This window comes from Brevibacillus nitrificans (assembly GCF_003710965.1).
GTDB lineage: Bacteria > Bacillota > Bacilli > Brevibacillales > Brevibacillaceae > Brevibacillus > Brevibacillus centrosporus.
Map to the genome: position 1 here is coordinate 1 of NZ_RHHU01000007.1, position 57,671 is coordinate 57,671.

Sequence of the window (57,671 nt, forward strand, 5' to 3'; positions counted from 1 at the left end):
TGCATCTGGTTCAAAGCTGGCAAATCATTAATGATAGACTCATCAACGCTTTCGCTGTTCAGTTTTCAAAGAGCATTTTGTCCAGCGGCCTTAACCGCGGAATTTCATACTATCAAATCAAGAGAAACAAGTCAACACTTTTTTCAATTCCACTTAATTTATTCTGTCGCATTAAACTTCTTGCGGACAGAACATTAATATAACATGAATGAATCAGTAATTCAAGTGCTTTTTTCACTCTTGTACTTAGAATGATATGGTATGAGCGAGACACGCACGGGTCGCCCCGCCACCCTCTCAAGATGGTGCGTCTGCCAATTCCACCGCGACCGCATATAAAATACCGGAGTCCCCGAAAAGGACTCGGAATGTGCTCCAGCGGCACGCTTCACTTTTTGATGAATAAAAACTGGTGAGCCATGAAGGACTCGAACCTTCGACCCTCTGATTAAAAGTCAGATGCTCTACCAACTGAGCTAATGGCTCGTGCAAATATGGCTGGGGAACAGAATTCGAATCTAGGAGTAACGGAGACAAAGTCCGTTGCCTTACCGCTCGGCTGTATCCCAAAAGCCAAATATAAAATGGTGGGGAGAGACGGATTCGAACCGCCGAACCCAGAGGGAGCAGATTTACAGTCTGCCGCGTTTAGCCACTTCGCTATCTCCCCAAAGAAAACATGGTGCCGGCGATAGGACTTGAACCCACAACCCCCTGATTACAAGTCAGGTGCTCTACCAATTGAGCTACACCGGCACATTTATTATGGTGGCTCGGGACGGAATCGAACCGCCGACACGAGGATTTTCAGTCCTCTGCTCTACCGACTGAGCTACCGAGCCTCATTTGTTTCTGCTGCCATTCTACAAAAAATGGCGGAGCTGACGGGACTCGAACCCGCGACCTCCGGTGTGACAGACCGGCGTGAACTCCAACTTCACCACAGCTCCATTTTGATTACACCCAACGGGCACTTTGATCCTCCTTGAGCAGGTTGTACAAGGAGAAAATTTGGTTGCGGGAGCAGGATTTGAACCTGCGACCTTCGGGTTATGAGCCCGACGAGCTACCGAGCTGCTCCATCCCGCGACGATATGATAGTGGTGGAGGCTGACGGGATCGCTTCCTTCTTGAGTTAACCCCACCTACACAATTTTCCTTTTCCTGATCAGAGAATAAACTCTTCTCGGCTGAGCTTTTGGCTCAATTCTGCGTCAAGAATTAGAATACTAGCAGGTATAGAGGGAAAAAGCAATGGTAGTATTAGGAACTAATAGAAAGCCAGAGGCAATCCAGGGCACGATCAACAACTCCTAGACTGCCTCTGGTTCATTGACCTAACGCCTCCGGTTAGCTTCAATAAACAAGCGTATCCCCTTTATTAGATCGTCTCCGATTCAAGTTACTATATGACTTACCTTGATGATCTCGTTGTGTCAAGGCGGAGCTTTCCTACTTTTGCCCAAACAAAGCTCTGCCCATCACAGCATGGGTAACCCCGATACGCTCCAACTCCTCCAGTCGATCAGTAGTGACTCCCCCATCTACCCACCGTTCAATGGAGGGAGCTGCCATTCCGACTTGCTTCGCTTTTTCTATCATGGCAGGGATAAATTGCTGTCCCTGTCCATCCGGTTCTGCTGTCATGATCAGGACGGCATCGGCGCGGCTCAACACATAGTGAAAAGGCGCAGTCGTTGTCTTGGGGTTAAATGCCAGCCCTGCCTTCACTCCTCTACGCTGCACGGCGTCAACAAACGAGCTGGGGTAATCGAGTGCTTCGACATGAACGAAAATCACGCTTGGTTGGCAGGCGCAGATTTCCTCCAGATAGTTGAATGGATTGGACACCATCAAGTGAAACGAAAACGGGAGGTCGGTCACGTCGCGCAGGCTTTTCACGGTTTTCATGCCAAATGTGATGTTGGGAATAAAGTGACCGTCCTCGATGTCAACATGCAGGTCTGTGTACAGAGTCGTGTCCAGTCGTTTGACTTCCTCCTCCAGACGCAACGGATTTGCGGACGCAATCGAAGGGGAAATGATCATGGTACCTCGGCCTCCGACTGCCAGTGAGTGCGAAAAGCTTTGACTTTCTCCATGAATGCTTGAACGCGATTCCGATCGACGTGATTCTCAAATTTGCCATCGACCTTGAAGGTGGTCCCGACAACAGCCCCATCTGCAATCGCGAGCTGTTGCTCCACATTCTCTAGCCGCATCCCCGTATTGGCCAGTACGACTGTGTGCGGTACGACGGCCTTTACCCTTTGCAGCAGCTGTGCATCCGTCTCGGTTCCCGCTGTCAGCCCCGAGACACAAAGCGCGTCTGGACGATTGTTAAAAACTGTGGATTTGGCGATGCTTTCGATATCACGATCAGCCATGTACTTGGCAGCCTCCGGAACGATATTAAACAGCAGCTTCACCTGTTCCGCTCCGATCCGATGCTGATGCCGAGTAGTCTCTCCTACATTCGTATCCCATGTGCCAAAGTCGCTCGCGTAGACGCCCGTAAAGATTTCACGGACGAACCCGGCTCCGGTGGCAGCAGCCAAATCTAGTGATTTTTTCGCATCCCATAGGACGTTCACCCCAAACGGTACGGTAATCTCTTTTTTTAGTTCTCCGATGATCCGTGCCATCGCGGCGACCGTCTCCGTTTTTACATCCGTCAGATACGGCAGGCTGAATTCATTGGAAAACATGACGGCATCGACGCCACCCTCCTGTAGGGCTAATAAGTCCTTGCGGGTCATCTCGACGACGTACTCCATTCCTTTTCCTTTGTCGTAGTACGGGTCTCCCGGTAGCGGCAGGATGTGGCACATTGCGATAATCGCCTTTTCCGTCCCCAACACGTCTTTTAGCCAAGTCATTGCACGACTCCTCTCCCTCCAACCTGTTGATGCTTTTTTATTTGGGCAACACGAGCTTTTTGCTGAATGCCAGCAAAGCCCCCACCAGGACAACGACAATCGCTACCCCAAGCGCTTGAAGCGACATCAGCTTGCTGATCACAAACGCCACCCAGTTGCCCGCGGACAGAGCAGTAATTTGCGTCGCGCCTTCGGGGAACGTAAAGCCCGTATTTTTTGCCGTATCCGTGATGATGGGGGCAAAATAGCTGGCGAACAGGAGCACAATTGCCATCATAATCGTGCCGCTGATCAGCGTGCGGACAAAATCTCCACGATGAATGGGTGTAGCCATGGAAATAAAGAAGGCTGTCGCTGCCAAATCGCCCAGAGGAAGCGTGGAATTAAGAGGAAGAATCATGGCCAATACAAGAGTAATGGGTATGAGCAAAATGCCCACCGTAATGGTCGTCGGGTGTCCAAGCGTCACAGCGGAATCAAGCCCGATGTAAAACTCCGAGCCTTTGAAACGTTTTTCCATAAACGAGCGAGCCCCCTCCGATATCGGGACCAATCCTTCCATAATGACCTTTACCATCCGCGGCAATAACAGCATCAGGGAGCCCATCGCGATACCCAGCTCCAGAACCTTTTTCAGATCGTAGCCGACAAAGATGCCAATCAGGATCCCTAAAACCAACCCGATCATCATCGGCTCGCCCATCACTCCGAGCTTGGCTTGGATGGACGAGGTATCCGTCTTGCGATTTTGCAGTCCAGGAATCTTGTCATACAGCTTTTCCAACAGCATGTAAACAGGGACAGAAGAGATCGCATAGCCTTGCGCGACGGAGATTCCAGGGATGCCGATTTCCTTTTGGACGCGCTCTGCGGATAGGTCCGCCATCTTCAGTGCGACGATACAATGGGCTGCCGCTGCCAACAAGCCATAGACCATGCTGCTAGTAACGGTCATGACGACTGCGCCCGTAAAAGCAAAATGCCAGTAGTTCCAGATGTCGATATTGACCGTACGCGTCTGTTTGGAGATCAGCATCAGGACGTTGACAAGAAGGGTAAAGGGAATAATCACGGCCCCCACCTTGGTAGCAAAGGCGACGCCTGCCGCTGCCGCCCATCCAGCGTCGATCACGGTTAATTGCAGATGAAATTTCTCGACGAAAATAGTAGTAATGGGGCCAATATACGTCCAAATAATGCCGAGCACGAGGTTCAAGCCCACGAATCCGATCCCTACCGTGACACCTGCACGGATCGCCCGCAAAAAACTGAGTCGAAAGCAGAGACCGACAATCGCGATGATGATCGGAATCATCACCATGGAGCCAAGATCGCTAAGATAAGTAAAAACTTGCAGGATGGCTTCCATTCTTCTTCCCCCTTTTCGTCAGCGCGTTTATTTGAGATGCCCCAAAATCTCCTGTTCCGTCTGCTCACGCCCAATGCCGGTCAAAAAAGAGATCGCCGTCACGATTGGCTTGTCGTACCTGTTTTCCAGTTTCATGGAGGTAATGATCAGATCTGCCCTTGCCGCGTGTCCGGCAATATCCGCCACCGTGCACTGAATGATGTCCGCAGCAATCCCGTTTTCACTCAACAAATGTTTCACTCTGTCGCAAATCAACGTAGATGTCGCAATGCCTGCCCCACAGGCGATAATCACTGTTTTCATCTGCTTCACCCTCCAAAATGAACTCGCAACGCTACTCGTGCCCTTTATTTGGGTTCTTCTTTTCCTCCCTTCTGGACTTTTCCAGCAATGTGAACGTAAATTCCCTTCTCCTGCAGCGCTTTGAGTACGCCCTTTTGCTCAATATGTCTGTCAGTGATAATGGCATCCAACACGTCCAAATTGGCAATGTGAGAAAACGCAACCTGTTCAAATTTGCTGCTGTCGGCCAATAAGATCACCTCTTTGGCTATGGCTATCATCCCTTTCTTGATGTTGAGTTCATCGATATTGGAGTTCGTAATTCCCTTTTGAATGTCGACAGCGTCTGCTCCCAAAAACACTTTATCCACGTTCAAATTTTGCAGAAGCATCTCTGTAAACGGACCGACGAGGCTGTATACACCTCTGCGCCTTTGGCCTCCCAGCACGACCAGATCAATGGCCTCGTTTTCACACAGGCACATCGCGCTCTTGATGTCATTGGTGATGACCGTAATGTTTTTCGCCTTGACCAGTTGCTTTGCCAGCATCAGCGCCGTCGAACCACTGTCGAGCAGAATCGTCTCCCCCGGATGGATAAAGGTGAGTGCCAGCTGCGCGATCATTTCCTTGTTTTCCGCTGCTTGCCTTTCTTTTTCGGAGTGCCGGGGCTCAAAATTCGTTCCTTTGTGCAGACTGGCCGCTCCGCCATAGGTGCGAATGATCAGTTGCTGTTCTTCCAGCTTCAGCAGATCGCGTAGCACGGTTGGTTTCGATACATCCAACAACTCCGTCAACTCAGCAATGGAAGCAAATCCTTTTTGATTCACGTACTGTGTAATCTTTTCGTAGCGTTCCGCTTGCAGGATGGCAAACTCCTCCTCTGAAACCAGCCAGTCATGAAAGGAAAGGTTGATGATTTACTCTGACTCATTTTTATTAACTTTGATTCGATTTGATACTTGCTGATTTGCAAAAAAAATACCCTTTCGAGATTCTAGTGTCTCGTAAGGGCAAGATTTACGAATGAAGGAGTGACTTTCCCATGCGGATATTGATTATCTTATTGAGCTTGTTTTTCTTTTCGTTTTTTACATTCTGGGCTATAAGAATGCCCAACTGTTTCAAAATATCCTCGTGACCAGCCAAGATTATTGACAACTACTGGTGGAATTAATAAGCGTTTCGGTTCAATTACCATGAATCACCTAACCCGTATTTCATTCTATTGGGAGTGATTTCATGGTACTGGTGATGAGTTTACTTACAGCTTGGGGTCTCGTTGTTTCTTCTACGTCTCTCTACATCAGATGGCTCTACGTTTTAGCTACCCTAGCTGTATTGATTTTCTTAGGTTATTATTGGCTCCAAGACATTCAAAACCACCATATAAGGCACTGAAATACCGTTTTGTTAAGCTACCTAATGATAGATTAGCGCTCCCAGCCCAACAGCAGCTCCCCCCAAGCCCGATAAAACCCATCTAAGAATGACCACTTCGTTTACGCCTCTAGCGTACAATTTAGTTGCCCTCGATTACTGTTTTTTACTGCCTTCTTCGATGTGATAAACTGCTATCAAATAAAGGAGGATTCTATGAATGGAGCAATGAAAAAACGATACTCCCAGGATTTAAAGCATATCCGGATGCTTATGAACGATTGGGATCCCATGGGTTTCATTGAAATGGGAGCACCGGAAGATGAATATGACTCGTATTCTATTAAGGTTGTCAGCTTACTCCATTCTTCAACTGGAAACTCGGAGTTGAAAGGATACCTAGAAGATTATTTGTCGGGTCTCTTCGTTAATCCCTCAAGTATTCCTGTCGACAAATTCATTAACAAGGTGTTAGTTTGGTTCAAAGACAGGTAATTTTCCTCAATAGCTATTGTGATTAATTAAAGTGAAACTTGTGGATGAGGTGAATCTCTTTGTTCAACCAAATGGAGCAAATAGTAATCTTACTTGAAGAACTGAATCAGAAATGCAATTCTGAGGTTATTCAGGCTACAGAGTTTTTAGAATTAAAGAATGACCTTATTGACTATTCTCAAGTTCTCAGTGATTTGACTAGAATTCTCAGCTCATATAAGTCTTTACCTACTGACAATGTAGATGAGGTTGTAGCGTTGTTAATCCAACTCCATCTAAAGCTCTCAGATACTGTTTGGCATATTGATCAGGTACATTCCCTCGTAAAAAGAATGGCTGGAAATTATCGTGAGACTGTTACTGACAGTCAGTAACTTTTCACTGTACCATCCTGTTAAATACTGAACTTGAAAGCTTTCAAATGTCATCGTTACTGGTTCGTCATCAAAACACCAAAGCAATAATTTCATTGCTTCCTCCATTTCCTCACGCTTCAATCCGTTAATCTAGCAGAACATATGTTGACTCCCAATCTCCCAACATCCTAAATTCCCGTATCACCCTGCCCCCTATCAAAAAAAGAGCGCAGGGCTCTGATCCCTCGCTCTTTCTCCTTCTCTTCTACTTTTCCCCGGAAATGACCGCAGACATCTGCGTCAGTTCCGCGATGGTCTGCTCGTTGACGTCGAGTCCCAGGCCCGGTCGCTCTGTCAGCCTGATCGTTTTCTTCTCATACGGGAACTCTGCTACATCCCGCGCGAACATCATGGGCCCAACCAGCTCATTCGAAATAATCGTCTTTTTCGCCGCAGACAGATGAGCACCTGCCGCGCTGGCGACGGCGGATTCGACCATCGATCCGACCTGACATTCCATGCCGACCATTTCGGCCTGGGCAACCAGCTTCAGTGCGGGATAGATGCCCCCGCATTTCATCAGTTTGATGTTCAGCTTGTCAGCAGCCTGCTTGACGATCGTTTCCCGCATTTCGCGGTCTCCGTGCACACCTTCATCAATCATCACCGGGATGTGAATCTGGCGGCGAATCTCAGCCAGCGCTGTTATGTCGTCCGCGACCACCGGCTGTTCGATCCAATCGATATGGCAGTCCTTTACCTGCTCCAGTACCCACATGCTCAGCGCCTTGTTTCTCCACCCCTGATTGGCGTCGACCCGCAGCTGTACTTTGTCCCCAATCGCTTTTCGCACCGCCTTGATTCTTTCCACGTCAACGGCTGGATTTGTTCCAACCTTGATCTTGATCGTGGTGTATCCGTCTTGGAGTGCCTCGGCTGCCTGCTGTGCCATGACCTGCGGCTCCATAATGCTGACGACAAACGGCACAGGCATGACTTCGTGATAGCGCCCTCCGATGAGGTTGTAGACAGGCTGGCCTGTCGCTTTGCCCATGATGTCATAGCAGGCTAGATCGATCGCTGCTTTGGCGGAGGGAGAACCGTAAATCGTCTCCGCCATTTTCTCGTGAAGATGCTCGATTGCAAACGGGTCTTCCCCGATCACGAGCGGTGCCAGATGATGAACAAGTGTGCTGTACGTGCTCTCCCAGGTCTCTCCCGTCACATGCTGGTCGGGAGTCGCTTCTCCGTACCCCGTGATTCCTGCATCTGTCTCCACCTTGACCAGCAGTGTGGGCATGTCGTAGTACGTTTCGTAAGCCACGATAAACGGCCGAATCAGGGGAAGCTTGATGCCTGAGACGGTAATCGATGTAATTTTCACTGTGGATCCGCCTTTCTATTTACAAGGACTCACTGATAGCCAATCAAGTGCGCAATCGTCACGAAAACGGCACCCAGGATATAGTGGCAGATGATCAACGGCAGCAGCCACTTGGCCCATTTCACCCATGAGACGCCCGCCAATGCGAGACCTGCCATGAAATAGCCGGAAGTCGGCGTGAAAATGTTGGAGATACCGTCTCCTAACTGAAAAGCAAGTACAGCTGTTTGGCGCGTCACACCAACCAGGTCGCCAAGCGGAGCCATGATTGGCATCGTGACTGCAGCCTGTCCACTGCCAGACGGGATAATATAGCTGATCAGACATTGCACGAAGTACATCCCGATCGCAGTCAGACTGGTCGGCAGGGAGCCTACCGCATTTGCCAGCCCGTACAGTATGGTATCCATGATCTTGCCATCCTGCAAAACAACGAGAATCCCACGAGCAACCCCGACGACCAATGCTCCCATCACCAGCGTACGGCAGCCTTCGATGAACGCCTCGGCAATATCGTTTAACGACAGCTTGGAAACAATCCCCATCAGGACACCCATCAAAAGGAACAAGCCAGCGATTTCTGTCAGGTACCAGCCGAGCTTTGAAACCCCAATTGCCAGTACGACCAGCGTAGCCAAAAGGATCGTCAAAACCAGCTTCTGTCTCCCGGTCAAGCCGACAAACTGCTCGGTAGGAGACTGCTTTTCCTTCCGTGTCAGATCGCTGTCGTAAGTAATGCTGCTCTGCGGATCCTTTTTCACTTTATCTGCATAACGCATCACAAACCAGATGCTGACCCCGACAAACACCACCCACATAATCAAGCGCAGACCCATTCCCGAAAATACCGGGATCTGTGCAATTCCTTGGGCGACCCCGACGGTAAATGGATTCATAAAGGCAGAGGCGAATCCTGCGGAAGTACCGAGCAGAACGACAGCAGCCCCTGTCATTGAGTCAAAGCCAAGCCGCAGCATGAGCGGTACGAGAATCGTGATGTACGGAATCGTTTCCTCCGCCAGACCCAGCATCGCTCCACCCAGCGCAAAGAACACCATGAGCACCGGAATGATGAGCTTTTCCCTGCCCGCCATCCTTTTCGAGATACTCCCCACTGCGCCTTCAATGACATTCGTCGAGCGCAAAATACCGAACGAGCCACCTACAATAAAAATGTAAAAGATAATGTCCGCTGCCCCGGTCATCCCCGTATAGACCGCTTGAAAGACATCCATGAAGCCTGCTCGATCTGCTTCGACTGGATGATAGCTGCCATCCACGGCGATCATGCGGCCATTGGCATCCTCTGCCCGATCATACTCACCAGGCGTTACCACGTAAGTAGCGATTGCTGCTAGTAAAATAACGGAAAACAAAATAACAAAAACGTGAGGTACTCTTGAAGCCATGTCGGAATCCCCCCTTATTTTTCATCCATTACCGACAAACGTCGTTATCTCGTCGCTAATTATTAAAAAATATAACGAAAAATAAACACGGCAGTCAAGAGAATTTTCTAAAAATTGATTCGATAAACGGCTCTTGGTCTTCCCTGACGATAAGGCTGCTCCTCGCCAACAGGTACGACAAACTGATGATTCACCATTTTTTTCAAAACACGCTCCGCACTTCTCCTGCTCAGCTGCAGGTACTCCGCGAGATCTGTTGCGGTAAAGCTGTTTTCTCGGCGCAATTTAATGAACGCAGATAGCTTGCTGACCGTCGCCACACTAATCCCTGTTTGCTCGGCCACGTGCAGCAAATCCCGATTTTCGCTCTTCAAATGAAAGGTCTTGCTGTTTGCACTCAAGGGACCGATGATCTCTTTTTCGTGAGTGACCAGAAACGCGCTGCTGTTTCTCTCTTGCTTTCGAGCATGAAACAACCCGATCCGTGCATGAGCTTCCGCCTCTTTTGCCGTCATGCCAAAGCCAAACCCCATACTGATGCTCACGCCAAATAAATCCTCCATGTTTCCCATCGCAGGCATTTGCGTGAAGTTGCGTGTCATCTGTTCAATGCTTCCTCGGGTCCCATAGATGATAAATTGGTCCAAGCCGAGCTGCTGGATCGAGGCATCCGTCTCTTTTCCTAAATCAAGCAGCATCTGCTGCAGCATAATTCCTGCGTCCGGCTGAGTGCCGCCTCCCTCCTCCAGCTGGTTGATCGCCGCAAGTCCGACTGCGATTTGGGCATTCTCGCTGATCATCAGCTGTCCGAAGTGAGCTGCCCTCGCCACCGTTTCGCGAATGCTCTTTTCCGGTACGATCATATTGATACACGGGATGTCTAGCAGCCGCAGCCGTTCATAGACATAATCGACACTGGTCAGAATCAGATTGCTCCTGCCGCTCTCGAAGTTTTCACGATGGAAACGGATCATATCCTCGGGATCAAAAGGCGTGCCCTCCCCATCGACGATCTGGCTGTAATCTTTCACGTGCCAGCCGCTGTTATCCAGCTGCCATTCTGCAACCGCTTGCTCCAAATACATCTGTTTCGGAGTATCCACGGATAAAAAGCGCAAACCTTCCTCGCGGTTCAGCAAGATATGGCCGAGGTTCAAGGTGAGCGTATACTCATCTGAAGGAATATAGACAGAAGGCAGCTGTGGCTTTCGGGTAGAACGTCTTGTCCCATAATAATAGGGAAGCGGCCCTGCAAACAGCAGCACGTCGCAGTCTTGAATTTGCTGCACCAGCGTCTCGCACTCCATTGGATTCCGATATATGTATGTCGTGAATTTAATGTCGTTGAAATGTTCCGCGTGCGCCGTAATGCGCGGGGCAAAGTCCTCAGGTGTAATTACGGCTACTCGTATCAACATGAATGCCTACCGCCTTCCATCCAGCTTGCGTCTGTCACTGCAGCAAATATTTTTTAATTATAACAGAAAATTAAAACCATTCACATATCTTCTATTGGCAGTAAGACAGTTACGGTAGTCCCTTTCCCTACTTCACTTTCGAATTGCATGACACCCTTGTGATGCTGAATGATTTTTTGGGTAATCATCATGCCCAGTCCCGTGCCCTGCTCTTTCGTGGTGTAAAAGGGATCCCCGATCTTATCCAGCTCTTCTTTCGGAATCCCGCAGCCTTCATCGGTAAAGGAAAGAGCGAGATGCTGGGCGCGTCTTTGCGAAGCGATTTTCATTTTTCCGCCGTCCTTCATCGACTCAATCCCGTTTTTCATGATGTTGACAAAGACCTGCTTCAACTGATTCTCATCACAAAAAATAGGAGGCAGCTCGCTTTCCAAAGTCAGCTCGATCTCCACGGCACTCATATTGGCCTGCGATTCCAGCAGCAGAGCCACATCGTTTACGATTTGGTTGACGCATCTTTGCTCGAATCGCTCTGGCTTGGGCTTGGCTAATACCAGCAGCTCTCCCGAGATCAGCTCGATTCGCTCCAGCTCGCCCTTCATAATGTCAAAGTAGCTTTGGTCCGCTGTCGGGAACTGATGCTGGAGAAGCTGGGTAAAGCCTTTCAAAGAGGTCAGTGGATTGCGCACCTCATGAGCGACTGCTGCTGCCAGCTGCCCTACTGCTGCCAGCTTTTCCGACTGCCGCAGGATTTCATCCGTCTGCTTTTGCCCAGAGGTATCGCGCCAGATCGTGAAATAGCCTGTCACCTCTCGATTCACGATGATGGGAATATGGTGTGTCGCCACTTCAATCACGTGTCCCTCTTTATGCACCAGCTTTGAGGATAAAGTAAACGGAGCGCCTTCTTTGACAAACGAGTCCCAAATCCCTCCTGCCTGCGCCGCTTCGTCTTCCCCAAGCAAATCGCTATACGAGAGCTGCAGCAGCTCTTCTTTTCGATAGCCTGTCATCCGTTCAAAGACAGGATTGACCTCGATGTACGCACCAGTCAAATCAATCGCCGTTACTCCATCCGCGTTGTACGTCATCAGCGACTGATACCGTTGCTGGCTTTCGATCAGCAATTGCTCTGTCCGCTTCTGCTCCGTTATATCCTGAATGATCCCAAACATTTTCGTCGAATCGGCTCTATCTGAATGAACCTCACGTTGGGACAGTACGATGCGTTCTTCTCCATCTGGACGCAAAATCCGATATTCCACGCGCAGGGGATGACCATGACGCGCACGGTTGATTTGCTGCTCAACCCATTTTTGATCATCCGGGTGAATATGTGCCATAATCAGGTCCAGGGAGACGGGCTCCTGTCGCGGCTCAAACCCGAAGATCCGAAAGGTCTCCTCTGACCAATAGGACACCCGCTTCTCAAATACCATTTCCCAGTGTCCCACGCGAGCGATCCGCTGCGAATGCGCGAGTGCCTTTTCGCTCATCTGCAAAGCATTTTCCATTTCTTTTTGCTGCGTGATATCCTGGGCAATTCCGTACACGCCAACGATCGATCCCTCGACCATGATCGGCATGTTCGTAAACTTCATCCGGATCATTTCACCCGTTTTTGTCCGAATCCTCGCTTCGAATCGCTGCGAGGCTCCTTTCGCTGCCGCGTCAAAGCATTGTTTCGTTTGCGGCAAATCTTGTGGATGAATGTGCATTTGAAAATGCTGGTTCACAAGCTCCGTCCGGGAATATCCGGTCAAGCTTTCTGCAGCTGGATTTACGTTTATGTAATAGCCAGATAGATTCATGGCGTAAATGGCATCGGGATGCTGTTCAAAGAGCGAATGAAAATACTGCTTTTCCTGCTGCACATTTTGTACAAAAGCGGCGACTTCCCGAAACAATACATAGATCCCTTCCTCGGACGGAAAGGCTTTTACTTCAAACCACGCATGCAATCGTTGCGAATATTCAATAAAAACAGCTTCCACCTGACTCTCGGATACTTGACGGAGCTGCGCGAAAAATTCCGGCTCATTGAAGCGCCAATGCTCATAGACGTTCGTCCCGAGCAGTACGTCGCGTTCGCTAGTTAGCAGGAGACTTCCTTTCGTATTCACGTGAAGGACATTCCAATGGCGGTCAAAAGAAATAAATCCATCACTGATATTTTCTAGAAATTGCTGCTTATATCGTTCCCACACTCCTGGCAGTGCCAATTTTCTCCCCCCACTAACGATGCTTCTATCTGTCTTTTTCCTGTTCATTTTTATCCATCATTATGGACTTCTGTAAAATGCTGAAAAATCCTCTTTTCAGACCGTTTTACGACCTTTTCCAACCACGTCCAAAAAGAGCTGCCATTCATTTGAAATGCAGCTCAGGTATTGCTATCGGAAAAACCTTATTTGCGAATGTTCTTTTTCGTGGCCAGCCCGGTGTAATACTCCGTCTCTTGATTGACATCCTGGATAAAATCAGCACTTTTCGCATAGGCGGCTTCCACCTGGATCTCCGACAGCTTCTTCACGAACGCTGGATCCTTCTCCATCTTGGCGATCGATTCCTGCCATTTTTCCACGACGTAATCAGGCGTTCCTTTGGCAAACGATACTCCCGTCCACCAGAAAACGGTCAGTCCTTTGATCCCCAGCTCCTCTGCCGTAGGAACATCTGGCAAAAAGGGACTTCTTTCCGTGCCGGATACCGCGAGAATTTTCACCTTGCCAGCCTGCACCATTGGCATGATCTCTCCTACCGTATGCACGGCCAAAACCGCATGTCCTCCTGCCACTTTTGGTACGGAATCCGAGGCACCCTTGGTCACAATCATCCTCGACTTGGAAAAATCAGCGCCGATGGTGTCCATCCATTCCGCTACGCCAAAGGCTGAAAATCCTGCTGGCCCAACCGATGTCCAGGTCAGTTGCTCAGGGTTTTCTTTGACCCACTGGGAAAACTCGGTGAAATCCTTCCAGGGAGCGTCCGCCTTGACTGCAAAAGCCAGCGTTCCTTTCCCAATCCGTGCTGCATAAATCTGATCCTCATTTTTCACTGGGGAATTAACCATCCCAGCCGTCAGCATCGTCGTATTCGAGACGTTGACCGCCAGCGCTGTGTAGCCATCCGGCTTTGCCTGCTTCAAAGCATACTCGGCTCCGACAGCTCCCCCGCCACCTGCTTTGTTCACGACAACGATGGGCTGCCCCCACTCTTTGCTCAAATAGTCTGCTGTTGCCCTCGCGACCAGATCGACGCCGCCGCCTGCGGAATAAGGCACGATATACTCAATTTGTTTGGTCGGATAGGAAGGTGCTGCAGGTGCCGGCTTCGGCGCACTTTGTTCAGCCAAGGGAGCTTCCTTCGCCCCACATGCACTGATCGATACCGCCATCAAAAAAGACATCATCACCGTTGCCCATTGCTTATATGCTTTCAACCCTGACCCCTCCTGTACTTGACTAGCTTGCGACATCGCTCCCACGCGCCTGCTCTTCCCTTACCCGTTTGTTGGTCCTTCTGTTCAGCAGGATGGAAATCACCAGCAGCGCGGCGGCCGCAATCAAAATCACCAATGAAATCGGTCGACTCCAAACAATCGCTATGTTGCCTGCTCCCATCGCCATCGTCTGAATGAAGGACTCCTCCAGAAGCGGTCCCAAAATAAAGCACAGGACGAGTGGGACGACAGGCCATTTGTATTTATGAAACAAGTATCCAAGTACCCCAAACAAAAAAGCGGTGCCGACGTCAAACAGGCTGTTTCGCACGCTGTATGCCCCAATCGTGCAGAACATCAGGATGATCGGTGCCATAATGCCATAGGGCACTCGTGTCAGCTTTACCCACACCCATACCATGGGCAAATTCAGGATCAGGAGCATGGTGTTGCCTACGAACATGGAGGCGATGACCGTCCAGACAAACGGAGCATGCTGCTCGAACAGCACAGGTCCCGGTGTGAGACCATAAATCATCAAGCCCGCAAGCAGGATCGCCAGTGGAGGTGAAGAGGGGATTCCCAGCGAGAACAGGGGAATAAAGCCCGCGCTGCTCGTTGCGTTATTGGCAGCCTCCGGAGCAGCAACTCCTTCAATCGCACCGTTGCCAAAACGCTCCGGATGCTTGGATACTTTTTTCTCCAGATCGTAGGCGAGAAAGGCGGTAATCGCCGCAGAGCAGCCTGGAAGCAGCCCGAGAAAGAAACCGACCAGCCCTCCCCGAAGCATCGGCGCCGCGCTTTTCTTCAGCTCTTCTTTGCCTGGATAGACGCTTCCCGTTTTGGCAATCGTTGCTCCCGAGCGTCTTTCCTCGATTCCTCTCAATACTTCCATCACAGCAAACAGCCCAATAATGATGCTGATCATGTCAAAGCCGCCCATCAGCTGTGAGACGCCATAATCAAATCGGGGCATACCGGAAGAGGGTCCCAAACCGACCAGCGAGAGCGCGTAGCCGAATGCCCCCATTAAAAATGACTTGATTAAAGAACCTCCTGACAAGCTGACCATCAGTGTGAGGGCGAGCAGCATGAGCGCAAAATACTCGGGTGGCCCAAACTTTAAAGCCTGATCTGCCAAAATCGGCGCAAAAAAGACCAGACCGATCACACCCAGCACCCCAGCGCCGAATGAGGCGATCGCCGATATCCCCAACGCCGGGCCACCTTTCCCTTTCTTTGCCAGCGGATATCCGTCCAAGCATGTCGGCACGGATGACAGCTCTCCCGGAATATTGAGCAAAATAGCTGTCGTCGATCCTCCGTACATCGCTCCGTAGTAAATACCCGCCAGCATAATGATGCCTTGTGTCGGCTCAAGTACCCCGGTCAAGGGAAGGAGAATCGCGATAGCTGAAGTGGGGCCGAGGCCGGGCAGCACTCCTACAAAGGTTCCTACCAAGGCCCCCACCGCAGCCATGAGCAGATTCTCCAGCGACAGCGCTGAAGAGAACCCATCCATCAAAAGCTGAATGGTATCCACGGTTCTCCCCTCCTTTCAATCAAAAAAAGATCCACGCGAAAAAGTAATTTGCAGCCAATAGATAAACACCACATACAAGCATCCGGTGAGCAGAATGGAAAAGAAGAGAGAAGTCAGCCATCGATAGAAACCGATCAGGCGAAACAAAACAAAGGAAGCCAGCATTGTTGCCAGTACGTAGCCAAACCAATCCAGCAGCCAAACGTAGAGAAAAAGGGTGACAAAGCAAAGGATCAACCGCGATGTTTCCCTGTTCCCCGCCAGTGACTCGGGGTCATGGGCTGCGGCTTCTTCCTCTCCCGTCTTGGCCCGAAACGATTGGAACAGCAGGGCTGCGCCAAGCACGACAAACACGATCGCCAATAGAAACGGCAACGTATGATCTCCGACGTACACGGAATCTGCATAGCTCTCCAGCCGATAAGCCTCCCTGCTCACGATGAAACCGAAAGCTATGCACAGGAGCGACGCGATCAGGTCAGGCAGGTTTCTCGGGCGTATCACCTCATCACCTCTTTTTCCGTAAGACTTGGCTACGCCAAGCCTATTGACGGAGCATTAGTACCCAAAGGGCATAAGTCTCGCTTTCTCACTTCGTTCGATATATTCATTCCTATCTGTACAAAAAGCTATCAACAGCCTATGCACAAATGCCCATTGTGTGCGTAGGCCATGCACGGACAGAAAAAACCGCCCGGGGTGCACTACCCGGACGGTCACTTCGACGATCGGCTATTTATCAGCTAACATGTAGTCCATTCCATGTAACACGAGGACACACAGTCCAAACAGAAAGGCCAATCTGGGGAGCCCCGCTGCATATAGGGCGGCTGCGGCTGCCCAGCGCCCAATTGACCCATGTAGAGGAATGAAATTGAAATCCCCAATACCCATACGCGATGATTGCAGCTACCTCTGACAGAAACACGAGAAGAAGGAAGAAAGCATGGATCATGCCCGTCACGCAAGCCCCACTCCTCTCACGCGTCGATTCCACCGTCATTCCAAAAAAAGGCCTGAACGAATAGAGGACTTAGGAGTGATGCCTCCTTATTATTTCAAGTAATACTCCAATTTGATCTCGTCGTACTGAGGAATCCTTATGCGAAGATACCGCATAGGTTCGCTGTTTAAGGGTACGGTGCAGTCAAATCCTACCTTCGAACCCACTCCTTCGTTCGTAGAAGGGTCCAATTTAGATCCCTGTGCTCCATGAATGACGACCAAGTCTCGTTCCGCCTGAAAACGGGTGGCGATGGCCCATTCGACTTCTTCCATGTCATAGATATCCACGTCTTCATCGACGACAACCACATGCTTAATATCGAAACTGTTTGCAAGCGCGGCCAAGATCGCGTTTTTCGCCTCCCCCTCGTTTCGTTTGCTGATCGAGACGATCGCATGGTAACGGCAGGTCCCCCCAGAACTCATGTGGACAGCCTTCACACTCGGAACCGTTTGCCGGACGGTTTGGAACAGACTGGCCTCGCGCGGAATCCCGCCCAGCAGCAAATGCTCATAAGCAGCCGGCACAATCGTGTAAAATATCGGATTGTTGCGGTGGGTAACCGCCGTGATTTCCACTACCTCCTTGTCGCTCTTCGGGCCGTAGTATTTGGGAAATTCACCGAACGGCCCTTCCGGCTCCCGGACATGAGGTAGTATCCTGCCTTCCAGTACAATCTCCGCAAAAGCAGGAACATCGATGTCGACCGTTTCACACCTCACTACTTCCAGCGGTTCATTGCGCAGGGCACCGGCTATCTCCAGTTCATCCACACCGAACGGTGTACTCGCTTGCGACGCCAGCAGCGTGGCCGGATCCACGCCGATGACGATGGCGCATTCAAGTGGTCTTCCCGCCTCCTCTGCCTGTTTGTACAGATGAAAGGTGTGCCGTGGCAGAAGCAAGGCCCCCAGGCGATTCTTCCCCGATACTTGCAGACGGTGAATGGACACATTTTGCTTCCGAGTGACTGGGTCGCGCACGATAAAAAGACCGGCGGTGATGTAGTTGCCCGAGTCTTTCTCATGATGCACTGGAATCGGAAACATCCTCATCAGATCTATTTCTTTTAATACGATGTTTTCCTTTACCGGAGCTTCCCCGTTTTGCACCTGCCTGCAGGGGAGCGGGGAATTGACGGCATCTGTAAATTTGGGTATCAACCCAAACTGATCCGTTTCCAAAGCTTCCGCAAATTGCTCTCTCGTCGAGCAAATGCCGGAAACAACGGGAACCCGATAATCCTCCACCCGAGTGAAGTAGGCTGCTTTTCTCCCATCCAATTTTTTGGCGACGGCGGCAATCTCATACTCCAGATGAACCTGTTTTTCAATGACAGCAAGCCGGTCTGTTGATTGAAGATATTCCAGCCACGTCCGCAACGTTTTTGCCCTCATGTCGAGTGGTGTCCCCCCTTATCTGGAAACTGGTTTCCCGAAGATATCCTTCAGCCTGCGCTCGAACATTTTCGTCAACCGTTCACGACCCTGAACTTCCGGCGGCGTTGGGTACTCCCGTCCATCCACAATGACCGGCTGATCATAACGGATCAAAATGTACGGTAAGTATTCGTCGTATAGTCCGCGAATGCGCTTTGCATGCTCCGGATTACGGGCAAGCAGCTTCAGCATGCGAAGACCGAAACCGACATGACGCCCCTCGTCTTCTTTGATTCGGGCAAAGCCCTCCGCCAATCCGGGAAAAAGCCCTTTGCTTCCGAACACCGCTTCGTACACATCATATCCGGTCATCGCCTGAACGCCTTCAATGATGCCTTGGTAATGGGTCAATCCTTCCACCAATGCGGCCTCGCGTTCCTCTTCCCCTTTTTCAAGCGCAGCCAGCATCATTTTCACGCGATCATCAAGCTTTTGCTGGACGATATTTTTCACGCCAACGATTCGCTCCCTACCGAACACTTCTTGGAAATAGCGCATGAAAAACTCGGTGTGCTTGAATTCTTCTACCAGCTGCGTACTGAGAAATGCCTGTTGCTCCGTGGAAGAACCGAGCATGACCCATGGGCAAAATTTCAGTGCCACGTTCTCCTCCGCATCGAGAAATCCTGTGCAGAAATGGATGAGGTACCCTTTCAAATCGTCATCGATCGCTTCAAAGTCTTTTTTATCCTGACCGAGGTCAATCGCCGCAGGATCCCATGTTCCAAAACGGATCGCTTTGCGGTACAGATCCCATGCCACTTCATCCGTTGTCTGATTAAGGCTGGGAATGAAGTCATCAACCGTATTTTGATTCAGCTGTTCACCCATAATCAGCTGCCTCCTTGCGATTTCATTTGGCTATCAAAACGCGCGTTGTAAAAGCTCCAGCACCTCCTGTTCGGTCGGCTTACGCGGATTGAATTTCATCATCCCACTCTTGAAGGAATCCCTTGCGATATCGACAAGCTTTTCTTCCTTCACGTTTACTTCGCGCATTCGAGTGGGAAGCCCAATCTCCCAAACGAGTTGGGCGACGCCCTCCGCTGCCTTCTTCTGTGCGCCCATCAACACGGCGAGCTTTGCCGCTTTCTCCGGACACACTGGTGTGTTGAACGCTACGACGTGCGGCAAAAGCAATCCAATGGCGACACCGTGGGCCACATGACAGTGTCCGGATAGGGCACTGCCGATCGCATGAGCCAATCCCAAAAAACCGTTGTTGAACGCCATCCCAGCGAGCAAGCTGCCGTGTGACATCCCGATTCGCGCTGTCATGTCAGAGCCGTCATGAACCGCCCTGCGCAGATTCGCAACCACCACTTCCATGGCTTGCAGGGCCAGGGCATCAGACGCGGGGCTCGACCCCAGAGAAAAATACGTTTCGATTCCATGCGCGAGGGCATCAATCCCGGTGGCCGCTGACATTTTTGATGGCAGGCCAATCGTCAAGGCCGGATCGATCAAGGCCAGGGTAGGCGCCATATAAGGGCTGGTCACGGTAATTTTCACTTGATTGTGCCAGTCCGAATAGACCCCGAAGATTGTCACCTCGCTGCCCGTCCCTGACGTAGTTGGAATCGCGACCAGCGGTATGGGAGAGGCTGTCGGCACCCGGTGAACGCCTGCGTACTGGCCGATGCTTCCACCATTTGTGGCCACGACTCGGATTCCCTTTGCCGTATCAATCGGACTGCCGCCTCCTATGGCCACCACACAATCGTACGGTTGCTTCAGAAAATATTCGGCACCCCTATCAATCGTTTCAAGACTCGGATCAGGCTCCACCTCCGCATAAATGTCGTAGCCGATCCCCTGATGCTGTAAGGAGAACGTCACGCCTTCTAGCAAACCAGCGGAAACGACGCCTTTGTCGGTAACGATGAACACTTTTTTCACGCCCAGCGGCAACAGGATTTCTCCGAGACGGGTTGCTTTTCCTAAGCCGAATTCAATTGCGGTCGGCAGGTGAAAGGAAAAATCAGCTCCCTGCACGACTTGGTTTCCATTCATCGCAAAGTCTCCTTTCGATGCCGGTTCATTCCACTTCGAAATGGATATGCTTGGTTTCACAGTATTCCATCAGCCCGTCGACTCCGCGGGTCCGACCTAGGCCGCTCTGTTTGTAGCCACCGAATTCCGCCTCCGGAAAATTTTTGTTGTACGTATTAATCCATACCGTCCCCGCTTTGATACCCTTGGACATGCGCATTGCGCGGTTCAGATCGTTCGTCCACACTCCCGCTGACAATCCGAAATCGGTATCATTCGCCATCGCAAGTGCTTCCTCTTCGTTCGCAAAGCTTTGAACGGCGAGGACAGGACCGAAAATCTCCTCGCGCACTACGCGGCAGCTTGGCGAAAGCTCGTCGATGATCGTTGGCGCAAAAAACGTTCCTCGATCAAATTCTCCCCCGCTCAAACGATGTCCGCCGGTAATCATTTTCCCCTCGCGCTTGCCAATTTCACAGTACTCGGTAACCAGCTCCAGTTGATCCTGATTAATCACAGGCCCCATGTCGGTAGACTCTAGTAGCCCGTTGCCGACGCAAAGATTCTCGGCGTACTGCTTCAAGCGGGCCAATACCTCGTCTTTGACAGCTTCGTGTACCAGCAGCCGCGAGCCGGCCATGCAGATTTGTCCGGCGGAGATGAAAATGGATCGGCCGATGAGTGGGATCGCCTTGTCTAAATTGGCGTCCGCAAACAGCACATTGGGAGATTTGCCCCCTAGCTCCAGCGCCAGCTTCTTGATATTGCTCGTAGCCAGCTCCATGATCGTCTTGCCTGTCGAGGTATCTCCAGTAAAGCTGATCATGTCGATTTTTTTGCTGACACCCATGGCTGCCCCGATCGAGCGCCCTGGACCCGTGATGATGCTGACGATGCCTTTGGTGAACTGCGGCACTTCCGCGATCAGTTTGAACAGCTCGACAGAAATGACCGGAGTCAGGCTGGCCGGCTTTACGATCACCGCGTTTCCCGCTGCCAGAGCTGGCGCAAGCTCGCGAATCATCAGAAGCGCGGGCCAGTTCCATGGGGAGATGATCCCCACCACGCCGATTGGCTCCTTGGCAATCACGCCAAAATTGCCCGGTTCAAGCTGGACGGAGCGACCGAATACCGTCCTGGCCGCACCCGCGAAATACTTCAGGGTATCCACGCATCCAGCTAGCTCCTGCCGCGATTCCTTGATGGTTTTCCCTTGCTCGCGGGTCAAAACCGTGGCCAGCCGCTCCAGGTTCTCCTCGATTTTTTGTGCGAAGCCGAGCAATGCTTCATAGCGCCGTTTCGGGTTATAGCCCCAATCGCTTTTTTGGAAAACATCGTATGCCCTGTCGATCGCCTGTTCCACGTCGGATACTGAGGAATTTTGCGCGGTGCCGACCCATTCCCCAGTTGCCGGATTATAGGATGGCAGCGTTTCGCCAGAGGATGATTTCGTCCATTCTCCCCCTACATAATTGCAGTAATCTGCAGGTTTTTGCTCCGTCACGTACGCCATCGTCTCTATCCACCTTCCCTCTCTTTGGCTCAGGTGCTACTCGAACTTCCCTTTCGTTTCCGGAACGATGAAGCTACCAATCACATACAGGACAAAGACTCCGATCGAAAAGTACATCAGCGAAAACGGGATGTTTTCCGTAGCGCCACTGGCCAGGGTGACAAACGTGGGCATCATCCCTCCCACAGCAAAACCTATGTTCCAGGAAAGTCCTGTTCCGCTCGAGCGAATGGATGTCGGGAAGCGTTCATTGAGGAATATCAGGATCGGTGCATATGCAGCATTTCCCAAAAAGGCGAGGGCAAATGCGTAACCAGTAATCATGGGAATCGTCGTTGCGCTCCCCAGGCCAAGATACAGTACCGGAAGGACGATCAGGTTGATGATGCCAATGATGATGAATGTCTTCTTCCTGCCGATGACATCGCTCAGGTAACCAAACAAGACAGCGGAAATGATAGCGGTTACACTTGCGCCCATGAGAATCAGCGATGCTGTACCACTGGGGATTTTGTTGATTACTTTGAGGAAGGTAGGCAAGTATCCAGAGGTGAGATAATAAGCGGTGCCCCCGCCGATCACGAGGAGCAGATTCACGAGCAGGACGGATAAATATTGGGAGAAGATCGTTTTTACGGGGGAGGCCTCGGGTTTCTCCTCACTGGCTTGCTGCTGTTTCGCCTGTAACCACAACGGGGACTCCTCCAGTGATTTGAAGACGAACAGCCCCAGGATGGAGCTTAGAATGCCCGCAAAAAACATGAACCGCCAGCCCCACTCGTTGAAGGCTTCACCTGGAAACGCTTCCGAAACGATAAAGTACACAATCGAAGCGAGCAAGGCGCCCAAGCCCGCACCTCCGCCACCAATCAACCCTGACATGAAGCCGCGCCATTTCGGAGGGACTGACTCCGTGCCGATCGTATGTGTAGACGCCACGACACCACCGACGAATATTCCCTGAATCAGTCTCAGGATGAGAAACAAGACGGCTGCTGTCACGCCTACCTGCTGCACAGTCGGCAAAGCACCGAACAGGGCGGTGGAGATCCCGACACCGGTAACCGCAAAAATCATCGCTCGCTTTCGCCCGAGCCGGTCTGCATAGGAACCGAACAGCGCTGAGCCTATGGGTCTCATCAAGAGTGTGACGGCAAAGGAAGCATAGACGGCGGCCAATGAGAGCGTAGGAAGATCGGCCGGAAAAAAGAGCTGACCAATCACGGGAGCGACGTACAGCAGGACAAACAAATCAAACAAATCGAGTGACCAGCCCAAGAGTGAGGCCAGTGACGCATTGATCATCTGGCGACGGCTCACTTCGACCTTTGGCGGGCGCGTCAGCGTAGGCGCGCTCGTATCGTTCACCATGGACATATTCATACCTCCAAGAACCTCTTTTTGAAATAACTCACGAAATATTCAGATATATGCGAGCCTATTGCAGCCCGGGGAGTCCCCGGGCTATTTCATGAGGCTTTACTCGCCAAGAAAGTTGGGCTTGCGTTTTTCATTGAAGGCTTCGACGCCTTCACGGAAATCATGGGTGCTGCGCAGCATGCCGTATGCGTAACCCTCGATTTCCAGTCCTGCGCTGAGAGGTCCTTCCTGCGAAGCGTTTAATACTTGCTTGAGGACACGAAGGGCTAGCGGCGAATATTCCAGCAGCTCGTCGACCAGGTCAGCCACTGCCTGATCCAAATTTTCCTGAGGAACGACCGTCGTCAACAGCCCCCATTGATACGCCTCGGCCGCAGGAATCCGGCGTCCGCGCATGATCATATCCTTGGCGCGGCCCAAACCGGCGATTCTGGCGATGCGTTGCGTCCCGCCGCTTCCAGGGATCATCCCCAGCTTGACTTCCGGCAGCGCCAGCAAGGTGGTGTCCGAAGCGATCCTAAAGTCGCAGGACATCGCAATCTCCAAGCCCACCCCGAAGGTATAGCCTTGCAGCTGGGCGATCACCGGCTTCGACGAACGCTCGGGGGCAGCCACATTCTTGTGGAGGACCGAAAGCTCTTCCGGATGGCGTTCCATGAACTGCGCGATGGTTCCGCCAGAGGAGAATGCTTGATTTCCTTCGCCTTTCAAGATGATGATGCGGACCTCATCATCCTCATTCAGCTGCTGGAAAATCTGATTCAGCTGCGAACGGGCGATAAAGCTGAGCGTATTCATTTTTTCCGGGCGGTCCAGAACGACCGTCGCCGTTTTCTTCTCAAGGTTCTTTTCAACGCGAAGATGATCCCATTGGTTAAGCGTTGCGCCTGCTTGTGTGTGTTTGTCCATTACGATACACTCTCCTTTTTTGTCAATCCTGCTTCATATTGGCCATCCCGCAGCATCCGCCGCAGGATTTTCCCCACCGGACTCTTCGGAATGGATTCGACTAGCACGTACTTTCTGGGACGCTTGAAGTTGGACAGGAAGTTGCATTGCTTGCAGTATTCGTCCAGCTCCTCCTGCGTCAATCGGGAGTCCTTGGGCACGACAAACGCTGTCACAATTTCCCCCCACCGTACATCCGGCAAGCCGACGACGGCGACCTCCGCTACCTTTGGATGCTTGGCGATGACATCTTCCACTTCCAGCGGATGGATGTTTTCTCCCCCAGAGATGATCATGTCGTCCACGCGCCCCAAGACATACAAATCCCCATCTTCATCTATCGCGCCCATGTCACCGGTAAAATACCAGCCCTCACGAAGTGCCTTGCCTGTGGCGTCGGGACGATTCCAGTAACCTTGAAAGGCTTCCTGAGAGCGCAGGTCGACAATGATTTCTCCGGGAACACCGGGTGGCAAGACATCGTCAGGCCCAGAGCCGCCCTCCGGATCCGCCACCACGACACGAAGCCGCTGGTGGAATCCAGGCTTGCCTGCACAACCTGGCTTGCGATCCAAATAATTGCAGATGGAGAAGGTATACACCTCCGACGAACCGTAGTGGTTGACGAAAACCACCGGCTGAAGCTTGGCGATGATCTCCTCGGTCAACGCCTTCGTCATGGCCGCGCCTGCGTAGCCCAACTTTTTTAACGCAGACAGGTTATACTTGGCAAAATCGGAATGGTATACTAGATCATGAAAAATGGTAGGCACCAGATAGACACACGTGATCTTTTCTTTGTCCAGATGCTCGAGGACCAGTCGGGCATCGTAATCGGGTGTCATGACCAGCTTTCCGTTCAGGAAGGCGATCGAGAGGAGGGAACGCATGCCCATCGTGTGGTACAAGGGCATGACGCCAATCGTGCTTTCCTGGACGGAGTAATGATTTTGAATGATGTGCGCTACCGCCGCGCTGTACTCATTGCGATGAGTGCGAGGCACGCCCTTGGGCTTCCCCGTCGTTCCCGACGTGTACAGCATCAGGCAGTAGTCATCGCCATTCCCTGCCTCCAGCTTCACCTCACCGCTGCCTTTGGTCAGCAAGTCTTCATAGCTGACATCCGCCCCCCTCGCCCCCAGCACGGCGATCTTCAGCGTTTGCACCCCGCCTACTGCCTGCAGGACAGCACTTTCGCTGACCGGTTCATAGATGACTGCTTTCGCCTGGGCATCCTTGACGCAATATTCAATCTCTTCCGACGTCAGCCGGAAATTGATCGGCGTGAACACGGCACCGATTTTTTGGATGGCCCAGTACAGGATGACCATTTCCATCCGATTTTTCAGGACGAGTACCACGCGGTCGCGCCGTTTGATACCGAGAGCCTGCAGACCAGATGCCGCCCGGTCCACCTCCTGATTCAGCTCTTCGTACGTGAGGCGTTTGTCGCCCTGCACCAATGCTTCAAACTGCGGGTGTCGCTCGACTGCAAATTGAAACAGCGTCCCCAGATCCACTCGCTTCTTCACCTTCCTTCTGTCTGTGTACCACTCTCTGCACAGCTTCTACAATTCCCTTGTACCCCGTGCACCTGCACAAATGACCCGAGAGCATGTCTTTGATCTCTTCTGTACCTGGATTGGAATGGGTCTCCAAAAACTCCACAGAGGACATCAGAATTCCCGGTGTACAAAAACCGCATTGCAGGGCATGGCACTCGGAAAACGCATCTTGCAGAGGATGAGGTATGCCACCTTGGGCGAGTCCCTCCACCGTCGTGATTTCCGCTCCCTCCGCCTGAATGGCAAACATCAGGCAGCTGCGGACGGCGCTGCCGTCCACCAGCACCGTACATGCGCCACAGACGCCATGCTCGCAGCCGACGTGAGTCCCAGTCAGGCCGCAATCCTCCCGCAAAAAGTCGCTCAGCAGCTTCCGCGGTTCGACACGCTCCTCATAGCGCTTGCCGTTTACTTGCATACGGAGGTTGAACCATTCGTTCCGATTTACCTTGATCACGCTGTCCCCCCCTTTGCTACTGCGCGGTTGTATGCGGTTTCCATTACCTTTGCAGCAAACACCTGCGCGAGATGGAGGCGGTATTCCCGCGAAGCGTGCAGGTCTCCCTCGGGATCGACGTGTGCGGAGGCTGCGCGGCTGGCTTCCTGCAGCAGGGTGTCTGTCAGTTTTTCACCGATGAGCAAGTCCGCTGCATCCGCTGCGAGCACCGGAACAGCATCTACTCCGCCCAGCGTGAGTCTGACTGCCGTGATCCGATTTTGTTCGTCGGTATCCAATACGCATGCCGCCGCCACCAGCGCGAAATCTCCGTGTTTTCTGCTGTACTCTTGGAACGAGTAGCCCATGGGAATCGACCCCACAGGAATCTTCACTTCCCGCAAAATCTCTCCAGGCATGATGTCCGTCGTCAAATACGTGATGAAAAAATCGTTCAGCTCGACCTCCCTGGCCCCCTCTGCGCTTTGAACGACGACCGACGCGTTCAATGCCAAAAGTGACAAGGGAATCTCAGCGGTCGGGTCGGCATGGACCAGGCTGCCGCCGAACGTCCCGCGATTGCGTGTCTGCATGTGCCCGATGTACGGCAGTGCCTCCGACAGGAGCGGTGCCGCTTCCTTCACCAAGGCCGATCTCTCTACATCTCGCTGCCGTGTCAATGCCCCGATGTTCAGCCAATCCCCTTCCGAGTAGATGTACTTCAATTCTTGCAATCCGCTAATGTCAATGAGGTACTCGGGAGTGGATAGCCGCATGTTGAGGATCGGAAGCAAACTTTGTCCGCCAGCGATCAGCTTTCCTTCCTCCCCGTACTCCAATAACAGTTGACACGCCTCCTCCACATTGGAGGGACGAAGATAATCAAAAGCTGCCGGTTTCACCTCAAACCCCTCCGCATCTGATGTCAGGCTGTTTTTTGTTCATTTTCCACTTGTTTTTTCATCTTTTTGAAAAAGTCTGAGATCAACAGCTTTGCGACCCCGCCAAGCATCCGCTGGCCGATCGACGCTACCTTCCCCCCGACCTCTGCTTGGTACGCATAGGTGAGTGTGGTGGTTCCCTCTTCTGCCGGGATCAGTTCGATCAGGCCTTCTGCTTCTACAAAGCCCGGGGCCCCCTCTCCGCGTACGATCAGTTTGTAGCTTTTCAGCTCTTCCACATCGGTCAACTGAATCGTCGCGTCATACTTTCCTTTCACCGCGGCGACTCCTACTGCCAGGTCGGCGCGGTACTTCCCATCCTCTAGCAGCACCAATTCCTTGCACCCCATGATGCACTCGGCCAGCACCTCGGGATTGAGGATTTTTGCCCATACTTGCTCGACCGAGGCATTCAGCTCGACAGATCCATTTCCGTTCATACCAATTCCTCCTCTTTGCTCTTCGCTTGTTGTATCCATGACCAGATCCGGTTCGGCGACAAGGGCAGCGTGTCGATCGTGACACCGTATGGGGAAATGGCGTCTGCAACCGCATTGGCGATCACTACTGGCGCACTCATCGTATTGCCTTCTCCCAAGCCCTTTGCCCCGAGAGGCGTCAATGGCGATGGCGTCTCGATGTGTGCGATGGTCACCTTTGGAATCTCTGTAGCTGTCGGACACAGGTAATCCATAAAGCTCCCTGCCAGAAACTGACCGTTCTTGTCGTAGGCCAGCTCCTCGTAAAGCGCGCCGCCCAATCCGTGCGCCAACCCGCCCATGATCTGGCCGTCGGCGATAAGAGGATTCAGGAGCACGCCTGCGTCATGGATGGTGAAATAGTCCAGGATTTGCACATCGCCGGTCGCGGGATCGACTTCGACTGTGACCGCATCGGCGACAAATCCGTAGGTGGCCGAACCATTGATCAAATCGTTTTCATCGGGAGGCAGCGCAGTCGGAATCGTGTAAAAGGCGGTCTCGTGAATGCCTGGCTCCGTTCCCGCCGGCAATCCTTGCGGGTTCCAGTGGGCGGAACCGACAAGCCGCTTGAGCGAGATTTGTTTGGATGGGTCGTCTCGCACCACAACCTTGCCCGTTTCCATGACCAGTTCATCAGGCGAGCGCCCCAGTTGATCGGCTGCGATCCGAAGCAGCTTTTCCTGGACTTTTCCCGCCGCCTGATAAACGGCGCTCGATCCGATAGGGCCAAAGCGGCTGGAGTAGCTGCCCGAGGCTACCGACCATGGGCTGGTCAGCGTATCCATCTCGGCGATCACCTTGATTGTTCGCGGGTCCACTCCAAGCACTTCCCCCACGATCTGCGCCGAGACGGTCTCATGCCCTTGCCCAGTAGGGGCCGTGCTGATTCGGACACTGATGCCGCCCATCGGATCAATCGAGACGGTGGCACCTTCCGCGCACCCTGACTTTGGCAACGACCTTCCCCGCTCTTCCGGGGTCAATGCGACGGTGATGTAGCCCATGTTGGAGCCGGATGGTTCGACGATGCAAGCCAAACCGATCCCCAAATATCTGCCTTCCTGTCTGGCTTTTGCCTGGCGCTTCCGAAATTCCTCGTACTTTGCGATGCTCATCAGCTTTTCAAACGCCTGCCGATAGTCACCGCTGTCGTAAATTCCACCCGACGGCGTCTGATACGGGAATTCCTCTTTGGCTATCAAATTCCGCCGCAGGACTTCAGCCGGGTCCAGCCCCAGCTTCGTCGCCACCATGTGCATGATCCGCTCCAACGGAAAGTACATCTGCTGCCCGCCGTAGCCCCGGATCAGCCCGGTCGGACTTTTGTTGGTCATGACCGCGATGGTTTCCATGGCAAGGTGCTCGATCCGATAGGCGCCGGTGCTGTTGGAGTGCGTCCGGTACAGACAAGCTGGCTCAGGTGCCCGGACATAAGCCCCGACGCTATCCACCATTTTCATCCGCAAGCCAGTCACGGTCCCATCTCGCTTCACGGCTGCCTCGATCCAGGTCACCCTGTCCGTTCCGCTCGAGCTCGCCATCAGATGTTCCTGGCGATCCTCGATCCACTTCACGGGCAAGCCTACCTTTTTCGAGACGACCCCCATCAGCACCATGTAGGGATATACCCCCGACTTGATTCCGTAGCTTCCCCCCACATCCTTGGGGATCATGATTCGCAGCTGGTTGCTGTTGATCCGCAAAGCTGCCGCCATGACCGATTGCAAGGTGAACGGACCGTGGAAATTAGACCAGATCGTCAGGCTGTCGCTGCTTGATTGATAGTGGGCGATGACTCCGTACGTCTCCACTGGTGTGGCGCTGTATTTGGGAAACATGAATTTGTGCTTCACCACAAGCTCCGCCTCGCGGAAAGCCTTGTCGGGGTCTCCATACGAGAATGTGCGGTGGTTGGCGATGTTGGAGCCTACCTCGTCGTGAAGAATGGGACTGTCCGCAAGAAGGGACGTCTCGATATCGACGACGGCAGGGAGTGGTTCGTACTCCACTTCAATCCGCTCCAGCGCATCTTCTGCGAGATACCTGTTTTTCGCCACGACAACGGCCACTGGCTCTCCTACATAGCGGACTTTGTCTACCGCCAAGGAGTAATACTTGACCGGAGCGGTTACCCCTACCGGAAACGGATGGGTCAACTCCACCACATCTTTGCCCGTCACGATTCCTTTCACGCCAGGCATCTGTTCGGCCTGTTCCGTGCGAATCGCCTTGATACGGGCATGGGGATAAGGGCTGCGCAGGATGGCGGCATGATGGATGTTGGGCAGCGGGTTCATATCCTCGATAAAGCTGCCTTGCCCAGACGTCAGCCGCGCATCCTCTACTCGCGCCATCGGTTTGCCAATATGCTGCTTGTTCACTTGCCGCTCCCTCCAAACTGGATTGCTGCTTGAACGATTCCTTTTTCTGTCTGTCCAAACCGGTCAATCACCACTTCTAGGACGGCTGGCTCGATTCCCGGCTGATCTGCCAGCAACACAAGTCCACCGTCAACGGGTCGATTACCCAGATAGGCAAATCCGATATCTCACTAAACAAATCTTCAAACTGAGAATTAAGTACAACAACGGCCTCTCTTGCTGTTGTATTCAACCCTTTTTTTAACTACGTGCCTCAACAGGCTTTGGGGTCCATAGGGCAAGAGCAATTTCTGGCAGCCCATCCTCTTAGAAAAACCTGCAGCCATTATGACAATCCCGACTCTAGAATTCACCTTTGTGCCAGTACTTTCTCTGAGACAAACTCGTTTCGCTCATGCAGCGGTTCGTTGCGTAATCTCAGGGACTGGCCACCTCGCCGATTCCGGCAGCTCGTGAGCTCTGCCAAGATGCTCAAGGCGATTTCCTCGGGTGAATCAGCTCCGATATCCAATCCGATCGGTGCATGCAGTTTTGCAAAATCAACGACTATAGGCCTTTTCTGTTCTGTGTTGATTTCCTGGAGAATCCGCTCTATTCTTTTGCGTGGACCGAGTACGCCCAGATAAGGGATCGTAGAGTCAATCATTCTTTTCACTACCTTTGCATCCAGCAGGTAATTGTGAGTCATCACTACGACATACGCATTCTCGTCCACGTAAAGATTCCCGTAATCCTCTCGACTGATTAGCTGTAATCGGTCTGCTGATGCAAAGGCCTGATGGCAGAGTGCATGTTCTCGATGATCAATGAGCGTCACATGCCATCCGAGCCTGCTCGCTCCCTGAACCAGTGGGATTGCATCCGGACCCGCTCCATATACCACTAGCATGGGGCGAGGCTGAACCGTCTCCACGTACAGGGTGACTTGAACATCTTTCAACTCCCAATGGACGAGCCCCCTGGATCCATTGCGTATCCTCGGCGTACTTCGCTCATCTTGTTCAAAAATGTAAGGGGTTCCAATTTGATGTGTGGAAGGATCAGCCGTATCAATTACGATACCTACAATAAACTCCTTCCGACAGAAGGCTTTCTTCTCATACATCTGGAACACATGATTGGTGTATGCAGGGTATCGAACGGGATCAAATGGCTGCAGAAGAATCTTCATAGCGCCATTGCAGCCTACTCCCATGCCCCAGAGCAAATCTTCCTCCGACCGGAAATCATAATGCTGCGTTCGCGCTCTTCCCGATTCGAGAACGTCCCTCGCATGCTCAAACAAATCCCCTTCGACGCACCCAGCACTCACGGTCCCCAGCACTTTGCCGTCTTCTGTAATGAAACAGCTCGCCCCTTCACGCCTGTAGGTGGACCCGTCTACTTCAATGATTGTCGCTAGGACTGCTCGTTCCTTGTTTTCCAGGCAGTGCTTCAACCCTTCATAGATCTCCATCAATTCTGTATCACCTCAAATCTTGGAAGTGCATGCTTCTATCATAGGAATATTTTGAATTGTGCGGTTTTGCATTTTTTCCAATCTCGTTTCCACATTTTTGCTCAATCTTCCCTTTAGGAAAGAAGACTGGAAAACATCTGCCGGTATTCACTCGGGGTTATATTTTCCAAACGCTTGAAAGTGGTCGCGAAGTAACCAGCGTTGGTAAAACCAGCGTTGTTTGCAATGACCTCAATGGGTAGCGATGTCATTTTCAACAGTTTTTTTGCCTGCTCCACCCTATGCTTGGTCAAGTACTCGATAAATGTGATCCTCATTTCCGCTTTAAATAATCGGCTAAAATGGGACCCGCTGAGATAGACTCGGTCTGCGACATCATTCAGAGTGATTGGCTCGTGATATTGGCTATGAATGTAGTGGATGGCGCTCTGAATCGGATTTCCGAAATCGATCTCAACCGGTTCTTGGGAAACGCCTGGTTTTCTCACCGACTGGGTTTCCTTAAACAGCTGCGGTATCAGTAGCCTGTTTAAGGTGCCAAGGAACTCTATCTTCGAAACCGGCTTTAACAGATACCCTGAAAAACCCGCGTTGATGACGGCTTGTACTACCTCGAACATCTGGATATGCGTGAGAACGACGACGGGAATATGCGGACTTTGTTCCAGGATCATCTTACCGCATTCGATCCCGTCCAAATCAGGCAATGACAAATCGAGTATCACCATGTTCGGGTGATAGTTACGAACAAGTCCCAATCCTTTTTGCGCACTATCACATTCATAAATTGGAAGGTAATTGTACTGGCTTCCCATAAGAATCGATCGGATATCTTCACTGCTTTCTATTTCATCATCGATAATGAGCAGTCCAGACAAAATTATCCCCTCTTTCTCATGCGTCGTTTCTTCCTGTCAGACCGTTGTAAAGCTCTCGTCGAATAATCTTTCCAGAAGCATTCCTCGGAAGTTCGTCGACAAACAGGTACTTCCGTGGTCGTTTTGTATTGGATAGCTTCGCGTGATGTTTGCAGTATTGGTCGAGCTCCTGCACCGTTACCGCCGGATCGAGGGGAACGATGAATGCAACAACAATCTGGCCCCATCTATCGTCCTCCTGCCCGATCACAACTGCTTCTGCTACTTTCGGGTGACTGGAAAGCACCTTTTCTACCTCTATCGGTGAAATGTTCTCCCCTCCTGAAATCAGCATGTCGTCAATTCTGCCCACAATGTACAAATCCCCATCTTCATCGAACTTCCCAAGATCTCCTGTGAAGTACCATTGGTTTCGGATGGCCTTTCGTGTAGCGTCAGGCCGATTCCAATATCCTTTGAACGCTTCGTCCGAGCCGGCATGAATGATGATCTCCCCCACCTGACCAGCAGGTACCTCGTCTTGCGGAGTAGAACCGCCCGAAGGATCAGGTGTGACCAGCTTTACTCGTTGATGAATGCCTGGCTTACCAGCACAACCAGGCTTTTTGTCCAGTGTGGAGCAAGTAGTGAAAGTATAGATTTCGGTACTGCCGTAATGATTGACGAAATGTTTTGGCTGTATTCGCTGAAAACACTTCGTGATCAACGCTTCTGACATTGGAGCGCCCGCATAGCCGATCTTCTTGAGTGCCGACAGATCTGATTGGGAACTAGATGAATCTTCCAGTAACTCATGGTACAGCCGGGGAATCATGTATAAGCAGCTAATCCGTTCTTTTTCAATCAGTGTGAGTGCAGAGTGAGGATCCCAGCTTGGAGCCAGCACGTATTTCCCGTTCAACACGCACATAGCCAACAAAGAACGCATTCCCATCGTGTGGTATAAAGGCATCACGCCCAGTGTGCTATCGAAGGTTGCATATGAATTTTGAATGATGTGCGCGATCGTGGAAGCGTATTCATTCTTATGGGAACGAGGCACCCCTTTTGGAAATCCAGTAGTTCCCGACGTGTACAGCATGATAGCGATATCCTCATCGTCCACCCCTACACTTTCAAACGGATGCGTCCCTCTCTTCACCAAGTCGGCATAGGAAAGATCCCCCTCTCCTTGTTCCAACCCGATAAAAATGGGGCGCTCACTAAATTTCGCAGCCATCACCGCCCGACGGCTATTGCTCTCATATACGACGACTTTGGGCTCTGAATCGTTGATGCAATACTGGGTATCCTCTGGCGATAGCCTCATACTGATCGGGGTAAATATCGCCCCGAGCTTTTGAGTCGCCCAAAACATACATACAGCTTCTTTCCTGTTTTTGAGTAGCATCATCACTCGGTCTCTTCTAGCTACACCGAGCTTCAACATGGAAGTCGCCAACCGATTTACTTCCTCGTTTATTTCATCAAATGTGTATCGCTCGTTATTCTCGACGAGAGCGACATGGAACGGGTACCGACTTACCGCACAATCAAAAACCGTACCGAGATTCAATCCAATCACCCCTAAATCGTCTGTCCGACTCTCTATTATGGTATCAAAATCTTGTTTTTTGAAAAATCATACTATAGGTGCAGGTAGCCCGTTTTCGTTTTTTTGATATCTCCACTTTTGAAATATGATCATGATGAATACGTCAAATCCGTGCAGGATGAACGATGCAAAAAGGCTGCCAACGCCTGGTCTCTACCAGCGTGACAGCCTTAATTGATTGATTTCCTACTCCATCGTTAAAACAACCCGACCGTTGATTTGGCCTTTTTCCATTCGCTCCAATACTTCATTGATCTTGTCGAGCGGCTGCGTCTCGATGATCGCGCGCACTTTGCCGCGGGCAGCGAAGTCCAGCGCTTCCTGCATGTCTTTACGTGTTCCGACGATCGAACCTTTTACTGTTACACCGTTTAAAACGGTATCGAAAATCGGGATCGGCAGCTCGGCATTTGGCAATCCCACGACAACGAGGGAGCCGCCGCGTCTGACGGATTTGTAAGCTTGCTCGAACGCTTTTTTGGTAACAGCCACACTGACTGCTCCGTGTACGCCGCCAACCTGCTCCTGAATTGCTGCCACCGGATCTACCTCGCTGCTGTTTACGGTCACATCGGCTCCGAGTTCTTTTGCCAGATCCAGCTTTTCTTTGTGGATATCGACTGCGACTACGTTATACCCCATCGCTTTTGCGTACTGGAGCGCGACGTGTCCCAGGCCCCCGATTCCGTAGATGGCTACCCAATCCCCTGGCTTCACGTTTGCGACCTTCAGTGCTTTGTACGTGGTCACGCCTGCGCAAAGGATCGGCGCTGCATCCACGTCACTGAGCTCGCTTGGGATACGCGCCACGTAGGCTGCAGGTGCCACGCAGTATTCAGCGTAGGCGCCATCCACGGAATAGCCCCCATTTTGCTGCTGTTGGCAAAGCGTTTCCCAGCCAGTCAGGCAATAGTCGCACTCTCCGCATGCAGAGAACAGCCACGGAATCCCTACCCGATCTCCCAGCTTCAAAGAAGTAACGCCTTCACCCAGCTTTTCGACTACCCCTACTCCTTCGTGTCCTGGAATCAAGGGCAGCTTCGGTTTCACAGGCCAGTCCCCATGGGCTGCGTGCAAGTCGGTATGACACACCCCGCACGTCTTGATTTTGACCAGGACTTCCCCATACCCTACTTCAGGCACCGCTACTTCCTTCAGCTCCAGCTTTTTTTGAAACTCGTTGACTACCGCTGCCTTCATCCCTTATTTCCTCCCTTATTCCCACTTTCGGCATGAGCCGCATGGGTTTGTGTGATGCCATTCTTTGTAGCAAGCGTCATGCCAAGCTGAAAGCGCTTTATTCTCCGCGTCTTTTGGCAACCTTCTCATGAAAGCGAGCCATTCTTTCGGCCAGACTAGCCGAAAAATCGGCCCGTTAGCCAACCTTTTGGCCAGAAGAGGGATTTGTTCACCTTTGCGGTATTACTAGTTAGTGGAAAAAGGGGGACGAATGCATGCAAATTTCCAAATTCATGACTCCGGAAATCATCTTTGGCAACCAGTCCATAGCTCAGATCGGCGAAAGCTTGCGCAGGCTGGGAGCGACACGCGTCTTTCTCGTCAGCGATCCAGGTGTCGTAAACGCGGGTTGGGTCGAGCGCATCATGCAGATTCTCAGTCAGCAAAAGCTCGCGTACCACTTGTGGACCAATGTGACTGCCAATCCCAAGGATTACGAAATTCACGCAGGTGTCGCCGAGTATCGGGCGCTGGAGTGCGACGCCATCCTCGGGGTTGGCGGCGGCAGTGCGATCGATGCGGCTAAGGCGATTGCGCTACTCGGGACCAATGACGGCAGCATCGTCGATTATGAAGGCGTAGACAAGATCACTCACCCGCTTCCTCCCATGGTCATGGTTCCAACTACCGCTGGATCCGGATCAGAGGTTTCACAATTTTCCATCATTGTAGACAGTGCCAGAAAAGTAAAGATGGCCATCATCTCCAAATCTCTGATCCCTGACATCGCTATCATCGATCCACAAACACTGATGACAAAGGACAGGCAGCTCACGGCAAATACAGGCATGGACGTTTTGACGCATGCCATCGAATCTTATATTTCTCTCGCCGCTACCCCCTTGACCGAAGTCCATTCCCTGCAGGCGATGCGTCTGATCGCCAAGCATTTGCGCCCTTCCGTTGCCAGTCAGTACAACGAGGAGGCTAAGCAGGCGATGGCGATGGCAAGCCTGCAGGCTGGAATCGCCTTTTCCAATGCCATCCTCGGTGCCGTCCACGCCATGTCCCATCAGCTGGGAGGCTTTCTCGATGCGCCGCATGGCGAGGTCAATGCCATCCTGCTGCCCCATGTGCTCGAATACAACTTTATTGCAGCCCCCGAAAAGTACAGGCACATCGCCGAATGCCTCGGGGAAAGCACGGCGGGGGTAAGCCTTCCTGAATCCTCCCGACTGGCCCTGAAAGCAGTAAAGGAGCTGTCACGAGATCTGGATTGTCCCGAGTCTTTGTCTGCGATCGGACTCGTCCCCGATCAGATTGAGCTGTTGAGCGCCCATGCCCTGCTCGACGTCTGCATGACGACAAATCCTCGCGACATGAATGCCACCGATGTCGCTACCCTTTTCCGTCAAGCTCTATAGGAGGCGTGCCTATGCAAAACAAACAGGAAATTCTCGAGAAGCTGACCGGCATCCAATCCTCTCGGAAAAGCTATTACACGGAGCTGACCTACCTCGTGGAGGAAATGAAAAAGAAGAACAGGCAGCTGGCCGTCATCAACCAGCTGACGCAGCTTTCGATCAATGCCTCTTGGCCGGAGACCAGCATCTACATTGCGAGCCAGCTTTCGCAGATTCTCCCGTTTGCCCGGTTTGTTCTTACCCTGACAAAAGGAGGACGGCTCTCTTCCTATCTGGCTTCGCAGGAGGATGGGCAATGGCAGTGCCATACACATACAAGCGTTGTCCCGGAATTCGTCGAACAGCCCACCCGCCCTTTGAAAGACTTTTTGAAGGTCATGCTTGAAGCGATGTTCCCTGACCATCACGCTCTGTCCGTGCCGCTGCACAGTCAGCGCAATCAGGCTTTTGGCTATCTTACTCTGCTGCAGAAGGCTGAGCAGTCGGCAGATAGTCAGGATGCCGAGCTCTTTTCCCTCATTGCCAGTCACGTAGGGGTATCGGTAGAAAACATCTTGCTCTTTCAGGATGTGAGCGAGAAGATCAAAATCGAAGCACAGCTGGTCCAATCCGCCAAGATGGCCGCCATCGGCGAAATGGCCGCCGGGATCGCTCACGAGCTGAATAGCCCGCTCACCGCCATTCTCGGAAACTCCCAGCTGCTCCTTCGGGAAATGAAAGCAACACCGACTGCTCCTTTAATGAATGACATTTACCAATGCGGCGTGCGTTGCAAAAAAATCATTCAAAACCTGCTTACCTTCTCCCGGCAGGAAGAGTATGTGTTCTCTACCATTTCCATCGATGAAGTAGTAGAGGACGCCCTCGGGCTGATCGGCTATCAGCTCTCCGTATCGGGATTGACGGTCACGAAGCATTTGACTCAGCCGCCGCTGCAGTTTCACGGGAGCCGGCATCAAATCGAGCAAATCGTGATCAATCTGCTGCTCAACGCACGGGATGCTCTAGCGGGTCGAGAGAATCCCTGCATCGAGCTGCGCACATTTTTGCTTGAGGACGAAGCGCAAGCCTATGTAGGACTGTCTGTCTACGACAACGGCGAAGGAATCTCGGGAGAGCAGCTGCCGCAAATCTTTCACCCCTTCTACTCTACCAAGGAGAGCACGAAAGGGACTGGCCTCGGCTTATCTGTCAGTCTGGGAATTGCCGAAGCCCATGGAGGAAAGCTGCTTGTCGAAAGTGAAGAAAACAAGTACAGTCAGTTCACCCTGCTGCTGCCGCTTTTACGAGAGGAGGCGCGAAATGGAGAAAAAACGGATACTGATTGTGGATGACGAAGCAGAGGTCACTTCCTTTTTTACCTACTTTCTCCGTCAAAAAAGCTGCGAGGTCACCGTGGCGAATACAGGCAAAGAGGTAGAACACCTTTTGCAGGTCCAAACGGAGGGCTTCCATGCTGCTCTGGTCGATTTAAAGCTGCCGGATGCCAATGGCTTGGAGCTGCTCAAACGGATCAAGGCGGTCTTCCCCTCCTGCGAGGTCCTGATCATGACCGGCTACAGCACGATCAAGTCCGCAATTACCGCGATGCAATGGGGAGCCAGGGACTATTTGGAAAAGCCTTTTGACGACCTGGACGATCTCGAGCGTATCATTGATGCCGTTTTGGAGTCGTCTACGGTGGAAGAAAGCGAGCTATCGCGGGAAGCTGCCCAGTACGGGATCCTGTACGCCCCGGATAGTCCGATGGCAAAGGTCATGGCGATCGCAAAAAAGCTCGCAAAAAAAGCGATCCACATCCTGATCGAAGGCGAAACTGGCACAGGAAAAGAGCTGATGGCCCGGTTTCTGCACGGTGCCAGCTCTCGCTCTTCGCAGCCGTTCGTAGCGTTTAACTGCGGGGCGGTTCCTGAAACCTTGCTGGAGAGCGAGCTGTTCGGCTACGAAAAAGGGGCTTTTACCGGCGCTCTCAAAGCAAGGAAGGGTCTGTTCGAGCTCGCTCACAACGGGACCTTATTTCTCGATGAAATCGGAGAAGCTCCCTCCTCCATCCAGGTGAAGCTGCTGCGCACCTTGGAGACCGGTGAGTTCATGCGAATTGGTGCAGAGCATGTCGGGCAGAGCAACATTCGATTTATTTCGGCCACCAACCGCGATCTGGAGCACGAGGTCGAACAAAATCGCTTTCGCCGGGACCTTTTATATCGTCTCGAAGGGATCAAGCTGTCCATTCCCCCTCTCCGTGAACGAGCAGCCGATATCCCGACCATCGCATACGCCTATATGCAAAAACGAAATGGGAAGGTATGTGAAATCGACCAGGAAGCCTTGGAGCTGCTGCAAGGCTACGACTGGCCTGGCAATGTGCGGCAGCTCATGAACGTGCTTAATCAGACGCTTGCCCTCCACGAGTGCGAGACGGTGCGGGCAGAGCATCTTCCTGCAAGTCTGCGCAAAAAGGCGATCCAGAATTCTCACTCACCTTCTCCTGTACAAGAGCTCCCACTGGCGCTCACCCAGCAAATTGATCGCGAGTGCGAGCGCTTTGTCGAAGCGATCACTCGAAACGTCACTTCTCTTGACGGCTTCGATTTTGAATATCTGCTCAGGCGGATCAAGCTGCTGGAAGGAGAAATCGGCCGGTCGATCATTGAAAAGGGTCTGACCGAAACAAAGGGCGATCGCCAGCTGCTCAGCAAAAAGCTCAATATCACCAAGCGCACCATTCGCTACATTTTAAATGAAAAGGGTTCCGGCAACAGTTTGAGCTGACCCTCATCAGGAGGCATTTTTTCGTGAGCTCTCATCAACAGCATGGGTCTTTTTCTCTTTTAAAAAGGATTCCTGCCGACTTTTCCGTCTCTGCCCTTATCGTGGGCTTGATCGCCACCATGGTCTCTTATGCGGGACCTCTATTGATCGTCTTTCAGGCAGCCAAGGCAGCCAACCTGAGTGACGCACTGCTGTCCTCTTGGATCTGGGCGATTTCCATCGGCAGCGGCCTGACGGCGATCGTACTCAGCATCCGGTATCGGACACCCGTCATTACGGCTTGGTCGACGCCGGGTGCCGTTCTGCTCGTTACCAGCTTGTCTGTCTATCCGTTCTCTGACGCGATCGGAGCCTATCTCTTCTCTGCCGTGATCATCACGCTGCTTGGGGTATCCGGCCTTTTTTCTACGATCATGCGATACGTTCCTCCAGCGATTACCACGGCGATGCTCGCGGGAATCCTGCTTTCTTTTGGCGTGCAGGTCTTCGTCTCCTTGCAAGAGCTGCCTGCGCTGGCATTGCCTATGATTGTTTGCTATCTCTTGGCAAAGCGCTGGATGCCGCGATACGCCGTCGTCTTTTCGCTGCTGGTCGGGCTGATCGCTGCCTTTTTACTGAATCGCTTTGAACTGGGAGGCATCCAGGTCGCTCTCGTGCAGCCGATCTTCACGCTGCCTACGTTTTCCTTAGATGCCATCATCGGTCTGGGAATTCCGCTGTGCATCGTAACGATGGCTTCGCAAAACGCTCCCGGTATCAGCGTGCTGCAGGCGGACGGCTACGATACCCCTGCCAGCCCGCTCATTACGACGACAGGGGTCGCTTCGATCATACTTGCCCCCTTTGGTGCGCACGGGATTAATCTGGCTGCCATTACTGCTGCGATCTGCACCGGAAAAGAAGCCCATCCTGATCCGTCCAAGCGCTATATTGCCGGAATTGCATGCGGAGCGTTTTATCTCGTTTTCAGCATGTTCGGAGCGACCATCGCCTCGGTATTCTCCGCCTTTCCCAAGGAGCTGATCGCGGTCATCGCTGGACTCGCACTGTTTGCCTCTCTCAGCTCAAGCCTTGCCTCGGCGATGAGCGACATGTCGCAAAGAGAAAGTGCCCTCATTACCTTTCTCGTCACGATCTCCGGTATTTCCATTGCGGGGATCGGCGCGGCCTTCTGGGGATTGGTTGCGGGTGTGATTGCCAATTTGCTGTTGTCAGGTGATGTTCGCAAGTGGAGGGCGCTTGGTCGAACCAAAGCTTAGCTTGCAGAGAAAAAGCCGACGTTTGTCGCCGGCTTTTTCGAATTCCCCTCTTTCGATGCTCCCTGATCCCTCACAGCTCCATTTGCCTTGCTTTTTTGGCTGCCTGCACCCGATTCTTCACTTCCAGCTTTTGAAAGATCGTATGCACGTATTTCTTGGTCGTGCCCAAGGTTAAGAACAACCGATCGGCAATTTCTTGATTGGACAAGCCTTCGCTAATGTATTTCAGCACATCTTTCTCTCTATTCGTAAAGGAGACGAGCGATGCTGCCGCTCCCTCTCGAGGATTGAACAACAGCTGCAGCTTTTTTGCATACGCCAAGGTTTCCTCGTCTTGCAGCCCATCCGCTTGAGTCGCGTTCTCCAGCAATTCTTCCATAGGCATGCCCTCATCCAAGAATATGCGGATGTACCCCTCTGTCCTTGCCAGGTCAAGGGCATTCCACAATGTCTTGAACGCTTCCTCTCTTTGCCCTTCTCCATGAAAGCAGAGGGCTTGCAAGAGGAGGATTTCGATCTGGCTCCCCACACGATTCGCCTGCTCAGCCACCAACAAAAGCAGATGCAGCCACGATTTCGCTTCTGCCGTCTTCTTTTGCGCCATCAGCACGCGCGCCAGAGTCAGGTTTTCGTACTCTTGGGAAACTCTTGGCAGCTGGGTGACCTGCATATGACGCTGTGCGATCCATCTCTCGCCTTCTCCGGTATGTCCTGCTGCCAGCTGCATTCTGACGAGACAGGCCTCCACGAGCTGCTGCCATCGAGGCGCCTGCATCTGCTGCAAATCTTCCCGCGCTCTACGCAAAAGAAATAGGGCATCCTGATTTTGCCCGACGGCCTGCTTCCCTTTTGCGTGTAAAATCGATCCAGTCGCCAGCACACCAGCCTGCTTCGTCACACGTGCATAGCGCACGGCTTGATCCGCATAGTTGTTTGCATCGCTTAAGAGATTTCTTTCATAGTGCAAGTCGGCTAAAAAGATGAGGGCATATCCTCCCAGCGCTCCATGCAAAAGAGCTCTTGTCTGTTCGGAACCAGAGAGGATCGAGGTGAGGTACGCCATTTTGGACAGCCTGCCACCAAAACCGATTGGGCCGCGGTACAGCATGGCTTCTCCCAGGTTCATCACGTGCACGATCTGTCCGAACTGCTGCACTCCCTCTTTATTGGCGCCAACCAGTGCTAGAAAGGAGTCGATATCGTGCTGGTAGTATGCGATGGATGCGCGATACAGCGTGATTTTTGTCTCCAGCTCCTCCGCTTTTTCTGGCGAGATCTGTCCTATCCCCTCCCGCAAAAGGCTTTCTGCCCGCTCCAAATAGAGCATGGCTTCTCCTATCCTTCCTTGGAAAGCCAGCCTCGTCACTTCAAAGTAGAATAGATTGGGAACATCGAGGATGCTTTGCAACGGCAGCTGCTCCAGCCATCGCTGCAAGAGCGCTTCTTCTCCACTCTGAATGATCAAAGGGAAGCTCTTCTCCATATAGCTGGCAGCCACCTCAAAATCTTTGGCAGCCAGTGCATGCAAAATGGCTTCGCCGTAATCGCCTGTTTCCTGATACCAACGATGCGCGCGGCGATGCAGCGACCCGATATGGTCGTCGCTGTACTCCTTTTCCAGTCGATTCCGAAGCATTTGTCCAAAGAGATGGTGGTACCGATACCACTTGCGTATATCGTCCAACGGGATCAGAAAAAGATTGTCCTGCTCAATCTGGGAAAGAAGGACAGCGGCAGAAGCTTCTCCTGTGACTGCTTGAGCGAGGGACACATTCATACGGCTCAGGATCGAGGTCTGAAGCAAAAAGGCTTGCAGCGGCTTTGTTTGACAGTGGAGGACTTCATCGACGAGGTAGTCCACGACATGGCGCTGATTTCCTGAAAATGCCTGCAGGAACGACGCTGTATCCTTGCGCCCTGCCAGCGAAAGAAACGCCAAATGAAGGCCAGCTACCCAGCCTTCCGTTTTTTTCTCCAGTACGTTCAGCTCTTCACTAGACAACGGTGTGTCCATGACTTTCGCCTGTAAATCTCGGATCTCTTCGAAAGTAAAACGCAAATCATTGCTGTCCAGTTCTAGCAATTCCTGATAGGCGCGAAGACGGGAGTGGGGAATCGGGGGCATGGAGCGGCTGATGATCAGCAGATGGAAGGACGAGGGCAAATGATCAATCAGAAAAGAGAGGCTCTCATGAATGGCATGATTTTCGATCACATGATAATCATCCAGAACGAGGACAAGATCTCTTTCGATGCGTGCCAGCTCGTTGACAAAAAGCGAGAGCATCGCTTCTGCAGAATCTTGGGTAAACGAATGAAGGACGGGCTTGAGTCGATCAGCAATACCCGGTTCGAGCTGATCCACGGCCGCTGCCAGGTAGCTCCAAAAACGGGCAAAAGCATTGTCTCCCGGCTCCAGTGAGATCCATATCGCTGGAACGGCGTTTTTTTCGATCCAATCGCTAACGACTGTCGTTTTGCCAAAACCTGCAGGAGCACTTACCACTGTCAGCTTATACTCCGCATACCGCTCGAGCTTTTTTTGCAAACGCGGACGCGTCAAGTAATGCACATGTTTTTGCGGAACAGCAATCTTGGCGGATACCACCGGGTAGCGTTCCATTTCTAGTTCCTTCGTTAGGAAGGGAGTATGTTTCCGATTGGTAGTCATCGCAATCAACCTTTTACAGAACGAATTTTCCTACTTTTCTTTCCCTTCCTTTATTATATCGAAAATTACATATCCTTTGACACCAAATTTTCTCTCCTATGCTTCACTCACAGCGCGCGCTACCCCATCTCGTCCATTTCGTTTCGCTTGGTACAAAGCCTTGTCGCACGAAAGATACAAAGACTCCAGCTCCGTATGGCGATTGGGCACAACGGTAAGCAGGCCCATGCTCAATGTATAGCGTACCTCTACATTCGCCCGGCTCATCTGGAATGCCGTCTCCCTGATTTGCTCGACCAATCGGGATGATCTTTGCTCGTCTTGTCCCGGTAAAATAATGGCGAACTCGTCACCGCCGTACCTGCCGAATAAGTCGCCGGGAGCCAGCTGCCGCATGATTTTCTGGGTCAAATCCTGCAGGACGTAGTCACCCGCGACGTGTCCGTAGGTATCGTTGATTTGCTTGAAGTGATCCACATCGAAAAGCAGCAGTGTAATCGGAGCCTTCTTTTTGGCGCACTGCTCGATGCATTTTCTAGCTCGATAAATAAATGTTCGGCGATTGAAGACTCCGGTCAAATCATCCAGACTGGCTAATCGGACCAAATCACGATCCGACTGCTCCTTCAGCAGGAGAACATAGCCTGTGTTTCCGAGGATCATCACCAGATACAATGACAAAAAGGAGAGTGTCTGAGAGAGTCCCGGCGTGAAAAGCCCCATCGAGCTCCCAGACAAAACGGCTGCCACTGCTCTTCCCAAAAGAGCCACTATGACCAACAAATAAAGCGAGCCCATAATTTTCATCAGCAGGGAGGACCCACTCTCTTTGAAAAGCTTGCATGCGGGAAAAAAAATAAACAAAGCCGTTCCCAAAGAGGCAAAGGCGATTCGGATGTCTTCCTGGTTGCAGAAGAGAATGATCAGATGAAAACCAATCACATTCCATGCAGTCAATATTCCATATATTTTCCGGGTAGTCGGGTTAAACGCTTGCAGCAGCATGAGAACAGCGATCGTCTCTAATGCAGCCCCTACAAACAATAAAGAGTTCGCAAGCGAGATGCTAATCGCATCTGGCAATCCCCCACGCAGTGCCAAAAACAGCCACGCTAGAGCCTGCGTACACTTGGCAAAGAAAAAGGCGTTGATCTTTGCGTCCTTTTTGTGGGTCCGCCAGTACGCGCTGATCAAGATAACGGTAAACAAATGGCCAACAACCAAAGTGAGGATGATCGTTTTCATATCGAGAAAAAAATCCATCAGGGCTTCACCATTCCTACCTCATGAGCTAAACCATCATGAGTATATCAAAAAAAAAGAGAGGAAATCAGTAGGAAATAAAAAAGTTAGCAGAAATCATAGATTTTTTGGAAAAGCAAAAGAACCCCTTCTGGTGCTGAGGGGCTCTTCCTTGCTTATTGATTCCTTAAAATCCCTGTTCTTTTGCGTAGTTCCCCCAATGCGGTCGGCTTCCATCCCGATCCGTAAAAGGAAACTCGTCGGACAGCCCCCATGTACTGAAGGCTTTCCCGGACCTGTTCATTATTTGTGGGTCGGTCGCGAGTGCGACAACAGCGCGTCCGATATAGTCTGGCGTCTCTGACATCAGAAAGTGGGGATCTTGTTTTGCCGCTTCCTTCCACGTCTCTTCGGTCACTCCAAAATAATCGAGCATTTCTTCCGAGCGCAGAAAGCCTGGCGTCAACGCCACCGCAGCAATGCCATGCGGGCGCAAATCCTCCGCCATCGCCTGCGCCAGATGAATCACCGAGATTTTTGCGAGACTGTAGGGCAGGTTGCCACGGTACCGGTAGTCTGTCCCGTCTGTGATCTCAATGATTAAGCCACTCTTTCGTGCAAGCATGAGCGGCGCAGCGTAATAGCTCGTGATCATATGCGTATGAATCGCCCGCTCCTGCATAAGAATTCCTTTGTCCAAAGAGCACTCCCAGAAAGGCTTTCCCCATTCTGTCAAAGACTCTCCTCCCCAAATGTCGTTGACTAACAAATCCAGCTGACCGTCCTGCTCTGATTTGATCCGCTCAAACAGGCCGGCAACCTCGGACGCTTGCGAATGATCCACGCGTACCGGAATTCCCACTCCCCCTGCTGCGGTCACCATTTCCGCCGTATCTTCGATGGTCTCCAATCGACCCAAATCCGATGGGTTCCCTCTCACGCTGCGTCCTGTCACGTAAACGGTCGCTCCTGCTTCCCCCAGCATGACGGCAATGCCTCTGCCCGCTCCTCTCGTCCCGCCTGCTACGACTGCCACTTTTCCCTGCATGGTCTTGATTGAATGGCTCATGGGTCTGTCACTCCTTTGGATAAATGATTCACTGCAATACTTACCGCTATTGTATCGGTTCCAATATGACAACGGCTGTCATATTCGGTAAGATACGATGGAGAGGAAAATGGCAAACGAACGGAGGGCTTTTATGCGAGCAGATCGATTAGTCTCGATCCTGTTGCTGCTGCAAAACCATGGACGGATGACAGCAAAGGATCTCGCAGAAAAATTGGAGGTATCTGAACGAACCATTCATCGGGACATGGAAGCGCTCTGCATGGCAGGCGTACCGGTCTATGCGGAGCGTGGGACCAACGGCGGCTGGGCTCTGTCCGAGGGCTATCGCACCGATCTGACGGGCTTAAAGGAAAGTGAGCTTCAGTCTTTGCTGCTCGTGTCCCCGACCATGCCTTTAGGTGACCTCGGAATGAGGGAAAGCTTTGAAGCCGCCTGGCAAAAGCTGCTGGCTGCTACACCTGAGACGAGCAGGCGAAATGCTGAGTACGTCCGTCAGCGCATCCATATTGACGGTGCAGGCTGGCATCAATCGACAGAGACGTTTCCTTGCCTGTCCACGATACAGGAAGCGGTGTGGCAGGAGCGCGTCCTTTTTATTCGGTACGGGAGGGGGACGGAGACGGTGGAACGAACCGTTCATCCACTCGGACTCGTCGCCAAGCGCAGCACGTGGTATTTCGTCGCACAAGTCGAGGGAGATTTGCGGACATACCGCATTTCCCGGCTTGTCGAGGCCAAGATTCTGGAGGAATCCTTTGTCAGACCAGAAGACTTTGATTTGAGCCTTTATTGGGAGCAATCGACCGCTGCCTTCCAAGCCAGCTTGCCGCGCTACCCAGCGCAAATCCGTATCCGGGAATCGTCCCTCGAACGCCTGAAGCAGGAGCGTTACGTCCAAATAAAATCCACCCATCCTGTCGATAGCGAATGGGTGGAGGCCGATGTGCACTTTCATACCTTGGAGTCTGCCTGCGAAATGGTGCTCTCCTACGGATCAAGCATGAAGGCGATTCAACCCGAGGAGCTGAAGACGAGGGTCATTGCCGAAGCAACTGCCATTCTAGCCCTTTACTAGCCTTACGCGATACTCGTCTCTCGCTTCTCGCGTGTTTCTCGTCCCATCGCAAGCAAGACGACTGTCCCCACTAGCAGGACCACTGTAAACATGCTGAAAATGAACGTGTAGCTATAATGAAGCGCGGAGTAATGCCCTACCAGGTAAGGAGCGATGATGCTGCCAATCCTTCCGACACCCGAGGCAAAGCCTGCTCCGGTTGCCCGCAAAGGAGTCGGATAATTTTCCGGCGTGTACGCGTACAAAGCACCCCATGCCCCTAGATTAAAGAAGGAGAGCAAGGCTCCCGTCAGCAGAAGCCCTCCCGTACCGGTGCTGCCGCCAAAAGCGAACGCCATGACGCCCGTCATAAACAGAAACGTCGCCAATGTGTACTTTCTTCCCCATCTTTCCACCAGATAGGCAGCTGCGAAATAGCCGGGAAGCTGGGCCAGCGTCATGATCAGGACGTACTGAAAGCTCTTGATCATCGTAAAGCCCTTGTCGACCAGCACCGAGGGCATCCAGAGAAACATGCCGTAATACGAGAACGTAATGGCAAACCAGACGATCCACAGCGTAATCGTCTCCCGTTTGTGGGAGGTGAGCAATTCTTTTAAAGGAACACGTTCCTCACGCTGATGGAACTTCGGCGACTCCGGAACATTGCGGCGAATGTACCAGGCGTACACCATCGGCAATGCCCCAATGATGACAGCTACCCGCCAGCCGTAAACTGGGATGACGAAGTAGGAAATGATGGCGGCCAGTATCCAGCCTACGGCCCAGAAGCTCTCCAGCAGGACCACGGTGCGGCCACGCTTTTCCGGAGGGGCAAACTCATTCACCAAGGTAGAAGCTACCGGCAGCTCCGCCCCCAAACCAAGGCCGATCAGGAAGCGGAACAGGAGCATGAGCGAAAAGCCTGTGGCAAATGCACTCGCCAGAGAGGCCGCCCCGAACAACAGCAGCGTGAGCATAAATACAGGCTTGCGTCCGACCCGATCTGCCAGGTATCCGCCAGCCACCGCCCCGATCGCCATTCCGATGGTATTGCCGGTCCCAAGCAAGCCTGCTTGTTCACCGGACAATCCCCATTCCTGTCGCAGTGCTACCATAATAAAGGATAAAAGTGCTACATCCATCGCATCGAACATCCACCCGAACCCGGATGCCCAAAACACCTTTTTATACGTCGCTGACATGTTGATTTTCCCTGCCTTCTTTTCGTACCGTGTTTACTACCCACATCTTTCCAGTAGTGTCCCCCAACCGGTCAGCGCGCATTCGCCACGGCAATGGCTTCGATTTCGATGAGAAACTCTTCCTTTATGAGCCTGCTCACCTCAACGGCTGAGCTGGCTGGAGGAGTGAGCGTGTTCACGTAGGTGTCCCGAACCTCCCGGACGATTGGAATCTGCGTAATGTCCGTCATGAAAATCGTCAGCTTCACGACGTCTTCGAAACGGGAATCTACCGCTTCCAAGGCCGCTTTGATATTTTCAAAGACCTGCTTCGTCTGTGCTGCCAAATCTCCTTCCCCGACGACCTGACCCTCCTGGTTCAAAGAGACTTGTCCGGAAATGTAAATCGTTCTGCCGCCAGTTGCTTCCACTACATGAGAATATCCGAAACCTTTGGGCATCGTCTCTGGATGAGTAAAAGTGACTTTCTTTTCAGGTTGTGACACGCGCTTTCCCTCCTCGTTTCCTTCTGTGGTTTTGTTATAGCAGGAAATAATTACACATAGCAGGAGCGGAATCCTGCCCCCAAACTGCAGGAGGTATCGGTGGATGCACAAAAGCCCGGCAATCATCCGGGCTTTGCTCACGATTCTTTATGCGGCTAGCTTGTATGCCCAACCTTTCCCCGCTCTGCCAGCCAGGAAAGCTCCTGCACCAGCTGTCCGACCGAATCCTTCAATCGTGCAGCGGCTTCCTCCTGCAGCTCCCCTGTTCCATCCTCACCTTTTTTCACGAGAGCATCCAAAATAAACGCACCTGCCAGCACATGTCTGGCGCCCAAAGCAGAGATCACCGGCTTCAGTGCGTAGTCGATGGCAAGCAAATGGGCAATCGTCCCCCCGATCGCAACGGGGAGCACGACCTTGTTCTCCAGACCTTTTTGCGGCAGAAGATCCAGGAAGGCTTTCAACACCCCAGAATAAGCCGCTTTGTAGATCGGCGTGGCGATGATGACAGCATCCGCCTGCGCGACTTTTTCATTTGCCTGCACAATGGCTGGGCTGTCAAAGCGGACGTGCAGCAAATCATCAGCTGGCAAATCGCGGACATGAATCCACTCCGTTTGTTGTCCTGCTTCCTGCAGGAGTCGATCGGCCTGTGTCAGCACCGTATCCAATCTCGAGCCTTCGTATGGACTTCCTGAAATAACAACGATTTTCGCCATCTGTTTTTCGCTCCTTTTAGTTGGTCAGCTGTCTGGTCCCCGCTCGGCGGGTAATGCGGTCAATCTCCTGAATTTCCACTGGGGAGAGCGGCTTATCGAGCGCGCGTATCGCTTCCGTCACATGGGAAGCACGGGAGGCACCCAAAATAGCAGAGGTCACGACTGGGTTGTTCAGCACCCAGGCAAGCGCCAGCTGTGGCAGTGTCCAGCCTCGCTCCTCCGCCAAAGGCTTGAGCTCCTCGACGATCTGATAATGGCGTTCCTGCTCCAGCAAGGTAAGCAAACGCTGTTCTCCTGCCGCTCCCCGGCTTCCCTGTGGAGGCGCTTCTCCTTGACGATACTTTCCTGTCAAAAGCCCCCTGCCCAGCGGACTGTATACGATCACTCCGACCGCCTCCGACTCTGCGAAAGGCAGCAGCTCCTGCTCAATCTGGCGGCTGATGATGCTGTACTCTGGCTGAATGCTCTCCAATCGATGCAGGCCCAGCCGCTCACTGACCCCATGTGCTTTTGCCAGCTGCCAAGCCGCAAAATTGGAGGCACCGATATAGCGGACTTTTCCTTGATGTACCAGATCGTCCAAAGCGCGCAGCGTCTCCTCTAGCGGTGTCTGCGGATCAAAGCGATGAACCTGATACAAGTCGATGTGATCCGTGCGCAGCCTCCGCAAGCTGTTTTCCACCGCGCGGATGATGTGGTATCGGCTGAGCCCTGCATCGTTGACTCCGTTTCCTACTCGGCCGTTCACTTTGGTGGCCAGCACGATCTCATTGCGCTTTCCTTGCAAGAGCTTGCCCAGAATCTCCTCCGATTCGCCCGTTTGCAGCGGATTGCCCAGATCCATTCCCCTGCCGTACACATCCGCGGTATCGATCAGGTTGATTCCTGCATCCAGAGCAGCATCGAGCACTTCCGCAGATTCCTTTTCCCCGATCCAACGTCCGAACGCCATCGTCCCCAAACTCACCGACGACACCTTCAGCCCCGTTCTTCCCAGTCGTTGATAACGCAAATTCCTCGCCCCTCTCTTTGCCTTTTTCTTTCTATCCGTTGAAATTATCCCGCCATTTCAGCCACCTTTTCTCAAAGAAGCGCACCAGCGAATCAGTCGCTTTGCCTACGAGAGCAAAAATGACGATCCCCACGAAAACGATCGCGGTCTGCGAGAACTGCCGTGCGTCCATGATCAGGTAGCCTACCCCTTCGCTCGAGCCCATCAGCTCTGCTACAACCAGTCCCAGCCAGGCTGCTCCCAGTGACAGTCGTACACCGAGTAAAATGTTCGGCAGCGCTGCCGGGAGGACCAGCTGGGTGATTTGCTTCCATTTGCTGAATTGGAGGACGCGGGCTACATCAAACAGCTTGGCATCCACATTTCGTATCCCCAGGAATGTATTCACATACAAAGGGAAAAATGCTCCTTTGGCGATCAACAGCACTTTGGAAAACTCGCCAAAGCCAAACCACAAAATGAACAGCGGAGTCACCGCGAGATGGGGAATCGTCCGAAGCATCTGCACAGAAGGGTCAAGCGTCGTTTCCACACGCTGAGAAAAGCCGACCGCCAGCCCTGCCAAAAGGCCAATCGCTCCCCCAAGCAGAAAACCCGTTGCTGCCCGGGATATACTGATTTGCAAATGTCCGAACAGCTCCCCGCTTGCCAAAAGCTCGCTTGCCGCAAGCAGGATTTGCCAAGGTGTGGGAAGCATCGTCTCCGATACCCAGCCCACTTCACCAGCCAGCTGCCAAACGATCAGGACCGTCGCCGGCAGGATCAGCCCTTTTAGCCAAACGATCCCTTTGGCACTGCTGCGTGTCTTTGCTTTTTCCCTGGCTTTTATGGTCGGCCTGGCTGATGCTGCCGTAGTCGCTGTCGCAGCCGAAGAATAGCCTTCCGCTTGATTGCTCATTCCTCGTTCACCTCCATCAAATTCCTGAGCTATCCACCAATTCGAGTTCGTCTACTTTTTCAAATTCGTTCAAGACGAGATGCCGCAGCTCCTGAAAGGATCGGCTCGCCTTTTTCCGTGGGAAGGGCAGGTCAATCGGGATGATTCTTTTGATAGAGCCAGGCCGTGCATTCATAATGACTACCCGGTTCGCCAAAAAGATCGCTTCATCGATGTCATGGGTCACAAAAATCATGGTTGTCTTGTTTTCCTGCCAAATATCGAGCAGAACAGATTGCAGATGGGATCGGGTAAAGGCATCCAGTGCTCCGAACGGTTCATCCAGCAAAAGTACTCGCGGCTTGCGCAGCAAGGCTCGGGCAATCGCTACACGCTGCGCCATCCCTCCCGACAGCTCGCGAGGATATGCCTTTTCAAAGCCTTCCAGACGAACGAGCCGGATCAGCTCATCCACTCGCTGCCGCACCGCAGGATCCTTCAAGGACAGGTTGGCCGCGATGTTTTTTTCCACCGTCAGCCACGGAAACAGCCGGGATTCCTGAAAAATGAACCCTTTGTCAATGCCTGGACCTGTCACCTGCTGATCAGCAAGCAAAACGTTCCCCGTATGCTCGGTATCCAGACCGGCGATGATTTTCAGGAGCGTGCTTTTCCCGCAGCCACTCGGCCCAATGATGGTAATGAACTCCCCTTCCTTGGCGGACAACCGGATGTCTTTGAGCGCTTGGGTCGCTCCCTTTGGCGTCTCGAATGTTTTGTCCAGCTGATGGATCTCCAAAAGAAAGGTCATGCGCGCACTCCCTCTGTCTGCTGTCTTTCCTCCAGCTTCTTTTTTACGGCTGGCAAAAGCAGTTCACCTGTGATTTCTGCTTCTTCGAGGTGGGGGTACCCCGACAGGATAAAGGAGGAAATACCCAAGTCGATGTACTCCAAGATCCGATCCGCTACTTGATCAGGTGTCCCGACGAGCAATACAGCTCCCCCTCCACGCACAGTCGACAGCCCTGTCCACAGATTGGGCCCGATGACAAAGTTGTTGGCACGAGAGCTCTCTCTCAGCTCGTTTTGCCGTTTTTGATTGGTCGCATCTGTCTGGGTGAACCGCTGGCTAGAAGCAAGCAGCGCCTGTGGATCAACCTTGCTGATGATTTCCCACGCCTCTCTCCACGCTTCCTCCTCCGTCTCGCGAACCAGCACCTGCGCGCGAAGCCCGTAGCGCAGCTCGCGTTCACGCCCAAGCTCCGTCTTCAAGGCTTCTACCTCAGCAATCTGCTCGCGAATCCATTCCAGCGGCTCTGCCCACATCAGGTAGACATCGGCTGTCTCTGCCGCCACCCGTTTCCCTGCTGGCGAGCTGCCGCCAAAATAAAAGGGAGGATGCGGTTTTTGCACAGGAGCTGGCAGGCTTGCCCCGCCTTTCAGCTCGTAAAAGCGCCCGGAGTAGTGAAGCGGCTCCTTCCCTTGCTGCGCTGTCTGATTGCTTGCTAAAAATTTGACCGTCTGCTCATGGGAGTTCGTCCAAACGCTTTTCACGATATCCAGAAACTCTCGTGTCCGCTCGTACCGCGCATCGTGATCATCTGCCAATGGATCGCCTGTGGCAGTCAAATCCTGTGGGCTGCCTCCCGACACGATGTTGATCAAGGCCCGCCCTCCCGTCACCTGATCCAAGGAAGCAGCCATCCTCGCAGCCAAGACGGGAGCGATCAGGCCAGGGCGCATCGCGACGAGTGGCCTTAGCACCTGCGTATGCGCAGCAATCGTAGATCCGACAATCCAGGAATCAATGCATGCACCGCCAGTTGGTATGAGAGCAAAAGTAAATCCTGATCGCTCTGCTGCCTGCGCGACCTGGATCATATAATCCGCCGTCGATTCCCGCTGTGGCTCAACCCCGATATACTTTCCATCACCTGTCGTCGGGATGAACCACCCGAATTCTACTTGTTGCGCTGATTTTCCCATCTCACTCCCACTCCTTTGCTTTCTACCATGAGATTTTGAAAAAAAAAGAAGGCACAATCATCGCGGGCTTTCCCACATGACTGTGCCTCCAGCGGCCTGGTCGGCAATAAAACCAATTATTCAAACTTGTTTTGTCGGTATTGTGCGTTATCGTACCACCGTATTCGAACACACGTCAAGGGTGTCAGGAAAAAAATCCTTTCCATTTTTCTGGTTGACGCATGCCATTCTCGTTTGTTATCATCCATTTCATACCTTGCAACTCGGAATTCATTTTGAATCGCCGACCGGACTACTGGAGGCCTCCTTTCCATCGCTGCTGATGGGAAAGAGGCCTCTTTGCGTCCTTTCCAACTATTTGTCCAAAGAGGTGATCCGTTTTGAGAAAGATGCATTTGAATCTGTTTTTGTCTAGTCTGGGGCATCACGAGGCAGCGTGGCGGCATCCCGCTGCGAATGTAGAGGAAATCATCGATTTTGCCCATTTGCAAGGGCTCGCTCAAAAAGCTGAGCGGGCCAAGCTCGACTCGCTCTTTTTGGCCGACCGCTATGCAGCCTCGCGGAAAGCAGTCAAATACGGTGCCGTAAGCGGACTCGAACCGCTCACGCTGCTATCCGCGCTCTCTGTCGTAACCGAGCGAATCGGGCTGATCGCCACCGTCTCGACCAGCTTCAACGAACCCTTCAACGTCGCCCGTCGCTTTGCCTCACTCGATCATCTCAGTCAGGGGCGCGCCGGGTGGAACATCATCACCTCGGGAACAGATGGCGAAGCGCAGAACTTCAATCTGGAGCGCATCCCTGACCACCATGTACGCTACGAGCGCGCCCAGGAATTTCTCGACATCACCCTCAAGCTCTGGGATAGCTGGGAAGCCGATGCGATCATCCACGACAAGGCTTCCGGTATATATGCAGACAACAGCAAGGTACATGAGATCAACCATAAGGGCAAACATTTTGCCGTTCGTGGCCCATTGAATCTGTCACGCTCTCCCCAAGGCCGTCCGCTTCTCGTGCAAGCAGGGTCGTCCGAGGATGGCAAAGATTTCGCTGCAAAATATGCGGAAGCGATCTTCACCGCCCAGCAATCCTTGTCAGACGCACAAAGCTTCTATGCGGACGTCAAAGCACGGGCAGCTCAATTCGGACGCTCTCCTGAGCAGGTAATCATTTTACCGGGCATCTGCCCAATCATCGGCGCAAGCGAGGCGGAAGCCAAAGAAAAAGAGGCGCAGCTGCACGAGCTGACCCATCCTGCCTACAGCTTGCTCCAGCTCTCCAATCGAATCGGCTTTGATCTATCCTCCTACCCTTTGGATGGTCCATTGCCCGAATTGCCCGCTACCGAAAAAATCGCTGGCCATCAGAGCCGCACCCAGCTAATCCGGGATCTGGCAGAACGGGAACACCTGACGATCCGCCAGCTGCTGCTGCGACTCGCTGGAGGCCGCGGGCACAAGACAATAGCAGGTACCGCACAGCAGGTAGCAGATGAGCTGGAGCAATGGTTCACCCAAGATGCCGCCGATGGCTTCAACATCATGCCTCAGCTCACAAACGGCGGCCTCGATGACTTTCTCGACCAGGTCGTTCCCGAGCTGCAGCGCAGGGGCTTATTCCGCACCGAGTACACAGGAAAAACGCTGCGGGATCATTACGGACTGGACTCCCCCGTCAATTCCTTTGCGGAAACGCATCAATATCAGTAAAGGACACGGGAAAAATTCGAGAAATTCACCCATCACCTGCGCTTAGCCATAAACTTGGCTGCGCCACTAGAGAGGAGTATCCCTACAAATGCGTACCCCCAAACATTCAAACATCTGGCTATCACTGTTCATCATCCTCACCATGATGGTGCTGGCAGCTTGCGGGAGCAAAACGCAGGTTGCCGCAGCTCCACAGCAAGGACAGACCCAAGCGGCGGCAGCAGACGCAAAAGAGAAAGTCGTCGTAAACATCGGCATTCAGGGCAGCACCGGCATTTTCTCCTATGCCCGGGACAAAGGCATTTTTGAAGAAGCCTTTGCCAAAGCAGGTGCCGAGGTGAAGTGGCATGAATTCGCCAGCGGTCCTCCCCATTTTGAAGCCATTGCCTCCGGACGACTTGATTTTGGCGGCACAGGCGGAACTCCCGTTGTCTCCGCCCAAACCGGGGGCGTGGATTTTAAAGCAATCGCGGTCACCAGTGACGGCAAACGCAACAATGCGATCGTCCTCCCGAAAAACAGCCCGATCACAGACATCAAGGAGCTCAAGGGCAAAAAGATCGCCGTCGCCAAAGGCAGCAGCGCGTACAACTTCCTGTACATGGTGCTGGATCGGGCAGGACTTACGGATAAGGATGTGCAAATCATTCACCTGCAGCCGGATGAGGCACGACCTGCACTCGATACCGGAGCGATCGATGCCTGGTCGACCTGGGAGCCATACGTGACGACCGCCCTCGTTCAAACCGGCGCCAAGACGCTCGTGACCGGCGACGACCTGAACATCTTCGCCCCCGGCTTTTTGATCGCACGCACCGGCTTTACGGTCGATCATCCCGAGCTGACCGTCCTGTTCCTGAAAACCTATGAAGAGGTGCGTCAATACTACGTCTCTCACCTGGATGAAGTGACGGACGAATTTGTCAAAACGAAAAAGCTGGAGCGCGAGATCATCAGCCGCGTTTTGAAAAATTCTGCCCCGATCCTCTCCCCAATCACCCCGGAATTTGCCAAGGCCCACCAGGAGCAGGCCGACTTCCTCTACTCCGTGGGAGCCATCAAGAAGAAGCTGGATACGACGCAGGTGCTGGAAAGTAAATTTGTGGAGCAAGCTTTGAAGGAACTCAGCGAAAAGAAATAAGAAGGAGCCCCCCTTGCCTGTGTTAGTTATTGCGGGTGAGGGGGTTTAGCATTCTACATCTTCTGTTTCATAACTTTCCGCAATTATCAGACTCCCGGTGAGTCATCCAGGAAGAACAACCCAAATTCATTCATTCTTTGCCTATCTAGTTCTAGCCAATCCGAGAGCTTTATGGTCCCAGAGTATATCTTCTACGACTGTTGCTTGATTGTCTTCACACTGAACAATTAGTATGACTTCTCCCTTTTTCCCCTTTTGAAGTTCATTTTTGTTTCGTTTCAAAAGGTAAATGAACCAACTCAGGGAAACTCCAATAAGAAAACCTAAAATTGCACCAGCAGCTCCCCAGATAATTGGTCCTCCTTGCCACACGAACCCTTTACTAGCACCGATAGTACCAAACATAAAGGCAAATATCATGCCTTTATCGATAAATGACAGTTCATCTGCTCGATGGATACTATCAAGAAGTCTCGGTTCCTTTTTCCGCAAATCAAGCGGTACTGCGTAAATGGCCTTTATCCCCTTTTCTTCAAGTTCTGTAATGGCTATTTCAAGTAATGTTGAATACTCAAACGTAGCTAAAATTTGCATCGTTTTTCATCTCCAATTGTGATGAGATGCCCCACTGGTTGGTAATTTTCTATAAGGTATTGTCTTTGAGCATTATCAAAGAGTTTGTTATTTTCCACGGTGTTTGTATAGGCGTCATAAATTGTAAAGAAATAATAGGAGGGGAAGTTCATTAACCATTGCTTATCGAGGACGGATGAGGAGGTGGCAAGATCCCCTAAGATTTCCCTGTAATGCCTTCTTACATTCCATGGGATATTACATTGATGCCTGTTACTGTGATGTTCTTCCTACAAATAAAACCCAACTTTAGTCCATTGATTAAGGCTATTCTTTTTGCGCTCATCTCTTCGTTTGTTGCCGAACCAATTATTGCATGGCTGGATTTGTATATCCCTATTAAATGGGAGTATATCTACTCCTTTCCCATTCAACTTGTGATCTATTTACTGGCACATGCACTTAGCAAGCATCAAGCTTTTGCGCCATTAGATCGTTGAGGTATCCGGCATCCATTCATGCTTTTGCAATTCTCTGTGGCCTTTTGCTTCATTCGTGAAAGTAACTCCTCCCACAATAATCACCCCAACTTTCCTAATGGCATGTTAGGAGAAAAGTAATCGGACATAAAATCCATCCCTTAGACAGTTCAGGGCTTGGATTTCTTTTGTTTGATGCTTGCTTTAGCGTAAACCTGCCTATTAGCATCGTATAAGCTGCCGGTGATCGCAGCAGCGTAATGTTGTCTTCAAATACTTGCTCCATCCCAGTGCTTTTCCATAGCTTCTTCACATCGAGAAAAGCCATTTCTTGAATAAAACTGCACGCTATCGCTACTTGGCCAAAGTATAAGAAACTCGACCCCATGCTCTTTTGACCATTTTTCCATGGTATTATGAATTTTGGATCCGATGCCTTGGTTCCTAAAAGCAGGGCGAGTATAGACATTGGTAACGTAACCGTAATGAGGATCTGGAGATTTCCCTGGCCTTGGAATTTTATGTATTAAATGCAGATACATATGCGAAACAAGACTTCCATCAACTTCTGCAACCCAAATGTACCAATTTCCGCTTTTTATCGCTTTTTCTAAGAATTCACTGCATACCTTATGGAATTCCTCAAAGGAAACCGCTTGATTTGGATGTTCTTCTTCTGAGAAGTCCCAGCGCATTTGAACAAGATGTGGTATGTCCTCAAATGCGGCCAAACGAACAAGTGCCATACTTTCACCCCTTGGCTTGTAATATCTTCAAGATTACCATGCCATTGCAGGAAACTGCTCGATAGCTTAGAGAAGCTACAACATCAACTACA

51 protein-coding genes and 7 tRNA genes are annotated in these 57,671 nt (G+C 52.0%); 10 read left to right on the forward strand and 48 right to left on the reverse strand.

All coding sequences use genetic code 11. From position 1 onward, the window contains the following. Nucleotides 1–410: 410 nt before the first annotated feature. The 12 genes from EDM59_RS12515 to EDM59_RS12570 form a co-directional block, all read right to left on the reverse strand. Nucleotides 411–486, reverse strand: a tRNA-Lys gene (locus tag EDM59_RS12515). A gap of 9 nt (nt 487–495) precedes the next feature. Beyond that, nucleotides 496–570, reverse strand: a tRNA-Gln gene (locus EDM59_RS12520). A 15-nt stretch (nt 571–585) separates the two neighbouring features. Beyond that, nucleotides 586–670, reverse strand: a tRNA-Tyr gene (locus EDM59_RS12525). Between the two features lie 10 nt (nt 671–680). Continuing rightward, nucleotides 681–756, reverse strand: a tRNA-Thr gene (locus tag EDM59_RS12530). A 10-nt stretch (nt 757–766) separates the two neighbouring features. After that, nucleotides 767–842 (reverse strand) — tRNA-Phe (locus EDM59_RS12535). A 31-nt stretch (nt 843–873) separates the two neighbouring features. Further along, a tRNA-Asp gene (locus EDM59_RS12540) sits at nt 874–950 on the reverse strand. Nucleotides 951–1,012: 62 nt separating this feature from the next. After that, nucleotides 1,013–1,089, reverse strand: a tRNA-Met gene (locus EDM59_RS12545). Between the two features lie 363 nt (nt 1,090–1,452). Next, entirely contained in the window at nt 1,453–2,049 is a 597-nt protein-coding gene (locus tag EDM59_RS12550; protein WP_122923904.1) for a beta/alpha barrel domain-containing protein, read from the reverse strand. Beyond that, a complete protein-coding gene (locus EDM59_RS12555; RefSeq protein ID WP_122923905.1) occupies nt 2,046–2,879 on the reverse strand; it encodes a BtpA/SgcQ family protein in 834 nt (277 codons plus the stop codon). The genes EDM59_RS12550 and EDM59_RS12555 overlap by 4 nt, the downstream gene beginning before the upstream one ends. Nucleotides 2,880–2,916: 37 nt before the next feature. After that, a complete protein-coding gene (locus EDM59_RS12560) occupies nt 2,917–4,248 on the reverse strand; it encodes a PTS galactitol transporter subunit IIC (RefSeq protein ID WP_122923906.1) in 1,332 nt (443 codons plus the stop codon). A gap of 27 nt (nt 4,249–4,275) precedes the next feature. After that, complete coding sequence (locus tag EDM59_RS12565) at nt 4,276–4,551, reverse strand: PTS sugar transporter subunit IIB (protein WP_092277528.1); 276 nt, start codon at nt 4,549–4,551, stop codon at nt 4,276–4,278. Nucleotides 4,552–4,595: 44 nt separating this feature from the next. Further along, nucleotides 4,596–5,450, reverse strand: coding sequence for a DeoR/GlpR family DNA-binding transcription regulator (locus EDM59_RS12570; protein WP_342769203.1), 855 nt, complete (start codon nt 5,448–5,450; stop codon nt 4,596–4,598). Nucleotides 5,451–6,126: 676 nt separating this feature from the next. Here EDM59_RS12570 and EDM59_RS12575 point away from each other — a divergent pair. Both EDM59_RS12575 and EDM59_RS12580 read left to right on the forward strand, forming a co-directional pair. Beyond that, on the forward strand, nt 6,127–6,405 hold the full coding sequence (locus EDM59_RS12575) for a hypothetical protein (RefSeq protein ID WP_122923908.1): 279 nt from the start codon (nt 6,127–6,129) through the stop codon (nt 6,403–6,405). 59 nt (nt 6,406–6,464) lie between these two features. Then, complete coding sequence (locus EDM59_RS12580; RefSeq protein WP_122923909.1) at nt 6,465–6,779, forward strand: hypothetical protein; 315 nt, start codon at nt 6,465–6,467, stop codon at nt 6,777–6,779. A gap of 247 nt (nt 6,780–7,026) precedes the next feature. Here the strand turns inward: EDM59_RS12580 and EDM59_RS12585 are convergent, their stop codons facing one another. From EDM59_RS12585 to adhP, 24 genes are all read right to left on the reverse strand, one after another. Beyond that, nucleotides 7,027–8,145 carry a mandelate racemase/muconate lactonizing enzyme family protein gene (locus EDM59_RS12585; protein ID WP_122923910.1) on the reverse strand — a complete coding sequence of 373 codons (1,119 nt, stop codon included), beginning with the start codon at nt 8,143–8,145 and terminating at the stop codon, nt 7,027–7,029. Between the two features lie 29 nt (nt 8,146–8,174). Then, the gene (locus tag EDM59_RS12590; RefSeq protein WP_122923911.1) at nt 8,175–9,554 is read right to left on the reverse strand and encodes a YfcC family protein; all 1,380 of its coding nucleotides are present in this window, start codon (nt 9,552–9,554) and stop codon (nt 8,175–8,177) included. Nucleotides 9,555–9,661: 107 nt separating this feature from the next. Next, nucleotides 9,662–10,972: a transcriptional regulator gene (locus tag EDM59_RS12595; protein WP_122923912.1), complete on the reverse strand. Its 1,311-nt coding sequence runs from the start codon at nt 10,970–10,972 to the stop codon at nt 9,662–9,664. A gap of 80 nt (nt 10,973–11,052) precedes the next feature. Beyond that, a complete protein-coding gene (locus EDM59_RS12600; protein ID WP_183192900.1) occupies nt 11,053–13,194 on the reverse strand; it encodes a PAS domain-containing sensor histidine kinase in 2,142 nt (713 codons plus the stop codon). Nucleotides 13,195–13,379: 185 nt separating this feature from the next. Further along, nucleotides 13,380–14,414: a tripartite tricarboxylate transporter substrate binding protein gene (locus tag EDM59_RS12605; RefSeq protein ID WP_246011019.1), complete on the reverse strand. Its 1,035-nt coding sequence runs from the start codon at nt 14,412–14,414 to the stop codon at nt 13,380–13,382. Nucleotides 14,415–14,436: 22 nt separating this feature from the next. Next, nucleotides 14,437–15,936, reverse strand: coding sequence for a tripartite tricarboxylate transporter permease (locus tag EDM59_RS12610; RefSeq protein ID WP_122924049.1), 1,500 nt, complete (start codon nt 15,934–15,936; stop codon nt 14,437–14,439). Nucleotides 15,937–15,972: 36 nt separating this feature from the next. Continuing rightward, entirely contained in the window at nt 15,973–16,461 is a 489-nt protein-coding gene (locus EDM59_RS12615; RefSeq protein WP_122923914.1) for a tripartite tricarboxylate transporter TctB family protein, read from the reverse strand. Between the two features lie 235 nt (nt 16,462–16,696). Then, nucleotides 16,697–16,960, reverse strand: a complete 264-nt coding sequence (locus EDM59_RS31765; protein ID WP_122923915.1) for a DUF2568 domain-containing protein — start codon at nt 16,958–16,960, stop codon at nt 16,697–16,699. Between the two features lie 50 nt (nt 16,961–17,010). Continuing rightward, nucleotides 17,011–18,360: a UbiD family decarboxylase gene (locus tag EDM59_RS12625; protein ID WP_122923916.1), complete on the reverse strand. Its 1,350-nt coding sequence runs from the start codon at nt 18,358–18,360 to the stop codon at nt 17,011–17,013. A gap of 18 nt (nt 18,361–18,378) precedes the next feature. Then, nucleotides 18,379–19,233: a R2-like ligand-binding oxidase gene (locus EDM59_RS12630; protein ID WP_122923917.1), complete on the reverse strand. Its 855-nt coding sequence runs from the start codon at nt 19,231–19,233 to the stop codon at nt 18,379–18,381. 33 nt (nt 19,234–19,266) lie between these two features. Next, nucleotides 19,267–20,415: an iron-containing alcohol dehydrogenase family protein gene (locus tag EDM59_RS12635; RefSeq protein ID WP_122923918.1), complete on the reverse strand. Its 1,149-nt coding sequence runs from the start codon at nt 20,413–20,415 to the stop codon at nt 19,267–19,269. Nucleotides 20,416–20,440: 25 nt separating this feature from the next. Further along, entirely contained in the window at nt 20,441–21,907 is a 1,467-nt protein-coding gene (locus EDM59_RS12640; RefSeq protein WP_092277152.1) for an aldehyde dehydrogenase family protein, read from the reverse strand. A gap of 36 nt (nt 21,908–21,943) precedes the next feature. Further along, the gene (locus EDM59_RS12645) at nt 21,944–23,284 is read right to left on the reverse strand and encodes an MFS transporter (RefSeq protein WP_246011020.1); all 1,341 of its coding nucleotides are present in this window, start codon (nt 23,282–23,284) and stop codon (nt 21,944–21,946) included. A 102-nt stretch (nt 23,285–23,386) separates the two neighbouring features. Beyond that, on the reverse strand, nt 23,387–24,196 hold the full coding sequence (locus tag EDM59_RS12650) for an enoyl-CoA hydratase/isomerase family protein (protein ID WP_122923920.1): 810 nt from the start codon (nt 24,194–24,196) through the stop codon (nt 23,387–23,389). After that, nucleotides 24,196–25,755, reverse strand: coding sequence for a class I adenylate-forming enzyme family protein (locus EDM59_RS12655; protein WP_122923921.1), 1,560 nt, complete (start codon nt 25,753–25,755; stop codon nt 24,196–24,198). The genes EDM59_RS12650 and EDM59_RS12655 overlap by 1 nt, the downstream gene beginning before the upstream one ends. Next, entirely contained in the window at nt 25,703–26,218 is a 516-nt protein-coding gene (locus EDM59_RS12660; protein ID WP_122924050.1) for a (2Fe-2S)-binding protein, read from the reverse strand. Before EDM59_RS12660 ends, EDM59_RS12655 begins: the two co-directional genes overlap by 53 nt. 35 nt (nt 26,219–26,253) lie before the next feature. Beyond that, nucleotides 26,254–27,138, reverse strand: coding sequence for an FAD binding domain-containing protein (locus tag EDM59_RS12665; protein ID WP_122923922.1), 885 nt, complete (start codon nt 27,136–27,138; stop codon nt 26,254–26,256). A 23-nt stretch (nt 27,139–27,161) separates the two neighbouring features. Further along, nucleotides 27,162–27,617 carry an SRPBCC family protein gene (locus EDM59_RS12670; protein WP_122923923.1) on the reverse strand — a complete coding sequence of 152 codons (456 nt, stop codon included), beginning with the start codon at nt 27,615–27,617 and terminating at the stop codon, nt 27,162–27,164. After that, nucleotides 27,614–30,040 (reverse strand): xanthine dehydrogenase family protein molybdopterin-binding subunit, encoded by a 2,427-nt coding sequence (locus tag EDM59_RS12675; protein ID WP_246011021.1) that lies wholly within the window; start codon nt 30,038–30,040, stop codon nt 27,614–27,616. Before EDM59_RS12675 ends, EDM59_RS12670 begins: the two co-directional genes overlap by 4 nt. A 194-nt stretch (nt 30,041–30,234) precedes the next feature. Further along, complete coding sequence (locus tag EDM59_RS31770) at nt 30,235–30,366, reverse strand: NTP transferase domain-containing protein (RefSeq protein ID WP_139228132.1); 132 nt, start codon at nt 30,364–30,366, stop codon at nt 30,235–30,237. Between the two features lie 23 nt (nt 30,367–30,389). Continuing rightward, the gene (locus tag EDM59_RS12685; RefSeq protein ID WP_122923924.1) at nt 30,390–31,496 is read right to left on the reverse strand and encodes an XdhC family protein; all 1,107 of its coding nucleotides are present in this window, start codon (nt 31,494–31,496) and stop codon (nt 30,390–30,392) included. Nucleotides 31,497–31,612: 116 nt separating this feature from the next. Beyond that, the gene (locus EDM59_RS12690) at nt 31,613–32,377 is read right to left on the reverse strand and encodes a response regulator transcription factor (protein WP_092277128.1); all 765 of its coding nucleotides are present in this window, start codon (nt 32,375–32,377) and stop codon (nt 31,613–31,615) included. Between the two features lie 16 nt (nt 32,378–32,393). After that, the gene (locus EDM59_RS12695) at nt 32,394–33,932 is read right to left on the reverse strand and encodes a class I adenylate-forming enzyme family protein (protein WP_122923925.1); all 1,539 of its coding nucleotides are present in this window, start codon (nt 33,930–33,932) and stop codon (nt 32,394–32,396) included. 225 nt (nt 33,933–34,157) lie between these two features. Then, nucleotides 34,158–35,171 (reverse strand): alcohol dehydrogenase AdhP, encoded by a 1,014-nt coding sequence (gene adhP, locus EDM59_RS12700; protein ID WP_122923926.1) that lies wholly within the window; start codon nt 35,169–35,171, stop codon nt 34,158–34,160. A gap of 254 nt (nt 35,172–35,425) precedes the next feature. On the opposite strand from adhP, the gene EDM59_RS12705 reads away from it, so the two are divergent. From EDM59_RS12705 to EDM59_RS12720, 4 genes are read left to right on the forward strand one after another with little or no spacing between them, the layout of a single operon-like run. After that, nucleotides 35,426–36,574: an iron-containing alcohol dehydrogenase gene (locus EDM59_RS12705; RefSeq protein ID WP_122923927.1), complete on the forward strand. Its 1,149-nt coding sequence runs from the start codon at nt 35,426–35,428 to the stop codon at nt 36,572–36,574. Nucleotides 36,575–36,585: 11 nt separating this feature from the next. Then, nucleotides 36,586–37,908, forward strand: coding sequence for an ATP-binding protein (locus EDM59_RS12710; protein WP_122923928.1), 1,323 nt, complete (start codon nt 36,586–36,588; stop codon nt 37,906–37,908). Next, nucleotides 37,877–39,346 carry a sigma-54-dependent transcriptional regulator gene (locus EDM59_RS12715; protein WP_122923929.1) on the forward strand — a complete coding sequence of 490 codons (1,470 nt, stop codon included), beginning with the start codon at nt 37,877–37,879 and terminating at the stop codon, nt 39,344–39,346. Before EDM59_RS12710 ends, EDM59_RS12715 begins: the two co-directional genes overlap by 32 nt. 23 nt (nt 39,347–39,369) lie before the next feature. After that, a complete protein-coding gene (locus EDM59_RS12720; protein ID WP_122923930.1) occupies nt 39,370–40,605 on the forward strand; it encodes a benzoate/H(+) symporter BenE family transporter in 1,236 nt (411 codons plus the stop codon). Nucleotides 40,606–40,675: 70 nt separating this feature from the next. On the opposite strand, the gene EDM59_RS12725 is transcribed toward EDM59_RS12720, so the two are convergent. From EDM59_RS12725 to EDM59_RS12735, 3 genes are all read right to left on the reverse strand, one after another. After that, nucleotides 40,676–43,228, reverse strand: coding sequence for a winged helix-turn-helix domain-containing protein (locus tag EDM59_RS12725; RefSeq protein WP_183192903.1), 2,553 nt, complete (start codon nt 43,226–43,228; stop codon nt 40,676–40,678). 144 nt (nt 43,229–43,372) lie between these two features. Further along, complete coding sequence (locus EDM59_RS12730; protein ID WP_122923932.1) at nt 43,373–44,539, reverse strand: GGDEF domain-containing protein; 1,167 nt, start codon at nt 44,537–44,539, stop codon at nt 43,373–43,375. Between the two features lie 166 nt (nt 44,540–44,705). Further along, nucleotides 44,706–45,575, reverse strand: coding sequence for an SDR family oxidoreductase (locus EDM59_RS12735; protein WP_122924052.1), 870 nt, complete (start codon nt 45,573–45,575; stop codon nt 44,706–44,708). Nucleotides 45,576–45,720: 145 nt separating this feature from the next. Here EDM59_RS12735 and EDM59_RS12740 point away from each other — a divergent pair, with 145 nt between their 5' ends. Next, nucleotides 45,721–46,665, forward strand: coding sequence for a helix-turn-helix transcriptional regulator (locus tag EDM59_RS12740; RefSeq protein ID WP_122923933.1), 945 nt, complete (start codon nt 45,721–45,723; stop codon nt 46,663–46,665). 2 nt (nt 46,666–46,667) lie between these two features. Here the strand turns inward: EDM59_RS12740 and EDM59_RS12745 are convergent, their stop codons facing one another. The 7 genes from EDM59_RS12745 to EDM59_RS12775 all read right to left on the reverse strand — a co-directional run bounded on the left by EDM59_RS12745 (nt 46,668) and on the right by EDM59_RS12775 (nt 52,928). Continuing rightward, complete coding sequence (locus EDM59_RS12745; protein ID WP_122923934.1) at nt 46,668–47,849, reverse strand: MFS transporter; 1,182 nt, start codon at nt 47,847–47,849, stop codon at nt 46,668–46,670. Nucleotides 47,850–47,920: 71 nt separating this feature from the next. Continuing rightward, complete coding sequence (locus EDM59_RS12750; protein WP_246011030.1) at nt 47,921–48,289, reverse strand: RidA family protein; 369 nt, start codon at nt 48,287–48,289, stop codon at nt 47,921–47,923. 200 nt (nt 48,290–48,489) lie between these two features. After that, the gene (ssuE, locus tag EDM59_RS12755) at nt 48,490–49,053 is read right to left on the reverse strand and encodes an NADPH-dependent FMN reductase (protein WP_122923936.1); all 564 of its coding nucleotides are present in this window, start codon (nt 49,051–49,053) and stop codon (nt 48,490–48,492) included. Between the two features lie 16 nt (nt 49,054–49,069). Continuing rightward, nucleotides 49,070–50,065, reverse strand: coding sequence for an aldo/keto reductase (locus EDM59_RS12760; RefSeq protein WP_183192904.1), 996 nt, complete (start codon nt 50,063–50,065; stop codon nt 49,070–49,072). Between the two features lie 31 nt (nt 50,066–50,096). Continuing rightward, nucleotides 50,097–50,963 (reverse strand): ABC transporter permease, encoded by an 867-nt coding sequence (locus EDM59_RS12765; protein ID WP_122923937.1) that lies wholly within the window; start codon nt 50,961–50,963, stop codon nt 50,097–50,099. A 16-nt stretch (nt 50,964–50,979) separates the two neighbouring features. Continuing rightward, a complete protein-coding gene (locus tag EDM59_RS12770; protein ID WP_122923938.1) occupies nt 50,980–51,753 on the reverse strand; it encodes an ABC transporter ATP-binding protein in 774 nt (257 codons plus the stop codon). After that, nucleotides 51,750–52,928, reverse strand: a complete 1,179-nt coding sequence (locus EDM59_RS12775) for an LLM class flavin-dependent oxidoreductase (RefSeq protein WP_122923939.1) — start codon at nt 52,926–52,928, stop codon at nt 51,750–51,752. The genes EDM59_RS12770 and EDM59_RS12775 overlap by 4 nt, the downstream gene beginning before the upstream one ends. A gap of 389 nt (nt 52,929–53,317) precedes the next feature. On the opposite strand from EDM59_RS12775, the gene EDM59_RS12780 reads away from it, so the two are divergent. Beyond that, entirely contained in the window at nt 53,318–54,640 is a 1,323-nt protein-coding gene (locus tag EDM59_RS12780) for an LLM class flavin-dependent oxidoreductase (protein WP_122924054.1), read from the forward strand. Nucleotides 54,641–54,728: 88 nt separating this feature from the next. Then, nucleotides 54,729–55,781 carry an aliphatic sulfonate ABC transporter substrate-binding protein gene (locus EDM59_RS12785; protein WP_122923940.1) on the forward strand — a complete coding sequence of 351 codons (1,053 nt, stop codon included), beginning with the start codon at nt 54,729–54,731 and terminating at the stop codon, nt 55,779–55,781. A gap of 141 nt (nt 55,782–55,922) precedes the next feature. On the opposite strand, the gene EDM59_RS12790 is transcribed toward EDM59_RS12785, so the two are convergent. Then, nucleotides 55,923–56,375, reverse strand: coding sequence for a hypothetical protein (locus EDM59_RS12790; protein WP_122923941.1), 453 nt, complete (start codon nt 56,373–56,375; stop codon nt 55,923–55,925). Between the two features lie 260 nt (nt 56,376–56,635). Here EDM59_RS12790 and EDM59_RS31775 point away from each other — a divergent pair, with 260 nt between their 5' ends. After that, nucleotides 56,636–56,854 carry a hypothetical protein gene (locus EDM59_RS31775; protein ID WP_425455967.1) on the forward strand — a complete coding sequence of 73 codons (219 nt, stop codon included), beginning with the start codon at nt 56,636–56,638 and terminating at the stop codon, nt 56,852–56,854. A 248-nt stretch (nt 56,855–57,102) separates the two neighbouring features. Here EDM59_RS31775 and EDM59_RS12800 read toward each other — a convergent pair whose 3' ends face one another. Continuing rightward, a complete protein-coding gene (locus tag EDM59_RS12800) occupies nt 57,103–57,579 on the reverse strand; it encodes a GNAT family N-acetyltransferase (RefSeq protein WP_122923943.1) in 477 nt (158 codons plus the stop codon). Nucleotides 57,580–57,671 lie beyond the last annotated feature (92 nt).

Excerpts from the sequence above, each read along its gene's own strand:
- EDM59_RS31765 (WP_122923915.1), bottom strand. The coding sequence starts at position 16,960 with ATGACGGTGGAATCGACGCGTGAGAGGAGTGGGGCTTGCGTGACGGGC.
- EDM59_RS12770 (WP_122923938.1), bottom strand. The coding sequence starts at position 51,753 with ATGACCTTTCTTTTGGAGATCCATCAGCTGGACAAAACATTCGAGACG.
- EDM59_RS12590 (WP_122923911.1), bottom strand. The coding sequence starts at position 9,554 with ATGGCTTCAAGAGTACCTCACGTTTTTGTTATTTTGTTTTCCGTTATT.
- ssuE (WP_122923936.1), bottom strand. The coding sequence starts at position 49,053 with ATGGCGAAAATCGTTGTTATTTCAGGAAGTCCATACGAAGGCTCGAGA.
- EDM59_RS12635 (WP_122923918.1), bottom strand. The coding sequence starts at position 20,415 with ATGAATGGAAACCAAGTCGTGCAGGGAGCTGATTTTTCCTTTCACCTG.
- EDM59_RS12630 (WP_122923917.1), bottom strand. The coding sequence starts at position 19,233 with ATGGGTGAACAGCTGAATCAAAATACGGTTGATGACTTCATTCCCAGC.
- EDM59_RS12555 (WP_122923905.1), bottom strand. The coding sequence starts at position 2,879 with ATGACTTGGCTAAAAGACGTGTTGGGGACGGAAAAGGCGATTATCGCA.
- EDM59_RS12625 (WP_122923916.1), bottom strand. The coding sequence starts at position 18,360 with ATGAGGGCAAAAACGTTGCGGACGTGGCTGGAATATCTTCAATCAACA.
- EDM59_RS31775 (WP_425455967.1), top strand. The coding sequence starts at position 56,636 with ATGTTCTTCCTACAAATAAAACCCAACTTTAGTCCATTGATTAAGGCT.
- EDM59_RS12560 (WP_122923906.1), bottom strand. The coding sequence starts at position 4,248 with ATGGAAGCCATCCTGCAAGTTTTTACTTATCTTAGCGATCTTGGCTCC.
- EDM59_RS12745 (WP_122923934.1), bottom strand. The coding sequence starts at position 47,849 with ATGTCAGCGACGTATAAAAAGGTGTTTTGGGCATCCGGGTTCGGGTGG.
- EDM59_RS12550 (WP_122923904.1), bottom strand. The coding sequence starts at position 2,049 with ATGATCATTTCCCCTTCGATTGCGTCCGCAAATCCGTTGCGTCTGGAG.
- EDM59_RS12710 (WP_122923928.1), top strand. The coding sequence starts at position 36,586 with ATGCAAAACAAACAGGAAATTCTCGAGAAGCTGACCGGCATCCAATCC.
- EDM59_RS12610 (WP_122924049.1), bottom strand. The coding sequence starts at position 15,936 with ATGGATGGGTTCTCTTCAGCGCTGTCGCTGGAGAATCTGCTCATGGCT.
- EDM59_RS12765 (WP_122923937.1), bottom strand. The coding sequence starts at position 50,963 with ATGAGCAATCAAGCGGAAGGCTATTCTTCGGCTGCGACAGCGACTACG.
- EDM59_RS12715 (WP_122923929.1), top strand. The coding sequence starts at position 37,877 with ATGGAGAAAAAACGGATACTGATTGTGGATGACGAAGCAGAGGTCACT.
- adhP (WP_122923926.1), bottom strand. The coding sequence starts at position 35,171 with ATGAAGGCAGCGGTAGTCAACGAGTTTCAAAAAAAGCTGGAGCTGAAG.
- EDM59_RS12780 (WP_122924054.1), top strand. The coding sequence starts at position 53,318 with ATGCATTTGAATCTGTTTTTGTCTAGTCTGGGGCATCACGAGGCAGCG.
- EDM59_RS12660 (WP_122924050.1), bottom strand. The coding sequence starts at position 26,218 with ATGCAAGTAAACGGCAAGCGCTATGAGGAGCGTGTCGAACCGCGGAAG.
- EDM59_RS12730 (WP_122923932.1), bottom strand. The coding sequence starts at position 44,539 with ATGGATTTTTTTCTCGATATGAAAACGATCATCCTCACTTTGGTTGTT.
- EDM59_RS12645 (WP_246011020.1), bottom strand. The coding sequence starts at position 23,284 with ATGTCCATGGTGAACGATACGAGCGCGCCTACGCTGACGCGCCCGCCA.
- EDM59_RS12785 (WP_122923940.1), top strand. The coding sequence starts at position 54,729 with ATGCGTACCCCCAAACATTCAAACATCTGGCTATCACTGTTCATCATC.
- EDM59_RS12575 (WP_122923908.1), top strand. The coding sequence starts at position 6,127 with ATGAATGGAGCAATGAAAAAACGATACTCCCAGGATTTAAAGCATATC.
- EDM59_RS12790 (WP_122923941.1), bottom strand. The coding sequence starts at position 56,375 with ATGCAAATTTTAGCTACGTTTGAGTATTCAACATTACTTGAAATAGCC.
- EDM59_RS31770 (WP_139228132.1), bottom strand. The coding sequence starts at position 30,366 with ATGGCTGCAGGTTTTTCTAAGAGGATGGGCTGCCAGAAATTGCTCTTG.
- EDM59_RS12670 (WP_122923923.1), bottom strand. The coding sequence starts at position 27,617 with ATGAACGGAAATGGATCTGTCGAGCTGAATGCCTCGGTCGAGCAAGTA.
- EDM59_RS12705 (WP_122923927.1), top strand. The coding sequence starts at position 35,426 with ATGCAAATTTCCAAATTCATGACTCCGGAAATCATCTTTGGCAACCAG.
- EDM59_RS12750 (WP_246011030.1), bottom strand. The coding sequence starts at position 48,289 with ATGCCCAAAGGTTTCGGATATTCTCATGTAGTGGAAGCAACTGGCGGC.
- EDM59_RS12740 (WP_122923933.1), top strand. The coding sequence starts at position 45,721 with ATGCGAGCAGATCGATTAGTCTCGATCCTGTTGCTGCTGCAAAACCAT.
- EDM59_RS12565 (WP_092277528.1), bottom strand. The coding sequence starts at position 4,551 with ATGAAAACAGTGATTATCGCCTGTGGGGCAGGCATTGCGACATCTACG.
- EDM59_RS12725 (WP_183192903.1), bottom strand. The coding sequence starts at position 43,228 with ATGGAACGCTACCCGGTGGTATCCGCCAAGATTGCTGTTCCGCAAAAA.
- EDM59_RS12640 (WP_092277152.1), bottom strand. The coding sequence starts at position 21,907 with ATGGCGTACGTGACGGAGCAAAAACCTGCAGATTACTGCAATTATGTA.
- EDM59_RS12775 (WP_122923939.1), bottom strand. The coding sequence starts at position 52,928 with ATGGGAAAATCAGCGCAACAAGTAGAATTCGGGTGGTTCATCCCGACG.
- EDM59_RS12595 (WP_122923912.1), bottom strand. The coding sequence starts at position 10,972 with ATGTTGATACGAGTAGCCGTAATTACACCTGAGGACTTTGCCCCGCGC.
- EDM59_RS12650 (WP_122923920.1), bottom strand. The coding sequence starts at position 24,196 with ATGGACAAACACACACAAGCAGGCGCAACGCTTAACCAATGGGATCAT.
- EDM59_RS12800 (WP_122923943.1), bottom strand. The coding sequence starts at position 57,579 with ATGGCACTTGTTCGTTTGGCCGCATTTGAGGACATACCACATCTTGTT.
- EDM59_RS12685 (WP_122923924.1), bottom strand. The coding sequence starts at position 31,496 with ATGGAGATCTATGAAGGGTTGAAGCACTGCCTGGAAAACAAGGAACGA.